At 56.9% G+C, this 56,071-nt stretch carries 56 protein-coding genes, 9 pseudogenes and 1 other annotated feature (1 of these 66 only partly in view); of the genes and pseudogenes, 51 read left to right on the top strand and 14 right to left on the bottom strand.

Going from position 1 to position 56,071, the window contains the following annotated elements; translation table 11 throughout:
• Nucleotides 1-449: 449 nt before the first annotated feature.
• Entirely contained in the window at nt 450-866 is a 417-nt protein-coding gene (locus BLT55_RS28225; protein ID WP_055001255.1) for a type II toxin-antitoxin system VapC family toxin, read from the bottom strand.
• Nucleotides 863-1,117 (bottom strand): FitA-like ribbon-helix-helix domain-containing protein, encoded by a 255-nt coding sequence (locus BLT55_RS28220; protein WP_002556039.1) that lies wholly within the window; start codon nt 1,115-1,117, stop codon nt 863-865. Before BLT55_RS28220 ends, BLT55_RS28225 begins: the two co-directional genes overlap by 4 nt.
• Nucleotides 1,118-1,463: 346 nt before the next feature.
• On the opposite strand from BLT55_RS28220, the gene BLT55_RS28215 reads away from it, so the two are divergent.
• The 4 genes from BLT55_RS28215 (at nt 1,464) to BLT55_RS28200 (ending at nt 5,917) form a co-directional block, all read left to right on the top strand.
• Nucleotides 1,464-2,324: a MurR/RpiR family transcriptional regulator gene (locus BLT55_RS28215; protein WP_004668209.1), complete on the top strand. Its 861-nt coding sequence runs from the start codon at nt 1,464-1,466 to the stop codon at nt 2,322-2,324.
• A 37-nt stretch (nt 2,325-2,361) separates the two neighbouring features.
• Nucleotides 2,362-2,901 (top strand): D-alanyl-D-alanine dipeptidase, encoded by a 540-nt coding sequence (gene ddpX, locus BLT55_RS28210; protein ID WP_055001256.1) that lies wholly within the window; start codon nt 2,362-2,364, stop codon nt 2,899-2,901.
• A gap of 162 nt (nt 2,902-3,063) precedes the next feature.
• Complete coding sequence (locus tag BLT55_RS28205; protein WP_007247761.1) at nt 3,064-4,041, top strand: IS5 family transposase; 978 nt, start codon at nt 3,064-3,066, stop codon at nt 4,039-4,041.
• Nucleotides 4,042-4,336: 295 nt separating this feature from the next.
• A complete protein-coding gene (locus BLT55_RS28200; protein WP_004642346.1) occupies nt 4,337-5,917 on the top strand; it encodes an ABC transporter substrate-binding protein in 1,581 nt (526 codons plus the stop codon).
• Nucleotides 5,918-6,225: 308 nt separating this feature from the next.
• On the opposite strand, the gene BLT55_RS28190 is transcribed toward BLT55_RS28200, so the two are convergent.
• Complete coding sequence (locus tag BLT55_RS28190) at nt 6,226-7,455, bottom strand: IS91 family transposase (RefSeq protein WP_074801690.1); 1,230 nt, start codon at nt 7,453-7,455, stop codon at nt 6,226-6,228.
• On the bottom strand, nt 7,436-7,717 hold the full coding sequence (locus BLT55_RS28185) for a hypothetical protein (protein WP_057424767.1): 282 nt from the start codon (nt 7,715-7,717) through the stop codon (nt 7,436-7,438). The genes BLT55_RS28190 and BLT55_RS28185 overlap by 20 nt, the downstream gene beginning before the upstream one ends.
• 69 nt (nt 7,718-7,786) lie before the next feature.
• Between BLT55_RS28185 and BLT55_RS28180 the strand changes: the two genes are divergently transcribed.
• From BLT55_RS28180 to BLT55_RS28160, 5 genes are read left to right on the top strand one after another with little or no spacing between them, the layout of a single operon-like run.
• Nucleotides 7,787-8,791 (top strand): ABC transporter permease, encoded by a 1,005-nt coding sequence (locus tag BLT55_RS28180; protein ID WP_074801687.1) that lies wholly within the window; start codon nt 7,787-7,789, stop codon nt 8,789-8,791.
• Between the two features lies 1 nt (nt 8,792).
• A complete protein-coding gene (gene ddpC / locus BLT55_RS28175) occupies nt 8,793-9,668 on the top strand; it encodes a D,D-dipeptide ABC transporter permease (RefSeq protein WP_004642343.1) in 876 nt (291 codons plus the stop codon).
• 2 nt (nt 9,669-9,670) lie between these two features.
• The gene (locus tag BLT55_RS28170; RefSeq protein ID WP_054999348.1) at nt 9,671-10,657 is read left to right on the top strand and encodes an ABC transporter ATP-binding protein; all 987 of its coding nucleotides are present in this window, start codon (nt 9,671-9,673) and stop codon (nt 10,655-10,657) included.
• Nucleotides 10,654-11,625 (top strand): oligopeptide/dipeptide ABC transporter ATP-binding protein, encoded by a 972-nt coding sequence (locus tag BLT55_RS28165; protein ID WP_004642339.1) that lies wholly within the window; start codon nt 10,654-10,656, stop codon nt 11,623-11,625. The genes BLT55_RS28170 and BLT55_RS28165 overlap by 4 nt, the downstream gene beginning before the upstream one ends.
• A gap of 50 nt (nt 11,626-11,675) precedes the next feature.
• Nucleotides 11,676-11,873 carry a hypothetical protein gene (locus BLT55_RS28160; RefSeq protein WP_004642338.1) on the top strand — a complete coding sequence of 66 codons (198 nt, stop codon included), beginning with the start codon at nt 11,676-11,678 and terminating at the stop codon, nt 11,871-11,873.
• A gap of 1 nt (nt 11,874) precedes the next feature.
• Here the strand turns inward: BLT55_RS28160 and BLT55_RS28155 are convergent, their stop codons facing one another.
• Nucleotides 11,875-12,246, bottom strand: a complete 372-nt coding sequence (locus BLT55_RS28155; protein WP_004642336.1) for a helix-turn-helix domain-containing protein — start codon at nt 12,244-12,246, stop codon at nt 11,875-11,877.
• A 215-nt stretch (nt 12,247-12,461) separates the two neighbouring features.
• Between BLT55_RS28155 and BLT55_RS28150 the strand changes: the two genes are divergently transcribed.
• The 18 genes and pseudogenes from BLT55_RS28150 (at nt 12,462) to BLT55_RS28060 (ending at nt 28,097) form a co-directional block, all read left to right on the top strand.
• On the top strand, nt 12,462-12,995 hold the full coding sequence (locus BLT55_RS28150) for a transcription termination/antitermination NusG family protein (RefSeq protein ID WP_005769797.1): 534 nt from the start codon (nt 12,462-12,464) through the stop codon (nt 12,993-12,995).
• A gap of 88 nt (nt 12,996-13,083) precedes the next feature.
• Nucleotides 13,084-13,290: a hypothetical protein gene (locus BLT55_RS28145; RefSeq protein ID WP_004668200.1), complete on the top strand. Its 207-nt coding sequence runs from the start codon at nt 13,084-13,086 to the stop codon at nt 13,288-13,290.
• A gap of 292 nt (nt 13,291-13,582) precedes the next feature.
• Complete coding sequence (locus BLT55_RS28135; protein ID WP_074801681.1) at nt 13,583-14,074, top strand: lytic transglycosylase domain-containing protein; 492 nt, start codon at nt 13,583-13,585, stop codon at nt 14,072-14,074.
• Between the two features lie 36 nt (nt 14,075-14,110).
• Nucleotides 14,111-14,584, top strand: a complete 474-nt coding sequence (locus BLT55_RS28130) for a DotD/TraH family lipoprotein (RefSeq protein WP_054068048.1) — start codon at nt 14,111-14,113, stop codon at nt 14,582-14,584.
• Nucleotides 14,581-15,381 (top strand): annotated as a pseudogene (locus tag BLT55_RS28125) (type IV secretion system DotC family protein). The gene BLT55_RS28130 and the pseudogene BLT55_RS28125 overlap by 4 nt, the downstream one beginning before the upstream one ends.
• Nucleotides 15,378-16,559: pseudogene (gene traJ, locus BLT55_RS28120) on the top strand (plasmid transfer ATPase TraJ). The pseudogenes BLT55_RS28125 and traJ overlap by 4 nt, the downstream one beginning before the upstream one ends.
• 197 nt (nt 16,560-16,756) lie before the next feature.
• Entirely contained in the window at nt 16,757-17,341 is a 585-nt protein-coding gene (locus BLT55_RS33630) for a hypothetical protein (protein ID WP_054999213.1), read from the top strand.
• Entirely contained in the window at nt 17,338-17,889 is a 552-nt protein-coding gene (locus BLT55_RS28110) for a phospholipase D family nuclease (protein WP_054999212.1), read from the top strand. The genes BLT55_RS33630 and BLT55_RS28110 overlap by 4 nt, the downstream gene beginning before the upstream one ends.
• 36 nt (nt 17,890-17,925) lie before the next feature.
• Entirely contained in the window at nt 17,926-18,171 is a 246-nt protein-coding gene (locus BLT55_RS28105; protein ID WP_054999211.1) for a hypothetical protein, read from the top strand.
• A 28-nt stretch (nt 18,172-18,199) separates the two neighbouring features.
• Nucleotides 18,200-18,487 (top strand): IcmT/TraK family protein, encoded by a 288-nt coding sequence (gene icmT, locus BLT55_RS28100; RefSeq protein ID WP_074801678.1) that lies wholly within the window; start codon nt 18,200-18,202, stop codon nt 18,485-18,487.
• Nucleotides 18,488-18,529: 42 nt separating this feature from the next.
• Nucleotides 18,530-22,822: an LPD7 domain-containing protein gene (locus BLT55_RS28095; protein ID WP_074801675.1), complete on the top strand. Its 4,293-nt coding sequence runs from the start codon at nt 18,530-18,532 to the stop codon at nt 22,820-22,822.
• Nucleotides 22,823-22,847: 25 nt separating this feature from the next.
• The gene (locus BLT55_RS28090; protein WP_005622158.1) at nt 22,848-23,201 is read left to right on the top strand and encodes a conjugal transfer protein; all 354 of its coding nucleotides are present in this window, start codon (nt 22,848-22,850) and stop codon (nt 23,199-23,201) included.
• Nucleotides 23,198-23,905 (top strand): DotI/IcmL family type IV secretion protein, encoded by a 708-nt coding sequence (locus tag BLT55_RS28085; protein ID WP_011107031.1) that lies wholly within the window; start codon nt 23,198-23,200, stop codon nt 23,903-23,905. The genes BLT55_RS28090 and BLT55_RS28085 overlap by 4 nt, the downstream gene beginning before the upstream one ends.
• A gap of 217 nt (nt 23,906-24,122) precedes the next feature.
• Entirely contained in the window at nt 24,123-25,013 is an 891-nt protein-coding gene (locus BLT55_RS28080; protein ID WP_223862791.1) for a DotH/IcmK family type IV secretion protein, read from the top strand.
• 5 nt (nt 25,014-25,018) lie between these two features.
• Entirely contained in the window at nt 25,019-26,377 is a 1,359-nt protein-coding gene (gene traO, locus BLT55_RS28075; RefSeq protein ID WP_074801672.1) for a conjugal transfer protein TraO, read from the top strand.
• Entirely contained in the window at nt 26,374-27,084 is a 711-nt protein-coding gene (traP, locus tag BLT55_RS28070) for a conjugal transfer protein TraP (RefSeq protein WP_007247245.1), read from the top strand. Before traO ends, traP begins: the two co-directional genes overlap by 4 nt.
• 8 nt (nt 27,085-27,092) lie before the next feature.
• A complete protein-coding gene (traQ, locus tag BLT55_RS28065) occupies nt 27,093-27,635 on the top strand; it encodes a conjugal transfer protein TraQ (RefSeq protein ID WP_074801668.1) in 543 nt (180 codons plus the stop codon).
• A 75-nt stretch (nt 27,636-27,710) separates the two neighbouring features.
• Complete coding sequence (locus tag BLT55_RS28060; RefSeq protein ID WP_055001140.1) at nt 27,711-28,097, top strand: DUF6750 family protein; 387 nt, start codon at nt 27,711-27,713, stop codon at nt 28,095-28,097.
• A gap of 43 nt (nt 28,098-28,140) precedes the next feature.
• On the opposite strand, the gene BLT55_RS28055 is transcribed toward BLT55_RS28060, so the two are convergent.
• Complete coding sequence (locus BLT55_RS28055) at nt 28,141-28,410, bottom strand: type II toxin-antitoxin system RelE/ParE family toxin (protein WP_004666886.1); 270 nt, start codon at nt 28,408-28,410, stop codon at nt 28,141-28,143.
• Nucleotides 28,400-28,591, bottom strand: coding sequence for a type II toxin-antitoxin system RelB family antitoxin (gene relB, locus BLT55_RS28050; RefSeq protein WP_004666885.1), 192 nt, complete (start codon nt 28,589-28,591; stop codon nt 28,400-28,402). The genes BLT55_RS28055 and relB overlap by 11 nt, the downstream gene beginning before the upstream one ends.
• 184 nt (nt 28,592-28,775) lie before the next feature.
• Here relB and BLT55_RS28045 point away from each other — a divergent pair, with 184 nt between their 5' ends.
• The 10 genes from BLT55_RS28045 (at nt 28,776) to excA (BLT55_RS28010) (ending at nt 37,432) form a co-directional block, all read left to right on the top strand.
• Nucleotides 28,776-29,435, top strand: a complete 660-nt coding sequence (locus tag BLT55_RS28045; RefSeq protein WP_074801666.1) for a conjugal transfer protein TraT — start codon at nt 28,776-28,778, stop codon at nt 29,433-29,435.
• Entirely contained in the window at nt 29,410-30,147 is a 738-nt protein-coding gene (locus tag BLT55_RS34195; RefSeq protein ID WP_223862793.1) for a hypothetical protein, read from the top strand. Before BLT55_RS28045 ends, BLT55_RS34195 begins: the two co-directional genes overlap by 26 nt.
• Nucleotides 30,148-30,669, top strand: coding sequence for a hypothetical protein (locus BLT55_RS34190; RefSeq protein WP_244159026.1), 522 nt, complete (start codon nt 30,148-30,150; stop codon nt 30,667-30,669).
• Nucleotides 30,666-32,465, top strand: coding sequence for a hypothetical protein (locus tag BLT55_RS34185; protein WP_244159025.1), 1,800 nt, complete (start codon nt 30,666-30,668; stop codon nt 32,463-32,465). Before BLT55_RS34190 ends, BLT55_RS34185 begins: the two co-directional genes overlap by 4 nt.
• A gap of 22 nt (nt 32,466-32,487) precedes the next feature.
• Nucleotides 32,488-32,724 carry a hypothetical protein gene (locus tag BLT55_RS28035; protein ID WP_054069478.1) on the top strand — a complete coding sequence of 79 codons (237 nt, stop codon included), beginning with the start codon at nt 32,488-32,490 and terminating at the stop codon, nt 32,722-32,724.
• A 42-nt stretch (nt 32,725-32,766) separates the two neighbouring features.
• Nucleotides 32,767-33,981: a conjugal transfer protein TraW gene (gene traW, locus BLT55_RS28030; RefSeq protein ID WP_054999492.1), complete on the top strand. Its 1,215-nt coding sequence runs from the start codon at nt 32,767-32,769 to the stop codon at nt 33,979-33,981.
• Entirely contained in the window at nt 33,971-34,573 is a 603-nt protein-coding gene (gene traX, locus BLT55_RS28025) for a conjugal transfer protein TraX (protein WP_054999491.1), read from the top strand. The genes traW and traX overlap by 11 nt, the downstream gene beginning before the upstream one ends.
• A 27-nt stretch (nt 34,574-34,600) precedes the next feature.
• Nucleotides 34,601-36,745, top strand: coding sequence for a DotA/TraY family protein (locus BLT55_RS28020; RefSeq protein ID WP_074801663.1), 2,145 nt, complete (start codon nt 34,601-34,603; stop codon nt 36,743-36,745).
• A 103-nt stretch (nt 36,746-36,848) separates the two neighbouring features.
• Nucleotides 36,849-37,094, top strand: a complete 246-nt coding sequence (locus BLT55_RS28015; RefSeq protein ID WP_004668176.1) for a hypothetical protein — start codon at nt 36,849-36,851, stop codon at nt 37,092-37,094.
• The gene (excA, locus tag BLT55_RS28010) at nt 37,091-37,432 is read left to right on the top strand and encodes a plasmid IncI1-type surface exclusion protein ExcA (protein ID WP_223862865.1); all 342 of its coding nucleotides are present in this window, start codon (nt 37,091-37,093) and stop codon (nt 37,430-37,432) included. Before BLT55_RS28015 ends, excA (BLT55_RS28010) begins: the two co-directional genes overlap by 4 nt.
• A 134-nt stretch (nt 37,433-37,566) precedes the next feature.
• On the opposite strand, the gene BLT55_RS28005 is transcribed toward excA (BLT55_RS28010), so the two are convergent.
• Nucleotides 37,567-38,544: an IS5 family transposase gene (locus tag BLT55_RS28005; RefSeq protein WP_007247761.1), complete on the bottom strand. Its 978-nt coding sequence runs from the start codon at nt 38,542-38,544 to the stop codon at nt 37,567-37,569.
• An 86-nt stretch (nt 38,545-38,630) separates the two neighbouring features.
• Between BLT55_RS28005 and excA (BLT55_RS28000) the strand changes: the two are divergent.
• From excA (BLT55_RS28000) to BLT55_RS27960, 9 genes and pseudogenes are all read left to right on the top strand, one after another.
• Nucleotides 38,631-38,948 (top strand): annotated as a pseudogene (gene excA / locus BLT55_RS28000) (plasmid IncI1-type surface exclusion protein ExcA); the annotation flags it as partial.
• Nucleotides 38,949-39,040: 92 nt separating this feature from the next.
• Nucleotides 39,041-40,240, top strand: coding sequence for a secretion/conjugation apparatus DotM-related subunit (locus tag BLT55_RS27995; RefSeq protein WP_074801658.1), 1,200 nt, complete (start codon nt 39,041-39,043; stop codon nt 40,238-40,240).
• An 85-nt stretch (nt 40,241-40,325) separates the two neighbouring features.
• Complete coding sequence (locus BLT55_RS27990) at nt 40,326-41,411, top strand: thioredoxin fold domain-containing protein (RefSeq protein ID WP_074801655.1); 1,086 nt, start codon at nt 40,326-40,328, stop codon at nt 41,409-41,411.
• A complete protein-coding gene (gene trbC, locus BLT55_RS27985; RefSeq protein WP_074801652.1) occupies nt 41,398-43,686 on the top strand; it encodes an F-type conjugative transfer protein TrbC in 2,289 nt (762 codons plus the stop codon). Before BLT55_RS27990 ends, trbC begins: the two co-directional genes overlap by 14 nt.
• A gap of 27 nt (nt 43,687-43,713) precedes the next feature.
• On the top strand, nt 43,714-44,136 hold the full coding sequence (locus BLT55_RS27980) for a hypothetical protein (protein ID WP_007247232.1): 423 nt from the start codon (nt 43,714-43,716) through the stop codon (nt 44,134-44,136).
• Between the two features lie 20 nt (nt 44,137-44,156).
• Nucleotides 44,157-44,720 carry a hypothetical protein gene (locus BLT55_RS27975; protein ID WP_055000874.1) on the top strand — a complete coding sequence of 188 codons (564 nt, stop codon included), beginning with the start codon at nt 44,157-44,159 and terminating at the stop codon, nt 44,718-44,720.
• Nucleotides 44,721-44,910: 190 nt separating this feature from the next.
• Entirely contained in the window at nt 44,911-45,339 is a 429-nt protein-coding gene (locus BLT55_RS27970; protein ID WP_005740363.1) for a GntR family transcriptional regulator, read from the top strand.
• Nucleotides 45,340-45,418: 79 nt separating this feature from the next.
• Nucleotides 45,419-45,646, top strand: a complete 228-nt coding sequence (locus tag BLT55_RS34180; protein WP_055000875.1) for a hypothetical protein — start codon at nt 45,419-45,421, stop codon at nt 45,644-45,646.
• A gap of 397 nt (nt 45,647-46,043) precedes the next feature.
• On the top strand, nt 46,044-47,357 hold the full coding sequence (locus BLT55_RS27960) for a replication initiation protein (RefSeq protein WP_055000474.1): 1,314 nt from the start codon (nt 46,044-46,046) through the stop codon (nt 47,355-47,357).
• A gap of 512 nt (nt 47,358-47,869) precedes the next feature.
• On the opposite strand, the gene BLT55_RS27950 is transcribed toward BLT55_RS27960, so the two are convergent.
• Nucleotides 47,870-49,099, bottom strand: a complete 1,230-nt coding sequence (locus BLT55_RS27950; RefSeq protein WP_074801624.1) for an IS91 family transposase — start codon at nt 49,097-49,099, stop codon at nt 47,870-47,872.
• Entirely contained in the window at nt 49,080-49,361 is a 282-nt protein-coding gene (locus tag BLT55_RS27945) for a hypothetical protein (protein WP_057424767.1), read from the bottom strand. The genes BLT55_RS27950 and BLT55_RS27945 overlap by 20 nt, the downstream gene beginning before the upstream one ends.
• A gap of 518 nt (nt 49,362-49,879) precedes the next feature.
• Between BLT55_RS27945 and BLT55_RS27940 the strand changes: the two are divergent.
• The 3 pseudogenes from BLT55_RS27940 to BLT55_RS31260 all read left to right on the top strand — a co-directional run.
• A pseudogene (locus BLT55_RS27940) lies at nt 49,880-50,110 on the top strand (Effector protein hopAB1); the annotation flags it as partial.
• Nucleotides 50,111-50,651: 541 nt separating this feature from the next.
• A pseudogene (locus BLT55_RS31265) lies at nt 50,652-51,208 on the top strand (transposase); the annotation flags it as partial.
• Nucleotides 50,930-51,046, top strand: a sequence feature (AL1L pseudoknot). It overlaps the preceding pseudogene by 117 nt.
• Nucleotides 51,204-51,371: pseudogene (locus BLT55_RS31260) on the top strand (2,3-dihydroxybenzoate-AMP ligase); the annotation flags it as partial. The pseudogenes BLT55_RS31265 and BLT55_RS31260, both read left to right, overlap by 5 nt.
• A 361-nt stretch (nt 51,372-51,732) precedes the next feature.
• Here the strand turns inward: BLT55_RS31260 and BLT55_RS27920 are convergent.
• Together BLT55_RS27920 and BLT55_RS32920 are read right to left on the bottom strand one after the other, a co-directional pair.
• Nucleotides 51,733-52,218 (bottom strand): annotated as a pseudogene (locus BLT55_RS27920) (transposase zinc-binding domain-containing protein); the annotation flags it as partial.
• Nucleotides 52,199-52,480 (bottom strand): hypothetical protein, encoded by a 282-nt coding sequence (locus BLT55_RS32920; protein WP_057424767.1) that lies wholly within the window; start codon nt 52,478-52,480, stop codon nt 52,199-52,201. The pseudogene BLT55_RS27920 and the gene BLT55_RS32920, both read right to left, overlap by 20 nt.
• Nucleotides 52,481-52,786: 306 nt before the next feature.
• Here BLT55_RS32920 and hopQ1-1 point away from each other — a divergent pair, with 306 nt between their 5' ends.
• Nucleotides 52,787-54,010 (top strand): type III secretion system effector HopQ1-1, encoded by a 1,224-nt coding sequence (hopQ1-1, locus tag BLT55_RS27910; protein WP_044324945.1) that lies wholly within the window; start codon nt 52,787-52,789, stop codon nt 54,008-54,010.
• A 116-nt stretch (nt 54,011-54,126) separates the two neighbouring features.
• Here the strand turns inward: hopQ1-1 and BLT55_RS27905 are convergent.
• Nucleotides 54,127-54,528, bottom strand: a pseudogene (locus BLT55_RS27905) (XopB/HopD1 family type III secretion system effector); the annotation flags it as partial.
• A 627-nt stretch (nt 54,529-55,155) separates the two neighbouring features.
• Between BLT55_RS27905 and BLT55_RS27900 the strand changes: the two are divergent.
• A pseudogene (locus BLT55_RS27900) lies at nt 55,156-55,400 on the top strand (addiction module antidote protein).
• A gap of 123 nt (nt 55,401-55,523) precedes the next feature.
• Here the strand turns inward: BLT55_RS27900 and BLT55_RS27895 are convergent.
• On the bottom strand, nt 55,524-56,071 hold the 3' end of the coding sequence (locus tag BLT55_RS27895) for a glycoside hydrolase family 28 protein (protein ID WP_223862862.1). The gene runs 1,069 nt beyond the window's last position; 548 of the gene's 1,617 nt are visible here — the last part of the coding sequence; its start codon lies beyond the right edge, outside the window — the gene reads right to left on this strand; its stop codon occupies nt 55,524-55,526.

The raw sequence follows: 56,071 nt of genomic DNA, 5'->3' as shown, positions 1-56,071 counted from the left end.
CGGACTGAATCGTGTGATCGCAGTACAGGGTGCGGAGCAATGAAACAGAAAGTGCACTAAGCCGAGTGCATCCGCGTAAACCCCGCTAAAATCATCGGTTTTCAGTCGCATTTAATCCTGGTCGGCCGCTCTCGATTGCAGGTCGAAGTGGGTGGATGCAGGTTCGTTTGCAGTCAATGCTGGTTCGCGGTGCCGGATAGACGCAATTAATCCCGGTCGAAAAACGCGATGATTGCAGGTCCGGGCCATTTCGATTGCAGGTCGTTACACCTAAGTAGTACCCTGATGCGGCGGCGAAGCTGGTGTGCAAGGCACCCATATGGAGAAGAAGTCAAAGCCCGTCATGCGGGCGACAACGACGTTGGCGAGCGCTACCAAGATTGACGTGGCCAAACCGCACAACGCGATGCCAAAGCTTTCGAGTAAGCCCTTCATTTTTTATTGATCCCTCACACTTCCCACGGATTGATGACGGATACACCGACCGCCTCATAGGGTGCAGTGTCGCGTGACGCCACGATGAAACCTCGCGATGCCGCAATCGCTGCGATGTAGGCGTCAGGTGTCGGGAATCCTCGACCGCAGGTTTTTGCCGTCACGGCCAGATCGGCATAGCGCCGTGCTGCATCGATATCGAATGGCAGCACCCGATCCCTGAACAGCCCCATTAGACCGTCAAGGGCCTGCGCCAGCATATCCTTGCGCTTGCCGGCCGGGAGCGCCCCGATGCCAAACAGCAGCTCGGCCAGCGTCACGCTGGACAGGTATAGCGTTTCGGCGGCTTGATCGTTCAGCCAGGCCCGCACGGCCAAGTGGGACTCGGGCTTCATCGCCTCGGAAACGACGTTGGTATCGAGGACGATCATTCAAACCTCAGCGGCTCGGCCGGCGTCTTGTCTCGCACTTGGTTGAAGACCTCGAAATCTTCGTTCGTCAGGCCGATCTTGCGACCCAATGCCGCCAAGGCTTCACCTAGGCGAACGCGCGTCTCCGGCTTGACTGCGATCGCCAGAATCTCGCGGACTTCGGCCTCGGTGCTGTGCCCGTGTTGGGCGGCCCGCACTCGTAGCGCGCGGTGTACATCGTCGGGCAAGTTCCGTACTGTCAGCATTGCCATAACATCACCTCATGAAATTGCATTCAATGAAGTCATTTTATGTGTTTGAATGCATTTTCGCAAGAAGCCACGCGATTTCGGAAAACAGCCTCTAAGGCTGTTCGTTGGTTGAGGCGAGCCATCCGAAATGGCCAGGACCTACATTTGAAAATGTACGAACGTGTCTTGAGAGGGGGACTTCACCTGAATCGCACGCCGCCGCATATGGCATGCATGTTGTCATGCTTTGTAAGCAGCTGAATCGGATTTGACAGCCAAGCTTGCATCTTCGCGAAAGCCAATGTTAGATTGATGACGTGGTGGTTTTTATGAAATGGATTTAACGGGTCGCATAAAGGATTAAGTCATGGCCACTGAAAAGAATAGCTTTCTACAACTGTTGGAGCAAAACACCTCTCGGATGAGCCCCACTGGTAAGCGTATTGCTAGCTACCTGTTGGGTAACCCGGAGCGACTTCCGTTTGAGTCCGCCGATAGCATTGCGAAGCAGACCTCCACCAGTGGTGTTTCTGTTGGTCGTTTTTTTCGATCCTTGGGTTACCGGAACATCGATGATGTTAAAAAGAGTCTGAGCGGTGAACCGTCGGCGTCGTGGCTCATAACTGACCGTGTCAGCGCCTTTCGTGCCGAAAGCATTAAGGCCGACGCACTTGACCGTTCTTTGAATCGCGAGATTGAAGCTCTCCGTCATGCTTACGGGCTAGCCCGCAGCACTACCTTTACCGATATCGTGAAGCGCATCCATGAAGCTGATGCGGTATTCATCGTCGGAATTCAGTCCACTCGCGGGACTCTCACAACGTTTCATAGCCACCTGGAATACATCCGGCCCAAGGTCTATTACGTCGATGGCCTGTCTGGGACATACGCGGAATCCCTAAACTCCGGGTTCGAAAATCCCTATGCGATTATTTCGGATTGCCGGGCCTATTCGAGAATGACCCGCACCTTCTGCAAAGTGGCGGTAGACAACAACCTGCCACTGGCGCTGATCACAGATCTGCAATGCCCCTGGGCCAGGGATTATCCGCTTGACCTGCTTCAACTGAAAACCGATGTGGGGCAGTTTTGGGACTCCACAGCACCACTGGCTTGCCTTTTGAATCTCATCGTATCCGCCGTCGCGGAGAAATACGGTGATCGCCTCGATGAGCGCTCGGCCAGGAACCGTCAACTGCAAAAAGCTTTCGGTCAGTTCGAAGACTAATGCTATGACACCATCGACTCCCATCTTGAGTGTATGCGTGAACAACAGTCCCCTTGTAGAGATTGATGCCCAACATTATCAGGTCCAAATCGACCTGATATACGCTGGTGCTGCCAACCTGACCGGCAGAGCGATCTATCGGAGAGCGCATTGCCGGTTACACCGTGATGCAGGCAAAAGTTTGATCAAGGCAAGTCGGCTCGCCCGTCAGGCCGGTTTCATCCTGCGCATCTGTGACGCTTATCGGCCGCCCTATGCCCAGCAAATATTGTGGAGCGCACTACCCAATAAAGACTATGTGCGCGACCCACAATCTGGCTCCCACCATAGCCGCGGAGTGGCGCTAGATTTGACCCTTATAGGCACTGAGGGGGAGCCGCTGGACATGGGTACTGCTTTTGACACGATGGAAGAGAAGTCACACCATTTTTACGCCGACTTGCCAGTAGATGTGCAACGCCATCGTCTGATGCTGTTGGGAATCATGCTCGCCGCTGGTTTCCAGGCAATTGCTACTGAGTGGTGGCATTACGAGCTACCAAATGCCGACGATTACCCCTTGCTTGATGACGAATAAGTCGCGTTTTTAGACGGAGATTACGTCAGTACTAGAGACGGGGGTGTGCTGTAAAAAGGATATAACCACTCGCTAGGGAGGCGCTGCAAAAATAGCCAACTGTCCCCACCCTTGGCACACTAAGTTCCTTCAACAGCCTCCCTCTCCGTGAGCGTTACGCGCGTGCAGAAGACCTTCTCCGAACTCGAATATACCGGCAAGAAAAAGCAGACTCGCCGAGATCGCTTCCTGGCTGACCTTGAACAGTTGGTGCCCTGGGCCCTGCTGGAGGCGCAAGTGGCGCCGTTTTATAGCAACACCGCAGGCAAGCGCGGACGCCCTGCGATAGGGGTGTCGCGCATGTTGCGCATGTACGTCGTGCAGCAGTGTTTCGGTTTCTCCGATGAAGGTTGCGAAGATGCCGTCTACGACAGCCAGGCCATCCGCGGTTTTATGGGTATCGACCTGGGTCGCGAGTCTGCACCGGATGCCACCACCTTGCTGCGTTTTCGCCGCTTGCTGGAAGTCCATCAGCTAACCCGGCTGCTGTTTGAAACGATTAACCAGCATCTGGCCAGCCGGGGGCTGCTGCTCAAGGAAGGCACTATCGTCGACGCTACTCTGATCGCCGCGCCGCCCTCGGTCAAGAACCGAGAAGGCAAGCGTGATCCTGAGATGCATCAGGCCAGGAAAGGCAATCAATGGCACTTTGGGATGAAGGCCCACATTGGTGTAGACGCCACGTCGGGGCTGGTGCACAGCGTAGTAGGGACGGCCGCTAACGTGGCGGATGTCACCCAGGTTGGCCAGTTGCTTCACGGTGACGAAACCTATGTTTCGGGTGACGCTGGATACACCGGTGCGGCCAAGCGACCGGAGCATGCTGAACGGGACGTTATCTGGTCGATTGCAGAACGGCCAAGCAGTTACAAGCAGCACGGCGAAGGCAGCGTGCTGTATCGGGTCAAGCGCAAAATTGAATATGCCAAGGCGCAACTGCGTGCCAAGGTCGAGCACCCCTTCCAGGTAATCAAGGTGCGCTTCAATCATCGCAAGGTTCGCTACCGTGGGCTGGAAAAGAATACAGCGCAGTTGTTCAGTTTGTTTGGGTTGGCCAATCTGATGCTGGCCAAGCGGTATTTACAACAGACGGCAGGATAAATCCGTCTGAAAGGCGGGACTGGCCCGCCTTTCAGCAAAATGAGGGCAGAAATCTGCTCGAGAAACGTAAAATAAGGCCGGCAGGTTGAAAAAAACCGGCTTGGAAATGGGGACGGTGCGAACGGGTTAATTGTTCAGCGTCTCCCTAGTGTACTGTTTTCGAAAAAACCATCTGCTGAATAACGGAAAATTCAAATTTTATCAATGACTTAGGTTGCAGGTCATGGGTAAATTATTTCGCAAACAGTACACTAGGTGATAGCGCTCTATACATTGAATGATCAAGGAAACATGGATGAACTCATTGAGCAGTGTTACCAGAAAATCCGCCTCTGGCACCAGCAAATTGCTGCTGACCGTTTTTTGCAGCGCCTTGAGTCTAGGCGCCTGGGACGCCTCAACGGCGTCTGTACCTAAAGACACTCTGGTCATTGGCAAACCAGCTGATCCGCAGACTCTCGACCCAGCCGTGACCTTTGATAACAATGACTGGACCATTACCTACCCATCATATCAACGGTTGGTCGGATACAAGGTTGAGGGCGGCAAAAGCAGTACTGACGTGGAGGGTGATCTGGCGGAGAGCTGGACTGTCTCGCCTGATAACCTCGTTTGGGAGTTTAAGATAAAACCTGGCAACAAATTCGATGACGGTGCCATAGTTGATGCCGCCGCCGTGAAGTTTTCCTTTGATCGTTTGATGACTCTCAAGCAAGGGCCTTCCGGTGCGCTTCCAGAGGACATGGTGGTTACGGTCATCGATCCGCAGACCATTCGCTTCACTCTGAAAAAGCCCTTCGCGCCGTTTCTGTTTACCCTGGCTCACAACGGTGCTTCGATCATCAACCCTGATGTGATCCATAAGAGTTCGGATGTAAACGCCTGGCTGTCAAACCACACCGCCGGCTCTGGCCCCTTCCGCTTGAGCACCTGGCAGAAAGGGCAGTCGCTGACCATGGAGCCGAACACCAATTACGCTGGCCCAAAGCCTAGTCTTAAAACCGTGGTCATCAAAATCATAGGCGAGCCTTCCGTCCGCCGCTTGCAGTTAGAACGCGGCGATCTGGACATCGTGGAAGACATGCCCGAGGACCAGCTCGCTGCACTCGGCCGCAAACCAGGAGTGGTCGTCAAGGAGTTCCCGTCACTGCGGGTGACTTACCTCTACCTGAACAATAAGAAGGGTCCGCTTACCAGCGTTGATGCACGGCGCGCGATCACGGAAGCTGTGGACTACCACGGTATTGTCAAAGGCATCCTGAAGGACAAGGCCAAGCTTATGAACGGGCCGATCCCGCAAGGTATGTGGGCTTATGACAGCTCGCTGCCGGCAATGAACCAGAACATCGCAGCAGCCAAGGACAGCCTCGCCAAAGCACCACAGAAAATCACTACCCTCAGCTACATGTATTCTGACAAGGACCCTAATTGGGAGCCGATCGGACTGACTCTGCAGGCGGCACTGGCACCACTAGGCATCAATCTCAAGTTGGAAAAACTTGCCAACGCTACTCTGCGTGAGCGCGTGGGCCAGGCGGCCTATGATATTGCGGCGGGAACTTGGAGTCCGGACTTTGCTGATCCGTACATGTTCATGAACTTCTGGTTTGACTCCAAGATGCAGGGCCTTCAGGGCAACCGCTCTTTTTACAGCAACCCGGAAGTTGACACGCTGATCCACGAAGCGGCGGCCACCAGCGACACAGAGAAGCGCGTCGAGCTTTACCAGGCTGCCCAAAAAATGGTGCTCAAGGATAGTGTGTATGCCTACCTCTATCAGAAGAACTACACCGTGCCGATGCGTGATTCAGTCAAGGGGTACGTGTTCAACCCTATGCTCGAACAGGTATTCAACTTGGGAAGCATTACCAAGTAGACCCGTTCCTCACGCTAGTCCTGAACCCCTCCGGGTTTCGCGGAGGCTAGAGCGGCTTGTGATTTTTGATGCCCGCATTATCGAGGTGCTCAATGGCGTTTTCGACTTTTTTGCGCAAGCACCTGTTCATGCATAGGAATTTCAAAATGCCTATGCATCAAGCTGACGCTTGGAAGGAGGCGTCATGCCTTCATAGCGATGTGTAGGAAGACGCTGATGCGTTACTTATGCAGTGAAAATCCCTATAAATCAGCGTTAATGCAGGTTATTTCACCGCGAAGCCTAGGTGCGGACGCACCTTCCCCCTGTCAGGGCTTCACGTACCTCATCTGCGCGATCGCCTGAGCGTTGAGGACCAGTCCCTGTACCGTCAGCCCGCTGATTGCCGCCGTGTATACCATCCGCGCGCCACACAGCACGCAACGGAACGGATCGACGTTTAGAAAGGCTTTGGCCATCTGCACAAAATACAGCTTCGGTGTCGGTCCTGGCGTCGCCATCTTCAATGCTTCATACACCTTCGGCAGGTATTTCCCACACACCCGATTGGCCAGAAAACCAAAATACCGGATCATCCGGAAATGCTTTTCCGGGATGTGCTGCACCACCCGGCGCAGCATGTCGGCCTGGCTCAGCGTTTCCTGCTGATAGGTCTGTGTGCGGTGATCCAGGTAGGTGAAGCTCAACGTGGCCCCGTTGGTGTAATGCGCCAGACGACTGCCCGAGATCGGCGGTTTTTTCAGGTAGCGGCCCAGGTAATTGACGGTCTTTCGGCCGTTTTCCGTCTTCTTCGACAAGTGGATGTGCCAGTGCTGGCCGCCAGCGGTCAGTATCAGACGGTGCCAGTCGTTTTCACAGTGGATGTGGGCCAGCGGCGGCGGCATCGTCAGTTGCGAAAGCGGCTGTCCCAGCAGGTAATCGCGCACCAGCCACATCCAGCGCCGCCGCAGGGCCTCTTTGTGGAACGACAGATTTTTCCAGACGCCCTGCTCATCCAGGCCGCCCGCGGTCACCGACAGGTGGACGTGGGGATGCCAGTTGAGCCGCCGTCCATAGGTGTGCAGCGCCCCGAAAATCCCGACGCGCAAACCGCGCCGCTTGGCGGTGTAGATCAGGTTATCGGCCGCCAGACGAAACAGCGCATCAAGCAGCCAGCGGTTGTAGAAGAACAGGGACCACAGCGTGTCGGGCAGCGTGAACACCAGATGCTGCCAGGGGCAGTCGGGCAGACGGTTGTTTTGCACGGCGATCCACTGGTCGGTGGCCTTTTTGCCGCAGGAAGGACAGGCCCGGCAATGGCAGGTGTTGCACAGGTATTTGACGTGCGGGCAGCTGTCGTTGCCGCAGGTGTAGTGTTTGACGCCCAGTATCGAGGTGCCGCAGGCGAGCATTTTGCTGATCGACTCCACTTCGATTTGGCGCAGACCGCCGGCCTCCAGCAAATCTGCCCAGCAGCCGTTGGCCGTGAAGAGGTTTTTGAGCGGTCGAGGTTTGTAAGCAGGCGGTGCAGAGGCCACGTCAGCAGGGCGGCTCCTCATCGTGGTGAATGACGGCGGTGATGGCGAATCCGCCTGGCCCTTCTCTCATCGAAACGCTTACGCAAGAAGCGTCGGGAAACATGTCGTTCAGATACGTTGTCTGGCAGCAACTACAAAGATCGACATCACCCAAAGGATCGATATCGAAGAAAAAGTCGGTATCGGGAACGAAGGTGGTATGCCCGGCGCGTTGGAGACGGGTCTGCTTTGCCTTGGCTTTTGCCCGGCTCGCCCGTTTACGTTTTTTGGTCTCTGACGCCATGTGTAAGCCTGTGCTGAGGAGGGATCGACTCGATTTCGGCTATGATAACCGATTTCAAAATCCCACAATTTGCAGCCGCAGGCTGCCCAGTTCGGCCTGCTTTTGGTGGTGTTCGGTGTTTCGCTAATTACATTTTCAATATCGCACCTGATCCCTGGTGATCCTGCCCGGCTGATAGCAGGCGACCGTGCCAGTGACGCCTTGGTTGCGGGCATACGTCATCAGTTGGGATTGGATCTACCGCTATATGAACAATATGGTCGTTATGTGATTGACCTGCTGCACGGTGACCTTGGGACGTCGATACGAACTGGCCGTCCGGTGCTTGAAGACTTGCAAGCGTTTTTCCCGGCTACATTGGAGTTGGCGCTGGTAGCACTAGTTCTGGCGATTTTGGTCGGTGTGCCGCTTGGCGTATTGTCAGCCGTGTATCACAACCGTGCCGTAGACCATATAGCCCGTACCTTGGCGGTGACTGGAATCTCCACCCCGGCTTTTTGGCTCGGCCTTGGTGCAATTGTTCTGTTTTACGGTCATCTTGGCTGGCTGCCTGGGGGCGCTCGGTTGTCCGATGGGCTCGCGCCACCACCTGCAAACAGTGGCTTTTATCTGATCGACTCTTTAATCGCGGGTGATGGCCGATTATTTCTCGATGCTGCGGAGCATCTGATTCTCCCAGCAGCAACTCTAGGGTTCGTGACCCTTGGTGTTATTGCACGACAGATTCGTTCGGCGATGCTCGATCAACTGGGTGAAGACTACATCCGTACCGCACGCGCTTATGGACTGTCCCGATGGACCGTTGTCCTGCGCCATGCGCTCCCCAACGCTCTGATCCCCTCCGTTACCGTCCTTGGACTGACTTTGGGGGATTTGCTGTACGGCGCAGTACTGACCGAAACAGTATTTGCCTGGCCAGGTATGGGGGCCTATGTCGTTAAATCGATCCAGGCGTTGGACTTCCCTGCGGTGATGGGCTTCGAAATCATGGTTTCATTCATTTATGTACTGTTGAACATGGCGATTGATCTTGTATATCGCGTGATTGATCCACGCATTGGCCAGGTGAATTGATATGTTCGTAAACCAGACTAATCGCGCCCGGTTTCATGCAAAAATCGCCTATTTGGCCCACCACGTTGGCCGCAGCACGCTGACCATGGCAGGTATTGCAATTATCTTTCTGGTTTTGCTGTGCATGGTCTGTGCGCCTTGGCTTACCAGCCACGACCCTAACGCATTGAATCTAGCTGAACGCCTGTCGCCACCGACCTCGGCTCACTGGTTCGGCACAGACGAGGTCGGTCGTGACCTGTTCAGTCGGGTTATCTTCGGCAGCCAACAATCGGTGGGTGTTGGCTTGTTCGTGGCATTTGCATCCTGTTTCATCGGCGGAATACTTGGATGCTTTTCAGGGGTTATTGGTGGACGTTGCGATGCGGTCATCATGCGCCTGATGGACATCATGCTATCGGTACCGTCGCTGGTATTGATCATGGCTCTCGCAGCTGCTTTGGGCGCGAGCCTGTTCAACGCGATGCTGGCTATCACCCTCGTACGAATACCCTCCTACGTGCGGCTAGCTCGTGGCCAAGCGTTGAGCATTCGACATCAGGGGTATGTCAAAGCAGCCCAGACTTTCGGTGCCAGTCGCTGGCACCTAATGCACTGGCACGTAGCACGTAACGCGATGCCGCCTTTACTGGTGCAACTGAGCATGGATATCGGGAGCGCGATTCTTATGGCTTCAGCCCTAGGATTTATCGGCCTGGGAGCGCAACAACCTACGGCAGAGTGGGGCGCGATGGTCGCCACCGGACGCAACTACATCCTGGATAACTGGTGGTACTCGGCCTTTCCGGGTTTGGCAATTCTGATTACGGCCACTGGCTTCAATTTGCTGGGTGATGGCGTGCGCGATCTGCTCGATCCACGGCAACAGGGGAAATGACCATGCAGATTTCGAATCCAGTGCTGGCCATCGACAATTTGTACCTAGAGTTTCCTAGCTATAAGCACAACGTCAAGGCCCTTAACGGATTGTCGTTGCACATCAATCCTGGTGAAATCGTAGGTGTCGTTGGTGAATCCGGATCGGGCAAGTCGGTGACTGCCATGTTGAGCATGCGCCTGCTGCCTGAGCGCAGCTACCGCGTGACTGCCGGCAGCTTATATATGCTCGGTCGAGACATGTTGATGGCTCCTGAAAAGGATCTACTAAAAATCCGGGGCCGCGATGCATCGATGATTTTCCAAGAGCCAATGACTGCCCTAAATCCGACACGGCGCATAGGCCAGCAAATGCTGGAGGTGATCACCCATCACCAGAAAATAAGCTCCCTAGAAGCCCGTATCAAGGCGATAGCACTGTTGCGCGATATGCACATCGCTACGCCAGAACAGGTATTGGAGAGCTATCCTTTCGAATTATCAGGAGGCATGCGTCAGCGCGTAATGATCGCGTTGGCTTTCTCCTGTGAACCAAAATTGCTGATTGCAGACGAGCCCACCACTGCACTGGACGTAACCGTGCAACGTCAGGTGTTGCTGCTGCTGCGAGAAAAAGCTCGGCAACGAGGCACCGCCATTCTGTTTATTACTCATGACATCGCATTGGTTTCGCAGTTCTGCGACCGGGTGTACGTAATGTACACGGGTGCTGTGGTTGAGGAAGGGCACACTGCCGACGTCATCGGGAATCCACAGCATCCCTACACGCAAGGGTTACTCAGATGCCTTCCAGAAGTGGTAGAGCCTGGTGATTCGCTGCTGACTATCCCTGGTCATGTGCCGAGCCTAGCCTTCTTGCCAATGGGCTGCACGTTTCAGGAGCGTTGCGCATACGTCCAGCCTTATTGTGCAAAACGCCCGAAGCTCAATGCAATCAGCGATCAACATAGCTGCGCGTGCTGGCTATCGCTGAAGGAGTGTTCGCTATGAACAATGCCACCATTCATACCATTGCTAAAGAGGCTGCCACCGTTCTTCAGCTGAACGAAGTTCGTGTTCGTTTTCCCGTCAGTAATGACTGGCTTGGACGGCCACGGGGATATGCACACGCTTTGAATGGCATTGACCTTCAGGTACGAGCTGGTGAAACGTTGGGTATTGTAGGAGAGTCTGGTTGCGGTAAAAGCACATTGGCCCAGGTATTGCTGGGCTTGGTGGCACCCAGCAGTGGTGAGCTGAAGTGGGCCGAGCGACGCGGCGAAGGTAGCAGTAATATTCAAATCGTTTTACAAGATCCTCAGTCGTCACTTGATCCACGCCTTCCCATCTGGAAAATCATCACTGAGCCCTTATACGTGCGAGGCAATGCTCCTCGTGAACAGATGAGGGACGTGGCGGCAAGAGTCGCGGCCCAGGTCGGCATTCGCCCAGAATATATTGACCGATTCCCCCACCAGTTTTCCGGAGGGCAGCGGCAGCGGATTGCGATAGCTCGAGCCATTTCTTCTGATCCAGATATTATTGTCCTGGACGAGCCTACATCGGCATTGGATATATCGGTTCAGGCACAGATACTCAATCTGCTAGCGGAGCTGCAAGAGACACGAAAGCTCACATACATCTTGATTTCGCACAATGTATCTGTAGTACGTCATATGTCTACGCGGATAGCAGTGATGTACTTGGGGCAAATCGTTGAGCTTGGTGGCGCAGCTCAAGTTCTGGATAAGCCATGCCACCCCTATACCCAATTGTTACTCGAAGCTGTCCCACGATTAGGTGCGGCACCGAAGACTGAATCAATCGCAGCTCCCATCGAATTACCAGGTAACCGCAAGCTACCAAGTGGCTGTTTCTTTCGGGACCGCTGTAGCCAGCACACAACCGGGTGCGATAAACCTCAATCATTGATCGAGAGTGAAAGACAATTTGTACGATGTCATTTGCAAAAACGATAATTAATCTTTGGAATTGTAAATTGCGGAAAGCTGGGAAGGAGGATTAAGGTATGATTGAAGAAGTAGCAAAGAAAGCTCAAGAGCTACATTCCTTGTCTGAAATGGCAAGGATATATTTTTATATAGCGAGTGATGATGTTATTTATAAAGATGAAGAGTCTTTGAAGTGTCAAGCTACCCGGTGCAGAAGGATTCGACAAATTATCGACGAGCTTTCAGTTGAAAGTGCTAATATTTTTGACTTTTAAGTCAGTCTAGATCAGGGTCTAAGCTTTTTGCATGATCAATTATTTTTTCCAAGATTACCGGGGAGTCGATTTTCATTCCTATTAGGGAAAGCTGCGATCTTAAGCTAATTAGCTGTTGTCGGATTTCATCATCTTGATTTGGGAGTAACTCAGCTGGAGATACCTTCAGGGCAGTGGAAAGCTTAATCAATTGTTCAATGCTGGGCATGTGTATGCCTCTTTCATATCGTCCGATGATAGGAGCATCACACCCTATCAGTGCGGCTAACTCAGCCTGACTCAGGTCGGCCATTTTCCGGAGGACCTTGATTTTTGCTCCGACTACGCTCCTTAGACTGTCCACAGTGTCTCCAAAAAAAATCAATAATTTCATAAGCTTGGCTTCATAAAAAGGCCACTTCTGTATCTTTAGGTCGTAATGTGTTTGCTTTTACTATCGACTGATTTATTTTGTTCCCTAGAAATCCATCTCCTGTCGGTCACCCATTACCCAGAGATGGATGGAGCTGGTTCTCATCAGCACATCACTCGCCCCTGCGCTCAGCGGTTTGGGAATTCGAAAGAGCGCCTGATCGAAAGGTTCTGAGTATGAAAAATTGGCGTGTTTTGATGCACAATTCTTCCGTGTATCAGTCACTTATCACGTCGATCGAGCGGTTGGATGTGGAAGTGTATTCCCCCGAAAGCATTACCTACCGCAAACGTCCTGATCGCCCTTCATCGACAGAGAAGGTGGTGCGTTTGTTTCCTGGCTACCTGCTGCTGCGCTTCGATCCCCAAGTGACGCACACCACCACCATCACCGCGTTGAACGGCGCCCGTGGGTTTGTTCAGTTCGGCGGTCAAACGTGTGAGTTCGGCGGTCAAGCGTGTGTCATGCAGGACAGCACAGTAGAGGGCTTGAAGGCAGCGGCTTTGGTTCGTTCCAACCGTGCGCTTGATTGCATCGAGTTTCGTAATTTGCCGACAGAGCTGGAAAAAACGCTGCGTCTGATCATCGACATGAAATCTGAAGCTGCGCGTAGAGCGGCTTTCCTTGCGCTCCTGGCCCAGGACGCAGCGCTGGAGCGCCTTGTCAGGCGCCACGGAACCCTTTGCTATTCGAGGGTACGTGCCGCCTAGGCATTACCACTTCCCACGATTTTCCATTTCACCGCCGGGCTTTGCCAGGCGGTGTTTTTTTGCGTTCACACAATATGTAGGAGTTCCCATGGCGCCATCTGAAGAAGCAACCACCAAGACCACCAGCGTCTACATTAAGCCGCTCAGGGTCGATGCGCTCAACAAAGCCGCCATACGGGTGAGTTATGAAACCAACAGTCCTCGGCAAATCTCTCCTTCCGTAGTGGCTCGCTACCTGATCGATAACTTCCTGGAAGCGGCTATCCAAAAAATGGTTGATGACTCCAAAAGGTAGTCATTGAGGAGGTCGCAATGCAAAAGAGACTCCTTTTTTCCGTGCTGCTCATCTCTCTGTCAGGGTGCAGCCATCCGACGGCCAAGTTCGCACAGGAACCGGCGGGGGAACGGGTGGATGAGCTGATCCGACAGAGCGCTTCTTCGGTGAGCCAGGCGCAGAGCCGGTTGCACCAGACCAGCGCTGTTCCTTCCTTTGCTCCCGTGTCAGCACAGGTCAAAACGACCGCTAAAGCACAGGCTCCCGCAGTCAAAGCTCCCGTCAGGCCTGTGCCTGTTGCCGGGGGTTAGCCATGCGCTGCCTATGGCTGGTTTTGGCATTGTCGGCGCCGTTGCAGGCCTCTGCTTTCTGCTTCCAGGAGGCTGGCCAGCGCTATGGAGTTGATCCGGTGCTACTGCAAGCGATCGGCATACAGGAAAGTAAGCTGCAGCCTGATGCAGTGAACCTTAACCGCGATTCGTCTGGAAAAGTGCTCAGCACCGACTACGGCGTCATGCAGATCAGCACGCGCAACGCTAACCGGCTGGTCAGGATGGGACTGATCACGCGAGCGGAGGACCTGCTCACCAACGCCTGCTTTAACGTTCAGGCGGGGGCTTGGGTACTGGCTCAACATCTTCGTGTGTGCGGCAATACCTGGCGTTGCCTAGGTTCGTATAACGCAGGCTTTGACCCTTCGCAACGCCAGGAGCAACGGCGCCTGCATTACGCGCAGCAAGTGCGCAACGTCTACGACCGCCTCAAAGCATTGGGCGCTGCACCGGCCCACCTCGCTATCCGTTAATGACTGCGCCCGGTTTGGGGTGTCAGGAGACTATCGATGAAATACTCCCTTTGGGCTGCGCCGGCGGCGGCATTGCTGCTGTCTGGCTGCCAGAGTTTTTGTGAGAAGCCGCCGGCGGCTCCTACGCCTTCTGCGACAGCTGCGCCGGTACTTGATCGGGTTGCGTTACAGCAAGAAACGCTGTGGATGGAAGGTGTGATCAATACACGGTCAAGCCTGCCGACCGATGCTATCCGTGCTCAGAGCGATATGGTCGCGGTTGACTGGAGCGGTGACGCGATTGAGCTGCTGTCCCATCTGGCCCGCCAGCGCGGTCAGACGTTTGCCTGGACCGGCGTGCGCCTGCCCTTGCCGGTGAACCTCAAGGTCAATGGAATCTCCTATGCGAATCTGTTGCGCCTGATCGAGATGCAAACAGCCTGGCGTGCGACCCTGACCCAGCTTCCAGGGCAACTGACCCTGGCCTTTGCGCAGGCGGAGCCTGCCAAGAAGGCGGGAGGGCGTCAGTGAAAAAATCAATTCTGACGCTTGTCCTGTTGCAGGGCCTGCAAGGGTGTGGACATACGCCACCTTCCACACCCTCCGACACGCCGGCGCCATTGGAAAGCTATCTTGCCCCCGTTGACCCGCCGTCAGCAGACGTGACCGAATCGCGGCGACAACTGCTGGAGGAATCGGGACGCAATACAGGGTTTCGCGGCGGTAAGGCTGAGCGCGCGTGGGAATTACGCCAGGCATTGGAGGGGCAGATCGGGCGACTCAATGGCCTGTATGACTTTCGGACCCTGATCAGCCGTGAAGGCTGGCTACCGCCGGTCATCGACGAGGCGGTGGACGTGGCCCATATCACGCCACGGCAGATACGCACTGCGAGCCATGTTTACGAAATCATCGTGCCCGAACGGTTCGTCAGTAATCCACCGTCGTGGCGTACCTGGTTGATGGCGGGCCTGTCATCGTCGAGCCCTGATGACGCCGTGTCAGTCACACCTGAAAACCGTTTGCAGAAGGCGCTTTGGCAAGCGGCGGTCCGCTAGGGCTGGGGTGAAGGGCGGCAAAGTGCCGATCAGATCCTTGAAGCCAATTTCAACCGCCTGACCCGAGATTACCGGGGCATGCTGATGTACTCGCAGTTACTGCGTCAGGGGTTCATCACGGCGCCGGTCGTCACGGATCAACAGCAGACCGTGACGGGGGATCGGCAGAAGCTGACCACGGGCGATCGCGTACGAAGCCTCAAGGAGAACGCCGGCTTTGTTCCTGACAAAACCCAGTGGCATCCGGTGATACGCAAGGTGCAGCCATGACCCAGACGACACAGACAATGGATTTTGCCCCCTACGCTTTTGAAGACGGGCTGAATGCAGACACCTTGCGCGATTTTTTCGTCTGGTGTGCACGGCAGTCAGCCAGCGACATTCACATCTAGGGCGGTAACCACCTGGTGGTCGGGCATCAAGGTCGCTTGCGCCAGGCCAGCCGGTTTGTGCTGGCTGACGATACGTGGTCCAAGCTCCTCGATGATCTGTTCAGCCCTGAAATCCGGCCGACGGTACGCGGTGGTCGCCCTGTAGACCGGGCCATACAACTGGATGGCGACATCAACCAGCGCTACGGCCTGGAGCGTGGCGAGCGATTACGCTTTCGCTGCAACTTTGTGCAGGCCACTGCTGGGCGGCTGGACGCCACCATCGCCCTGACGATGCGGATCATTCCATCTGATATCCCGGATCTAACAAAGATGGGGCTGGAAGAAGATCTGTTCGAAGCGTTGTTGCCGTCCAATGGTCTAGGGCTCATTGGTGGAATCACGGGGTCGGGTAAAAGTACCCAGGCGGCCGCTATCTATCGCTTTTGCCTGGACACCGATCCTGACCGCAAGGTGACCACGATCGAAGACCCGATCGAATTCATTCTCGCGCGTCCAGGGGATGTATTGGCCTCGACGCAGCTGCAGATAGGTCGAGACGTTGCCAACTATGCCGAAGGCATTCGGGCAGATCTTCGCCGGGCACCGTCGATCATCGGGGTGGGTGAAATGCGGGATTTGGAGACCTTCCAGGCCGCCGTTTTGGCCGGACAGGTGGGCCATTTCAATCTCAGCACCTTGCACATCCATTCACCTGGAGAGGCCATTCCACGGTGCCTGACCATGGTGCCCTCGGAAATGCGCGAGGCTACGGCCCACGATCTACTGAGCGTTCTGCAATACATCATCGTGCAAAAGCTGCTGCGCACCACCGATGGCAAACGTCAGGCCGTGCGCGAATACATCATCTTCGATGATGGGCTGCGCGCCAAGCTGGCCAGCATGCCTTACCCCGAATGGGGTCGGCATATCGACTCCATTATTCGCTTGGAGCAACGACGCTTCGCTGATCAGGCCTGGCGTCTTCATCTGGAAGGTCGCATTGACCGGCGTGAACTGGCGGTGGCCATGACCGCCTCGCAATTGCGGGAACTCGAACAGCGGGCCACGCCATGATTGAGCTTTTGGTGCAGTTTAGTCCCGCCAGTCTGGCAAACAAGGCGTGGCCCAGTTCGGGTGGAAGCACTGCTCGACCTGAAGCCGACCTTCGAAATGCAGGCAAGGATGCCCCCCATCCCTAGGTAATGCGGAAACCACAAGGCCTGCTCGACGCAGCGTCAGACCCTCTATGCGCAACGCGCGAAGGAATTGAAATGAGCAACAAATTCGAAGAGATAGAGACACTTCGCTGCCTCCTGGCAGGCAGTCGGGACCGGATCAAATTCCTGCAAGGCGAAATCGCCAGATTCGAATCCATCTTTGAGCCGACGCATCTCATGTGCCTGCGCGGCGGAGAGAAGTTACTGGAGCTGTGCGCTCCTGATGGAAAGTTCATAGGTGTTTCGTGGAACGACATGGCGCAGGTACTGGCAGCAATAGTGCAGGCTTCGCCAATTGGTTCTGGCAAGGCTCCGAAAATCGTCGACTCACTCCAGGCCGAGATCGAGCAGCTGAAGGCCGAACTGGCTGGGTCGGAGAAGGATAGTCGGGAGCAGATCGATCAGGTCAAGAAAGCCTATGAGTTTCTCATGTTGTGCCGCCAGGACAAGACCGACACAGCCATAGACGCCGGTGCCATGCGTGATGCAAACGAATGGCTCAAGGTTGCCGCTGAAAATCTCGGTGCAGTCCTTTGCAAGCCTGCCAAGAGGGGCCACGCCATGACTGAGCCTTTGGTGCAACAAGCACAAGCGCATCGAGAAGTACCCAGCGCTCTTGAACAGAGTGCCGAGTCATGACTGCCCTATCGGCGTTAACCAGACCGCTCAGTCGTGGGCTGCTGGCCTCGGTGCTGCTGTGCAATCTGTCCTTTACCGTTCAGGCGGCGGAAATCCAGGTGGGTTTTTCACCCGAGGGCAGCGCGGAGCAGTTGGTACTCAATGTGATCCAGCGAGCCCGGCAGCAGATACGGCTGATGGCCTACAGCTTCACCTCTCCAAGCGTTGTCAAGGCGTTGGTGCAAGCCAAACGGCGCGGCGTCGATGTACAGGTGGTGGTCGATGCCCATGGCAACGACAACAGGGCCAGTCGCGCTGCGATGAACCTGCTGGCCAACGCGCAAATCCCTGTGCGCACCAACGGTGCGTACAAGATTCAGCACGACAAGGTGTTCATCACCGACGGCCAGAACGTCGAGACCGGCTCGTTCAACTACTCGGCCTCGGCTGCCAAGGCCAACAGCGAAAATGCGGTGGTGATGTGGGACGTTCCTGCGGTGGCCAGCGTGTACCTGGAGCATTGGCAATCACGCTGGGTACAGGGCCAGCCTTATCAGCCGACTTATTGAGGAAGGTGTGATGAAACTACTAGGGAGGGGAACGTCATGTGCCAATACGCTCAGCAGTGCTGCTCAACCCGAGACGAATGCAAGGCCTTCCGAGACATTGAGGAACAGATCGGCCATTGCACGCCCGATCAGGCCTGGGGCATGTACTTCGTATCGACAGGGAGCGTGCGTGAAAACATCAGACTGGCAGTAATGAAACACATCGCCCAGGGCAACAAGGCATTGCTGGTTGAGTTCCCGGAACTCGCGCCGGCAAAAAAAGGAGATCACGAATCGGGCTAGCGGCCCAACCGCAGCATAGGAGTCATCCATGTCTGACCAGCAACTGCAACCGAGCTATTGGCGCGACGCCTCACGCCTTCTCAATCTCTACGGCATACCAGCCCCCTTGTTCTTGTTGTACCTGGCGTGGTTTCGCTTCCCCAGCATGATCACGCTCTGCGTCATCACCGCCATTATTGGCGGCTTTCGGCTGCTCTCGTTCTTTGGATGGACGTTCCAGGTCCTGGTGATGCGACTGGCTTACCTGATGCGCGGCAAGCGCATGTCCGGTCGGCCCTGGTGGTATCGACGCTTTACCGAAAGGGGGGAGCGATGAACTTGCTATTGCAAATGGCGCCCATAATGGAGGCGAGAGACAATGACGTTAACCATTGATCATGCGAAGAAGTTAGTGATTGAATTCTGTGCGACCTACCCGGTAGCGTCCACCATCAGCTACAAGATCAGAGAAACCCAGGAGGAGCTTTATGGACCGCAAGCCACCCGAGAAGCCGCTGGAACCATCCTCGGTTCATTTCGTCCAGGAAGAGGACGAGCCGAATTTGCCATTTCCAACTTTCGTGACGAGGACCACTTTAGAAGAACTCTTAGGCACGAAGTACTCGGACATTATGGGATCAACACCTTCAACCCCGCCGAAAAACGAGCGGTCCTAGAAGGCGTCATCCAGTCACGCAATGATCCGGGCATGGCTGCTCTCTGGGCTGAGGTTGCCAGGATTTATCCTCAGTTGACTGACTCAATGAAGGCAGAGGAAGTTTTTGCTTTTGCCTGTGAAAGGATTGTTTCACCAATCCGTGGCAACGTTGCCGAGGGTGCCCGTTCTTTTCGCGAAACCTGCATAGAGCGTACGCGTGCGATGCAGGTCAGTGACCTCATCAACCTCACGACGATGGTGGCCGAAGGGTTGCACGACCGCAGCCGGTCGCAACAGAACTTCCCGGCGTCGGACAATGCCCAGTTCAAGATTGAAACAGCCCCTCGCACATCCGAATACCCGGTTTGGCTGGCTGTGCCGCCTGATGATCGTGATAAGGCTCGTCTGTCTGCCGGACGACTCAGTGACGGTCGTGCGGCCATTGCCTGGAACAAAGAAGAAAAGCTTTGGTTTGCCAGACCTGGATGTGACCTTGATCGCATCACCGCCTGGTTGCCTGATCCAAGCCGCCGCGCTGGGGGTGGTGACGCCGAATCAGAGTTTCTAGATGTACTGACTCAAGCCGGCCTGGTCGTCAAAGGCATGCCGGTGATGGACGGTAGTCGGCAGCGTGTCGCGACGGTCGATGACAAGCACGGCAAGAAAAGCGGCGTCTATTGCGGTTTTCTGGATCGTCGCCCTGCTGGCTGGTTCATCAACTACCATCGTGCCGATTCGCCCAAGGATGTGACCAACTGGGCGGCGACTGGCGGTGAGTCTGATCCGATCACCCGCCTGCACATTCGGGCCGGGGCCAAGCAAGCCCAGGAAGACGCCGCTCGTGATCGCGCTGTTACCTACGCCAAGCAGACGTTGGCTGCCAAGAGACTTTACGACCGGCTGCCCGCCGCAGACCCTGCGCACCCCTACCTGGTGCGAAAGGGAATACCCCCGACGCCCGACATTCGTCAAACACGAAACGGTGCCCTGGTGGTGCCGTTTTTTAATGCCTCGGGAACGTTCAAGACGCTGCAGTACATCCCACCCGAGGGTGAGAAGTTCCTCTTCAAGGATGCTCCCAAACAAGAGCATTTCCTGGTGGTGGGCGGCCCGCTCGATCCGGTTAACCCCATTCTGTATGCCGAGGGTTATGCCACGGCGCGCAGCCTGAACCTGGCCACCGGCCTGCCGGTGGTGATGACCATTGACGCAGGCAACATGGTGGCGGTGGCCAAGGTGCTGCATCAGCAGTATCCCGACAGTCGGCACCTGTTCATGGCGGATTTCGATCATGCCAAGGACGTGAACAAGGGGTTGATCATGGCCAATGAGGCGGCCATAGCGGTGGGGGGCCAGGTTCTGTATCCAACGTTCAACGACGCTGAAATTGCCCTTGGTTTCACGGACTTCAACGACCTTCACCAATCACGAGGACTGGACGCGGTGCGCGAACAGACAGCTCCCCTGATTCGACAGTATGAAGAGATAACTACCATGCCGACAGATTCGCACACTCAGTCTCCGGACAATACTGAGCAAAAGGTAGCCACTCCCGCGCAAGAAACGCTGGAACTGGATGCAGCGCCTGCAGCTTCAATACAGGTCCCGGATCAATCCGCACCGCCGCAGACCCGTAGTTCTCAACCGGTTGCATCTGAAGCGTCATCTGTTGAAAGCCAGTCGCCCGAAACTGCCCAGGTCACTGAAGCACCGGTTGGCATTGATGACGCGCAGGTATCCACCCAGCCACCTTTGGCGTTGTCACCTGCTGAGCAACTGGCGTCGGTAGAGGCCGATCCTGACGCTTCCGCGATCGTTGACGAACAGCCCAAAGCGACAATGTCTGTGGCGACAGACCGCAACACGCCGTCTGACGCGCCTGAACTCACCCAGCCTACCTCGGCGGAGGTCGTGCCAGAGCAGTCTAACGAAACCGCTCAACCAGATGCGCGCTCTGCTCAACAACAGGCACCGGGAGAGGCCGACCCAGGCTCTTCTGCCAACGTGGATGATCAGAAGAGGGCGGCGGCACCTGCGGCGACAGACCAAGAAATGTCCTCCGACGCGCCTGTACTCAACCGGCCACCTTTGGCGGCGGCCGAGCCAGAGCAGTCAAACGAGACAGCTCAACCAGCTGCGCCTCCTGCTAAACAACAGGCGTCAGTAGAGGCTGATCCTGACACTTCCCCCGTCGCTGAGGATCAACCGATAACCGCACCGGCAGGGCCTGCTCAAAACGAAGATAATGAAAGCCTTTCAGACGTGGAGGTTCCGGTGTCAGGGGCCCTGCCGCGTCGTTTCACCACAGCACGTAAGACCGGCCCGGCGGTCGTACCGGATGCCATCTTCGTAGGGGCTCCGATTGGTGCCGACGAGCCACAACCGCAAGCCAGCAACATCGACAAAGACGCTCTGTTGGCCCGCATCAGCCGCGAGGTTCAAGGTGACAACTCGGTGCTCTACAAGCTCGATGCCGAGCCTGCTTTCGTTGATCGTGGGTCGCGCCTGGAGATGGCCCAAGGCGCAGGTCAGGACGATGAAAAGGTGATAGCTGCGTTGCTCACGGCAGCACGGTTCTACCGGGGGCGCATCGAACTGACCGGCAGTGACGAATTCAAGGCAAAAGCCATCGGTCTGATTGCTCAGCACCAGATCAATGTGGAGATGAAGAACCCTGCGCAGCAAATGTTGCTGGACGATGCCCGTAACGCTTTGAAACAGCCCCCTGTAACGCTTGATGCCATTCATGGTGATACCCCACCGCCGTATGGTGGTCCACAGCCTTCACAGGCGCAGCCCTCGGCACCGCAACCTCAACAAGCCGCGCCGGCATCGGGGCATTCGTCTGCGACCGCGTCGGCAAGTACTGCTTATCAGCCGCTGGACGTTGAGGGTCTGCAGCGGCCACTGGTTCAACCTGCACCACCGGCACAGCCCGACGCACCGGTCATCAATCCGCCCTCGGCAGCTCCAGCATCGGATCAGCCTGCAACGTCAGCGAATCAGCAGGTGTCGCCCGCCATCCATCAGCCTTTCCAGGCGGCCAAGGATGGCGTGACAGGCAAGATCCTCAAATGTGGCCAGCAGCCGTTTCGTTTTGAGCCAGACAAGCCCGTGAGCACCTTCATCACACTGCGTACCAAGAACGGTGTCGAGACTTTTTGGGGCAAGGAGCTGGCGGGGCTGCTGCGCCAAACCCGTGTGCAGCCAGGCAAAATGGTGACGTTGCAGTGGCTGGGCAATTTTCCGGTTACCGTCAAGGTGCCCCGCAAAAACGAGCAGGGCGTCACCGTGGGTTACGACGATAAAGACGTCCATCGCAACCAATGGGCCCTTAAGGTAGAGGGTAACCCCGCAGTGCGTTCTGGCCAGGATGAGGGCGTCAAACTCGGCGCCTATGACGCCGGGCGTTTCGCCGTGGTGCAACAAGCCTGGCTTGCGCAACTGGGCGTAGAGGCTCCCTTGCCCACGCCACCCACTGATGGCCTGTATTGGTTGACCCCAAACGGTGAAGGCAGCGCAAAAACGGGTGACGAGCTGTCAGCCCCTCGGCCGCCGATCGACCCCAACAACACAGCGGGACAACCCGTCATCAGCAGTTGGTCACAGGATGGCCATCTGGACATGTACCTGGTGCGCGGCGATGGTCCCTATCTGCAAGGTGTGGTGCGTCAGGGGGACCAGATTCAGCATGTATTGGTGAGTCTTCCAGGCCGTAACGATGGGCCGTCGATGGTGTTTAACGCCATTACCCCCGAAGGCCTGCTGCCGATCGGCACGGGCAATGGCATCAACCGCTCTGGTGGCGAGCCGGTTTCGAGAGAGCACATTGCTTTTAAGCTCGAAGGCGACAGCGCTGTGCGCATTGGCAAGCTTGACGCGCCTGGCGAGGTGCCCCCGACCTTGCACGCCCTATTGGGCTTCGATCAGCGCTGGAAAGAGGAAAACACCCTCCCAAAGTCAGCTCCCACAGCGGCACCGTCAGTACAGCCGAGCGATCCACGTCCGGTGTAAAACGCAAACAGCAAAGGAACTCATCATGAAGAAAAGCATGTGCGGTGCACTGCTGATGGTTGTGTGCTGCCTGCCCGTTGTGGGAAACGCAGCAGTGTGCCGCTCAGGACAAGCGGCCAGTGTGGGCAGTCAGACTGCGTATGAGCGGGCCAAGAAGGCGTCGGACGTGTGGGCAGAGCGCGAGCGCACCGTCTCAGACGAACTCCAGGATTGCTTGTCGCGCATTCGCACCACCAGCATCAGCCTTCCCTCGTTTCCAAGCCTGGAAGACCTGATGAACCAGGTGGCCGATCAGGTATGCCAAGCGGCGGTGGACAAGATCAACAGCCACATCCCCAGCGGCTCGGACCCGTGGCAGTCGGTAGGAGGTTCATTGTGACTGACTCATCAGAGAAGTTGCTGCCCGTGGAAGAGTCTCTGGAAATACCTCACCTCCCCACGGCGGAAGATCAGCACACGTTCGAGCATGCCATGCAGTTGCAGCGTGACCGTGCGTTAGGTGCGGCATTCGCCCATCGCTGTCTGACCGCAGTGCTCTGGATGGCACCTGCACTGGTGCTATCGGTCAGCGTGAATGGCTACTTGGGCTGGCAGGTCGCCCATCCTCCGGTGAAGTACTTCGCGGCCGAGGGTGGTCGCGTGACCAAGATCATCCCTACGGACAAACCAGGGCATAGCAGGCGTGACGTGTCGGCCTTTGGGGCCGACACCATTCGCCAGAGCTTCACTCTGGACTTCGTGCATTACCGCGATCAGATGACCCAACTGGGCGAGCGCTACTCGGAAGTGGGCTTCCAGGACTATTACAAAGCCTTGGTGGCCTCGAACCTGCTCAAAGCGGTCAAGGATCAGCGCATGAACCTCTGGGTAGACGTTGGCCCAGGTGTGATTCGCGGTAGCGGGACGATCGGGGACAAGTTTGCCTGGGAGTACCAGTACCCCGTGACTTTGAAGCTGGATGGTCAGCAATCGGGCAGTCCGCCTCAGCGCTTCATTTTTACTCTGCGCATTCAGCAGACGGACGTACGCGTGAAAAACGCAGGATTGGAAGTCACGCAAGTGATTACCACCAACGCTAACTGATACGCACTGGTGCATTTAGTGCGCGTTTAATCGGCTCCGCTAGACAGGAACCTCCTATGAAAACTTCAATTGCGCTGGCCCTATGGCAAGCGGCTACGCCTAGGCGGATGAAACTGTCAGCCCTGAGGCCGCTCCGGCTAAATCTGCGGTTCCCCCCTCTGCCCCTGTTACGCCTGCTGCGGGGGCTGCACCTTCGGGCTGGGCTATGGGAGTGGGTGTGAACCCGGCAGCACAGAAAGCCGGATCGCCGGCACAAGGTAATGGCCATGTGAATGCAGCACCCGCTCAGCAACCGTCTGGAAATGATCCGCTCCCGCCGCCGCCATCCGAGCTTTTTCAAAAGGCTCAGGACAGCGTTTCTCCGCTGACTCCCCAAGAGATTCGGCAACTGCGCGGGCAGGTTGGAGAGGTTGACAAGGCCATGGCCGCACCGCAGGTCGCCATTGTGCCGAGAATCAGCGCACAAACGGTGAATCTGTCGCCGGGAGCCAGTTTGCCGCTGGTGCGCACGGCGGTGAACTACCCCACTTCCTTGACCTTTATCGACAGTACCGGCGCGCCGTGGAAACTGGGCGCCGCGCCCATCAGTGGCAACCCCGATATCACGCCGTATTACGTGCCCAATAGCCCGGTCATGGTCTTGTACGCCGAAAAGCCGTTTGCCAGCGGGAACGTCACGGTTTACCTGGAAGGTTTGGCCGTGCCGATCATGCTCAACGTCAGCAGCGGGGAGTCGGATACCAAGGCCCAGACGTGGACAGTGGACAGTCGCCTGGACTTGCGTGTGCCCAGGCGTGGGCCAGGGGCTCAGCCAGGCGCCGCTCCCGAGGTCCGTATCGGCTTGCACGATCGGGTGCTGCAGGGGTTTCTCGATGGCGTTCCACCCAAGGAGGCCAAACAGCTCAAAACCACCGGCAACGTGCCAGACACCACGGTGTGGCAAATGGGTGACGACCTGTACATCCGCACGCGGGCTGATATCCGGGACGAGTTCGAATCCACGTTGTCGTCGGCAGACGGTACGCATCTCTGGAAATTACCCGTGACGCCCTATGTGTCGTTCTCAGTCATGGGCCACACAGCGGCCCTCAACGTCGCCTTGGAGTAAGCATCATGGCAAACGAAAACGATGCCAAACGCGACATGAAACTCACCGCAGCGCTGGTTGGAGGCGCATTGGTGGTCGTTCTTGGTGGTGCCTATTGGCTTTGGGACTGGCTGGCCAGGCCTGAGCCGGCGCAATCGAAGGTAGACCTGGGTCGAGTAGCACAAGCTTCGCGCAGCCACAGCACTGAAAGCCCTGCCTATCGCGATCTGCTCAAGCAATACAACGAGGAAGGGGCCAGCACGGCTAAAAACGAAAACAGCAGCTTCATTGCCAGTATGCCCATGGAGCAGACGAGCGTGATGCTGCCTGTGACGAAGGCCAAGCCTGCCCCTCAGGCAGAGCCTACCGCCCGGCGTAGCCGTACTCGTCAGGACGAGAACTCAAAAGACTCCGAAAAGAAGGAAGACCCGCGTCTGAAGGCATTGCTAGAACGGATCAATCCTGAAAAAAAAGCCGAAGAGCGGCAGTCCGGACTGGTCTTCGCCCATGTTTTAGGGGGAACTAACGCTTCGAATGGCTCAGGCGATACGACCACGGGTTCTGCTGGAGGCTATGACAGCTGGAGTGAAACCCTGCCGGGAGGTGCCAAGCTGAAAACCGCTTCCATGAAAAGCACCGCAGAACCCTATTCACCTGTCGAAGTGGTGCCGCCCTACTGGCGCGGGGCTGGCGTGATCGATATCGGTGTGGATTCGGACAACAGCACCACGCCGGTGCTGGGCAAGCTGTCCGGGCCGTATGCCGGGGCTGTGCTCAAGGCACCCGAGGGCGCCAGGTTGGCCGGTGATGGTGTGGTGATCCACTTCACTGAAATGGCCTTCAAGGGCGTCAATTACAAAGTCGATGCCTATGCGCTTCAGGACGACACCCTGTTGGCCAACGTGGCTTCTGAAGTAAACCACCGCTACATGTCACGCATTGTGTTGCCAGCGGTACTGGGCGGCATTGGCAATATCAGCGACATGTACTCACAAGCCAATACTCAGGTCCTCAGCAATGGCTTTTCCACCCAGACCGCTCGACCAGGCATGCCGGATGGAACGGCGGTCGCCGGTACCATTCTGGGCGGTGCCGCCGGTCAGGCGGCCAAAGTGCTGACTGAAGACGCCGCCCGCACCCCGGCTACCCAAGTCAATGTGTTCAAGGGGCAGGTGGTCGCGATTCAGTTCATGCGAGGCGTATACGCAGGTGATGCCGTTGCCCCAGGGCGAAGCGGTGAGACGGTGCAACCTGCGGCTCCCGCTCAGGCCGTCATGTCGGCACAACCGCAGTCCCCAGCTCAACCGCTGACGCCTGATCAATGGCGTGCGCAGACCCAGACGCGAATCCAGGCGCAGCGCAAGCTGCAGGAGAGTCAACAATGAGCGAGTTCAGTCCAGCAGAGCCCAAGGCATCGACGATTGAAATGCCGGCTCCCACCCAGGCTCCCAGTCGTAGCGTGTGGCAACGCCCGATCATCATGGGGCTTTCACTGCCCTGGCTGATCGGCATTGCCCTGTTATTGGCACTGGTTGGCTGGTACTTGTTTGCCCGCGAAGAAAACCCGTCAGTCAATCGCCTGGCCTTTGAAAATGACTTAGAACAGCAGCCTTTGCCCGCTGAACAGTCGAGTACCCACCCTGTTGCAGCCGCTGCCGAGTCTGATTTGGGCCAGTTCAAGAACGAGGTTGCGGCCATGATCGGCGGGGTGCGTACCTACGCAGAGGTGAATCGCACCGCGATCCAGCGCTTGTCCGAAACGATCAAGACTCAGGGGGTTGCACAACAGGCGCTGCAACAGCAACTGGCCGAGGCACAAGCGCAAAACAGCGTCTTGTCAGCACGTCTGTCCTTCCTTGAAGGACGACCCGGCGCGACGACCACGACACAGCAGGCCAGCAAGCCAGTCGCTAAAACACGTTCGCCGTTGAATGGCATGCGCGTGCAAGCCATTCAGAACGGCATGGCCTGGGTGTACTGGCAGGACAAGACCTGGGCCGTCAGTCCCGGCGAGAAACTGGGCCAGGTGACCGTCACCGGCATCAATCCCCAGGCCCGCGAAGTGCTGACCAGCGCGGGCACAATCAAATGAGGTAAATCATGGACGGCAGTACTGACGCGATTCAAATGTTGGTCAATCTGTCCCACAACCTGCTGAGTTCCATCGTCAACCTGGCTTTTACCCTGGGCGGGTTGCTGGGTGTGACTGGGGCGGTGACCTATCTTGCGACTCACGCTAGCGCGGCTCGCAAAGCACCTGGCCATGCGGAAGGTGGCGGCAAGGTCATCGCCGTGTTGTTGCTCTGTGGTGGCCTGGCCGGCCTCGATCAAATGATCAGTGCTGCCGCCCGCCAGTTTGGTTGGCAGGGCGCGACCTTCGATGCCATCAGCTACGTGGACGTGGGCACCTTTGGTGTCGCAGCCGATGCGGCCAATGCCGTGTTAAGTCTGGTGCGCATGCTGGGCGTCTGGTTCGCGCTGCAAGGCATGTTGTCCTGGAAACGCTCGTTCAAGGACGGGCATACGGGCCTATCGGCCAGTCAGGACGTTTCAAGCGGTACCCTCAAGTTTGTCCTGGGCGTTTTCTGCGTATGCAGTCCGTACCTGCTTAGCGCCCTGCAAAAATCTCTCGGCCTGCTGTAAGCAGATTGGGATGTCAAAGCGCCTCGGCGCACCTTCGATAGTTACACCCTACTGATTAATCCCTAGGAGTTGGTTATGTCCAAAGACGTAATGCTGTGCGCTGCTGTTCGCTTGTCTGTTTTCAAAGACGGTCTGCGTCAACGCGTGTTGAAGGGCCTGACGGCAGCGATGGCTGCCAACCCAGTGCTGGCTTTTGCCGGTGCCGACATTGCCGGGATGGGTAATTCGGCAGCTGTAGGCGCCACGTCGCTGAGGAAATCTGCACTGACCATCGCTCAGTTTGTCGGTGTGATCTTCGTGATCGGTGGGCTGGTCGCGGCCAAGAACAAGAAAGACAACCCGCAGATCAAAATCGGCGCGATCGTCGCGTCCATCCTGTTCGGGGTATGCCTGGTGGTTGTGCCTGAAATCATCAAGCGCTCACAAGCGCAGGTCGGCCTGGCACCCGTGGATGTGGGCTAAGCCAACCCTCCTGCGGTGACTTCGGTCATCGCAGGGCTACGGTTCAAGGGTATTGCTGACGGGCGTGGAGGACGTTGACGATTTCAATTCGATCAGTCACCCGGTAAACCACTACGTAATTGGGGTGTACGACCATTTCCCGAGTACCATAAACTTGCCCTAATCGGTACAGATAAGGGTGTTGTGGAAGGGCCGTTGTAGACGCCTCAATAGTCTGGTTCAGCCTCTCGGCTGCCATCGGATTTTGATCAGTGATGTAGTTCAAAATGCTCCAGAGTTCGGCACGTGCTTCGGGCCGCCACTCAACCAGCATTATGCTTATTCTTCTTGGACTCGATGAGTGCACGCATTTCAGACATCACCTGATCGTGGGGGATGTTGGGACGTGGGTCATCGAGTGATGCTTGGACCTTGGCCCGAAACCACCTGTCATAGCTGTCTGCTTGTTCCTGTGTTTCGAACTCGGAAACGATGGGGGAAAGTTGGGTGCTCATAGAGACCTCCTATTTAGATACCCAACAGCTTAAACCTTCCGGGTCTTTCTGTCGTTTGGCCCTGACCACGTGCACCATTGCGGGTCAACCGCTGTACTCCTGACGCAAACCTGCGGCGGCTAGCCGTTCATGCCAACTAACCACGACTTTTCCTAATTCTGAACATAATCCAGAAGGCGAACCTATGGATGTCGATCTATCAGCTCCCCCCTTGAATACAGCGTTTCAACCTAACCGTTATCAACCTTCACTGACCCCCCTGATGCTCGATGTCAGCGGTGATCCTGAAACGCCGGTACCGGCTGCTATGCCGGGCGAGCAGTGCGCTTGCTGCGGACTGTGGACCCAAAAGCTGTGGCAGGGGGCTCGATCAGGGTTTACCGCCTCCCATGCCGTTTGCACCCTGTGCTACCTGGCCGGGCACCTGGACAGCCCTACGGCGGCTCACGGCGTGCTGGCCTACCTGCCCGGTATGGCCATGACGGATGTGCATCACCTGCAGCGCCGTGCGCTGATTGCCATTCTCGGCGGTACCCGCACGCAGCGTGCCCAAGGCAAAAGGGTTCTGCTCTGGCTGGCTCGACATGGCCGTGAGGTGGAACAAGCCTGGGGCACAACACGTGCCGGCGAATTCGCCATGGCCTTTCAGCGTCTTCCTCCTCACAAGCGCTCGACCCTTCGAAACCGCCTGGAAGGCTGTGCCCTGATCCTGCCGGCGGACATGTTCGAGGATCTGTCGCTATTACTGCCCACCGGCAAAACGGTCGCGGGGGCACTTTCCTCCCGCAGCTGGGACACCTATAAACGGAGTGACTTTTATGCCGAGCTTGATCCGTTGGGTTGAAGACCTGATCACAGAAACCTCCCGGTTTGCCGTATCACGCGATCTGCCCGACTATTGCGACTTGAACACGGTACTGCGTCTGACGGACGACGATCGCACTCGCCACCCAGCCCTCAATGCCCCGTATGTACTGGTCAACGACGATGGCGATTACTGCTCGGTGTATGCCGTTGCCGGCAGTTTTTGTGACACCGACGAAGCGGCACCCCTGGAGGCCCCTTATTCCTGGGCAGGCCGCTTGGAGCGCATGATGCATGCGCTGACAGCCCACTATCGCCGACATGGACACAAAATCAGCCTGGTGTTCGATGATGACCCTGATCGAGGCCGCGAGGACGTCGAACGCCTGCTGGCCCCTCAGTACGCTTCTGTCAAACGGACCGGCATCGACTTGACGCCGATCCTGGACGAAAACGTTGAAAAGCTGGCCCCCTGGGTTTCGCGCGAACGCTGCTACCTGGTGTGTTACACCGGGCGCAAGACGCTCTCGGCGCATGAACTGATCGACGAAAATCGCCGTATCAAGCAATTGATCGGGCAAAGCCCGGATGCACGGTATGGACAAAATCCGGTCCTGGCTGAAATGGCCGGCCTGAAAATTCGCCACGACGCCTTCATGAGCGCTGTGGAAGCTGCCTTTAAAGATGACGGCCAGGGTGTGCTGCTGGAACTGCTCGATGCCCATGCAGTGGGCCAGGCGCTGCGCGCTTAAGTGGACCGGCTCGGTACCAGTGAGCATTGGTACCCGCTGCTCCCTGATGATCCGATCACCCCGCACGGTGTACGTAACGGCGACGATCACACACCGTTTCTGGCCCCGCAGCTGAAGTTTCAGCTGATGAACCAGGACATGGAAACCAACGGCAACAAGCTCTGCGTCAATGGGATGTGGCATGGGACCTTGTCTGTAGTCCTGGGGCCGCAGACGCCGCAGACCTTTGCCAAGCTCAAAGCGCTGGTCCCTCGCGGCGTGCCTTGGCGCGTACGCATGGACCTGATGCCTGGAGGCATGAAGTCGCTGGGCATGAAAAAAGGCACGTTGGACTTCATAGCGTTTGTGCCGCCGCTTCGGCCCATCTGGAACGCCATCGAAACGCTGACGAAAGTCGAGCAGCAGGAGCCGGTGTGTGTCATGACGATCATGGCATCGACCTGGGGAGACAGCCAGGCCGCAGTGACGCGCCATCTGACGCTGCTGACCCAGGCCTTTCAGGCCTGGGGGGGGGCGAGGTGACGCAAACCTTCGGCAACCCGGTACGCGCATGGGCCTCGACGCTGGTGGCTTCCAGCAAAGGCAGTGGCCCGAACCTGTTGTATCCGCCGCTTTCAGAGGCGCTGAACCTGTTGCCGCTGACCCGCCCGGCCTCGGCTTGGGAGGAGGACGGCAACGCCTTGTTCGCTACGCTCGATGGCAAGCTCTATCCGGTCGGTCTGGCCACCCCCAAGCAGAACAAGCTCACCAGTGTGGTCACCGGCTCTTCCGGCCAGGGCAAGTCGGTGCTGCTGAACAAGCTGGGCAATGTCACGGTGTCCAGCGCCCAGCAGCGTTTACCGTTCATGGCGGGGGTGGACAAAGGTTTCTCGATGCAAGGTCAAGTCGCCTTGCTGCGCGACAGTCTGCCGCCGGAGCGTAAGGACGAGGTGGTGGGCATTGTGCTGCAGAACAGCCCCAAGCATTGCCGGAACCTGTTCGATATCCAGCTGGGCGCGCGGTTTCCGATCGCCCCCGAGCGTAACTGGATCATCAGCATGCTCACGGCCATGTGCATTGATCCCTCTACCGGCAATCCGCCAAACGAACGCGATACCCGGCAGATACTGGACCGCGTCATTAGCATGGCCTATACCGCCAATGCCGAAAAAAGCCCCAGACGCTGGGGGCGCGGGGTCGTCCCCGAAGTGGACACGGCCTTGGATAAAAGCGGGTTGATCGAGCGCTATCCGGCCCATTGGTGGGATAGCAGTACCTGGTATGAGGTGCGCGATCTGTTGTTTGAAGCAGGCTTTGTTAAGGAAGCGCAGCTGGCCCAGTTCGAAGCGGTGCCGGAACTGGCTGACATGACCACCTTCCTGAACCATGAAGACGTACAGAGCGCCTATGGTCGGGTGCAACGCGATGGCAGTCAGGAGCTGTTGCTGGAGTACTTGCACCGATGCATGACTGACGCCTGCAGAGAATTCAAGATGCTGGCCGGGCGTACGCAGTTCTTGATCAGTCCACGCACGCGAGTGATCGCGATCGATCTGAACAATGTCATGGGTGATAACACCACCAATGCTGGCCACCTGAAAACCGGAATCATGTTCCTGTTTGCGGGCCAGGTGGCGGGGGGCGATTTTGTGTTGCCGCAATACCGGGATGAGCTGTTGGAGGCGGTGCCCACGCTTTACCACCCCATGCATCTCGACCGCCTGGAGCAGCTGGATCAGGAGGTCAAAACCAAGGTCTACGACGAGCTGCACAATGCCAAACAGGTGCCCTTCATCTTTCCCATGCTGGAAACCCAGGACCGTGAGCAACGCAAATTCGGCATACGCACGGTGTTGTCCTCGCAGTACGTGAGCGACTTTCCCGACGCCATTCTGAATTCGGCCAACTCGCTGTACATGATGGAGGTGGACCCCAAGGACGAGAAGCTTCTGACCGACACCATCAAAGTGCCCAAGGTCACTCTGCAGCGCTTTCAGCGTTTGGGTTCAGGTCCAGCAGCGGATGGCAGCGGCGTACCGTTTTTGGGCGTGTTCCGAATCAAGGGTGGCGGCACCCTGGCGCGCATTCTGAAAAACGCCATGGGGCCCCTGGAGCTATGGGCGTTGGGCTCTTCACCGACCGACAGCGCCCTGCGCAGGTTGTTGTATGAAGCGGTCGGCGGTTCCACGGCTCGCGCCATCCTGGCCGAAGCCTTTCCCCAGGGCACGGCAGAAAAACTCATCGCGCTGCGCCAGAAGCAAGCGGGTGAGGCGGATTCCAACAACGTGATTCGCACGCTGGCCAACGAGTTGATCAAACGGCGCGGTTACAACCTCTAGCCAATAAACGGAGAGCAATTCCATGAATAACGAAAGTGATTCCCTGCACGACGCTTTGCGTGAAGCGAGCCCGGATCAATTACAGGCTTTGGCGGAGCTGGCCACTTGGATGGCAAAGCACCATCGGTTGCTGGTCGTTGGCCGGTCGAACGGTGTTCGGATCGGCGCTACGGATAAGGTCATCCAGTTCATGCGCGAACACCTTGACACCGAGCTGGCGGATACGGTCTCGGAGAACCTGGTGCGCGTTGCGAACTGATAGGAAATGTCAGTCCCGTCTACGACATTTGAGGAAGTGATTGTGAAAAAGCGCTATGCATTAACGGCGATAGCCGTGGGGGTACTGCAAACCCAACAGGTCCTGGCGTACGTCCAGCCGGTGGCCGTCACGGGCAGTGTTCCTATTGAAACGCAGGTGATGCCGGCCATGGGCGGCCTTCAAGCTACCCTGGCGGAAATCCTGACCACTGAGACACAAATCGGCACGGCCATCGTGCAGGCCAGTGACAAGCAAGTCGCGGTTATTTCTGAGGCCGCACGTGCCCAGCGCGAGGCCGATATTTTTGGCCGTCAGACCGAGCGCCTGGAGCGTGCCCGAGAACAGTACTCGGTCGCTGACAGCATCTGCAGCGAGTCGGCCTCTGGGGTCGCGGCCACGGTGGGGAAGGTGAGCCGTGCGCAAACGGCGGTTCTGGCCAGCGGGGCAGGCGTCGGCAGTGCTGTGGTGCAGAAGACCATCGCTTCCGAGCCCGTGGCCTCGCGTCAGGGTGGCTATCGCAGTGCCGCCATGCACGCGCAGTACTGCACACAAAGCGAATCGGCCCAGTACGGCGGTACTGATCTGTGCCCGCAGGTCTCCAGCTTGCCTGGGGGCGACATCGAAATGCGCTCGTTGATCGACGGGGCGGGAGCCGTGGGCAAGGCCCCTGACCTGACGTTCAATCAGGATCAGGTCGATGCGGGCATGGCGTACATGAAGAACTCGGCACGCCATGACGGGGGACGGGCACCGGGCAAGGGCGATATCCAGTCGGCCACGGGACGTGAGTATCAGGGGCTGATGACCCAGTACAAGGCGATTCAGAGCGCCGCGACTCAACCGCAGCTGGACATTATCGCCGCCAGTCAGGCCAATCCGGCCACACAGGAGGCATTGCAAGAGGCGCTACAGAATCCGTCAGCGGCGGAGTACTTCGCTTCAACGGGCAGCCAGCAAGCACAACGCACCGGGGTGATGAGCGAGCGCGAGTTCGAAGCTTTCGAGGTGGGCAGGCGCTATGCCAATACCGCCTATGAAACCGACCTTCAGGCCCTGAGCGGAGACAACCTGATGCGTGAATTGGTGCGCGTGCAGAGCCTGGGCAACTGGCTGCAGTTGGGACTCAAGAACGACCAACGCCAGGCCAACATCATTGCCGGCCAGCAACTGGCCCTGGCGGCAGACGCCAAATACGTTCCGCAGCTTCAGGAGCTGGGGTCAAAAATGAGTTCGGGAGTCACCGCACATGAAAACTGAACCTGACACAACAGAGCACGTGGACGAACAATCGCCGCGGGACGATAAGCATTCGGGCACACCGTTACGGCGCGCCGGCCATGTGGGGCTGTCGATCCTCAACCCGTTCTCTGACCTGGCGGTGATCTATCGCCGGGGCATAAAGCCGACGGCGCAAAAGCTGAAGCTACTGAAGACGTTGCTGACCCCGGCGTCAGCAACGACTGAGGCAGATGCAGTCGGTGTCAGTTGGAGTGTGGCTGTCGCTCGTTCGGGAAGGACCATCGAACAGCTGCTGACCTCCTACAACCGCATCAGGGCGGCATGGTGGTGTTTGATGATGTTCAGCGCCAGCCTGAGTGTTCTTCTGCTGGCCATGCTGCTGCTGGCCAACTTCAGCCTGCCATTGAGCACCTTTCTTCGGGCGACGGTAACGCTCCTGGCTCTGGGGGCAATCGCCAGCTTGGGCTTCGTCAAAACGCTGATCGCGACTTACCGACTGTGGCAACTGCAGAACAGGCGCGTCAGCGTAGCGGAACGAGGCACCTTTAACGATTTTCTCATCGAAAACCGATGGTGCCGGCTGGTGCTTACTCGCGGCCACCTCAAGTAATACCGACCTCTAATATGGACAGATGCCATGAACCTCATTAAACGCTTCTGGTGGATGGGTCTTCTGCTGGTCTTCTCCGTGCCGGCACTGGCCGATAACGTGGATTATCAGACGATCGCGGCAGCCTCCCAAAAGCCCAATGACCTCTCGCGCCAGGCGATGGTAATGATCATGGGCCAAGTAGCAGTCGATCCATTTGCACCATCACAGCCAACCTTGATTGGCTCACTGTTCGCCATTATCAATGGCGTTCTGGCCGTGATGGCCCTGTTCTGGTTTCTGACCATCACCCTGAAAACCATTGTGAAGGCTGGGCATCAGGGACAGTTTTTCGCAGGCGGTCGATCTGCGCTGTACCCGATCATGACGTTTGCCGGTTTCATCATGATCTTGCCCACCCAATCAGGTTGGTCACTGGCCCAGCTCGTCATGGTATGGGCCTGCTCCACCATGGGGGTTGGCAGTGCCAATCTGCTGACTGATAAAGCCGTGGACATGATGGACAGCGGCTACTCGATGGTGACGCAGCCCACGGCTCCTTCAACCCGAAGCGCGGCGCGGGGCATCTTTGAGATGAACCTGTGCAAGTACGCGATCAACCGTGAGCTGGAGTCGCTGTATGCGGATGGCGAAGCCAATACCCCGTTGATCACCACCAAGGGGGGCAACGGCCAATACGACACCGGCAACGGCAGCGCGGTGTGTGGTTCTGCCAAAACACCCAATACGGGCCGCACCGGAACCTGGAACCTGCTGTTTGACAGTGACGTGGACACGAGTGGGGTGATCACGGCGCAGCACCAAGCGCTAGACACCCTGCAAAGCACCCTGGATCAAGCGGCACAGGCGTTCGTCGACACCTACCTGAGCAAGCGCGACCAGGATACGGGGAGCTTCCAGGACGCCGAGACGCAGATACAGAACGCAGCCGCTGCCTATGAAAACACGGTGAATCTGGCCCTCAACAAGATCGACTTCAAGGACACACTGCAAAGCCAGTTGTCGAGCCAGATCAAAAGCAGTGGTTGGGTGGCCCTGGGCAGTTGGTATCACACCTTCGCCACAGCTAATAACAAGACCAACGACGTGGCCAGCTCGACCCCGGTTGTCACGGGGATGAGTAATCTGGGCGAGCACGGCACCGGCGACTTGTATAACCAGGTGTTCGCAGCCTACAAATCGCAGGTGCAGAACAGTACCTTCACCGCGCCGCTGGGGACGCAGACGGCCAAGGATGACGGGGCGGCAGCGACGGCGAATGACCCGAATTCGGTGTTTGTGAGTTTTTTCAAAAATCCTATGCAGACGATCACCAACTTAATAGCAACTTCGACGACAGGGAACAGCTCCAGTTTTTCTAACCAAGTGAACCCACTCATCAAGATGCAGACCATTGGTGATTACACGCTGGGGACTGTTGAAACCTTGATGGCGGGGTATGCCGGAACTTGGGCAGCGGCCTCGTCGGCCAGCAACTCGCCATTGGGCTGGGGGGCCAAGATATTTGCGGTGGATGTAGGAGCGGTGGTGAAAGATGTGCTGGGTGCGCTGGCCCCGATGTTCTATTTCGTCATGTTCGCCCTGCTGGCCATCGGTTTTTCGCTGGCCGTATTTCTGCCTGCTGTACCCTTTCTGTTCTGGATGGTGGGTATATTCAACTGGGTCGTCAGTGTGCTGGTGGGCTGTGCGGCGGGCTCAATGTGGGCTGCCACGCACCTGGGAGCCGAAGAGGACAAGGGGAGTCGCAGTACCTACGGTTATATCTTCCTGATCGACATGATGCTGCGGCCCTCGTTGATGGTACTGGGGTTCTTTTTTGCGTCGGTGGCCGTAATCGGTGGGGGAACGATCCTGAATCTGTTATTCGCCTCGGCGCTGGCCAATGCCAACGCGGACTCGATCGTGGGATTGTTCAAGATGATCGGATGGCTGATGATCTATGCCCGCATTGCGACCTTTGGTGTGACTCGACTCTTTGGCCTGCAGGCGTCCCTGGCGGACTACGTGATCTCGTTCCTGGGCGGTCGAGAAGGCGCCAACCTGATGGGCGGCATGGTCGATAACATGAAAGGAATGTTTGGTGCTGCTGGCTCTGGGGCGCAACGTACCCCTGGCGTTAAACTGCAACCCAGGAAGCCTGGCGCAGGTGGCAATGGGGATGGAATTCAGTAGCAACGGCGACCATCGATCACGGCTATCGGACAAATGGTGTCGTGGGTCTCGTTGTCACCCGCTATTGTCTAGGTAGTGTCCAGCTAACGAGATGTGTCATTCAATGACGCCCAATGCGATTCACCACAAGCCTGACCCGCGCTATTTATGTGGGTTGATCGATCAAGCCGGGCTCAGCCGCCGAGGCGCGGCCCAACTGATCGGTATGTCGTGGTCGGGGTTTAGAAACTATCTGCGTGACGAGTCACATTATCTGTACCGGGTAGCGGATTACCGCGTTCAATTTGCCCTTGAGTGCCTGGCAGCCGCTAAAGTACTCAGGGAAAAGGAAACAGGAGAGAAATCATGAAAGTACAGCGCCTGAAAACAGCGAAAGAAGGGTGGATCGTGGTCTTCAAAGGGCTTTATTTGATAGCGTTTCCATTTTTGCTCATATTCGCAATTTTGTTTTTGATCGCGGCTATAGGCTCTATGCCAAGTAAGTTCGGCAGTGAGGCATTAGTTTTGTCGGGTATAATATGGACTCCTATTTTAATTTCGTTGTTTATATTTTTCCGTGGAGTGTTTAGTCGCCGCCGCCTACTGAAGAAAATCACGACGGCTATCAAGGCCAGCCAGTTCTTTGATCCAGACGCTGCCAATGAGATGTACCACGAAGGTGATGGCAAGTACCTAGGGAGACGCTGAACAATTAACCCGTTCGCACCGTCCCCATTTCCAAGCCGGTTTTTTTCAACCTGCCGGCCTTATTTTACGTTTCTCGAGCAGATTTCTGCCCTCATTTTGCTGAAAGGCGGGCCAGTCCCGCCTTTCAGACGGATTTATCCTGCCGTCTGTTGTAAATACCGCTTGGCCAGCATCAGATTGGCCAACCCAAACAAACTGAACAACTGCGCTGTATTCTTTTCCAGCCCACGGTAGCGAACCTTGCGATGATTGAAGCGCACCTTGATTACCTGGAAGGGGTGCTCGACCTTGGCACGCAGTTGCGCCTTGGCATATTCAATTTTGCGCTTGACCCGATACAGCACGCTGCCTTCGCCGTGCTGCTTGTAACTGCTTGGCCGTTCTGCAATCGACCAGATAACGTCCCGTTCAGCATGCTCCGGTCGCTTGGCCGCACCGGTGTATCCAGCGTCACCCGAAACATAGGTTTCGTCACCGTGAAGCAACTGGCCAACCTGGGTGACATCCGCCACGTTAGCGGCCGTCCCTACTACGCTGTGCACCAGCCCCGACGTGGCGTCTACACCAATGTGGGCCTTCATCCCAAAGTGCCATTGATTGCCTTTCCTGGCCTGATGCATCTCAGGATCACGCTTGCCTTCTCGGTTCTTGACCGAGGGCGGCGCGGCGATCAGAGTAGCGTCGACGATAGTGCCTTCCTTGAGCAGCAGCCCCCGGCTGGCCAGATGCTGGTTAATCGTTTCAAACAGCAGCCGGGTTAGCTGATGGACTTCCAGCAAGCGGCGAAAACGCAGCAAGGTGGTGGCATCCGGTGCAGACTCGCGACCCAGGTCGATACCCATAAAACCGCGGATGGCCTGGCTGTCGTAGACGGCATCTTCGCAACCTTCATCGGAGAAACCGAAACACTGCTGCACGACGTACATGCGCAACATGCGCGACACCCCTATCGCAGGGCGTCCGCGCTTGCCTGCGGTGTTGCTATAAAACGGCGCCACTTGCGCCTCCAGCAGGGCCCAGGGCACCAACTGTTCAAGGTCAGCCAGGAAGCGATCTCGGCGAGTCTGCTTTTTCTTGCCGGTATATTCGAGTTCGGAGAAGGTCTTCTGCACGCGCGTAACGCTCACGGAGAGGGAGGCTGTTGAAGGAACATAGTGTGCCAAGGGTGGGGACAGTTGGCTATTTTTGCAGCGCCTCCCTAGGCATCGATACCCAAAACGGCACCATCCTGTATGTTCACAGGATTCGCAAAGGTCAGGTCGATGTGGTGGCCCTGACCATGGACGACTGGACCAACCGCGAGGTCGAAGGCAACGGCATGTTGCGCCTCTATACCAAGTTTCCAGACCTGCCGCGTATCGAGATCGCCACCCCATGGGCGCAACGCTGGTACGACACGCTCGGGGCTATGGAGCACAAGCAGTACAGCACCCCGCAACCGTTCAATCGCTATGTGCATGATCGGCTCGAAGCGCTTGAACGTGATCTGAACGTGCAGATCCCACGCCTGGCGTGAAGCCATAACCCCTCCGCAGCTGTTCCCGACGCGCTTTACCTTTCTCTCACACCGCCCACTCCGGGCGGTGCGACTATTTGTGGGGCATCGCAATGCAAAATCGACAATCCCAAGGTGCATGGGAGGGCGAGCAAGCGCAGATGTTATTGGCGCTTTGTGCAGCCGTCCTGTTGTGCTGGATGTTCTTCGATATCTTCGTGTACTGGACCACCTGGACGCTTTATTGGTTATGGAAAATGGTGGATTTTCCCTTCATCCATGCCTGGGCCGGTGGCAAGATCAACCTGCTGGCCGACGTGGCCAACCACGCCAAGGCCGTGACGCTGGATGAATGGCTTGAGGTGATGAACGCCACCAGTGGAATTCTGCTGCTGTTCATGATACCGCTGGTGATTGTGAGCAGTTGGGGGCTGGCGCAGCATCCGGTACTGCCGTTTCGCAGCAAACGCCTGGTGAACATTCACACGCTTCCTGGCCTGGTGAGTCGTTTCGCACCCTCGGTCATCCCGGTGTTGGCTGCGTCTGGTCCCGATGGCCTGATGAACGATACCTCTCCCAGCAATGCCTGGGCGCTAAAGCCTGAGGAGTTTGCTGAACGTTACAACCTGGTGCAGCGCAAAGTGCTGGATCGGGAGGCCGCTCGTGCGGTGTTCGAGGAACAGGTCGGAGATGTTCATGATGGCCTTCTGGACTTGACACCCTATGAACGGGCCTTGCTGGCCGTATTCGGTCTGCAGGTATTCCTCAATGACCGCAAGGCAGCGACCCGGTTGCTCGATGACCTGAACCGTTCCTGCATGATCAAAGGCTTGTTGCGGCGCAAGACCTTCTCGTTGACGCCGCTGTACGGCCTGGCCGACGAGGGTTTTGATCGCGTTGCAAAAGCACCGGGCGTCAGTGAGTGGCTGCAAAGCCATAGATCGATGCGCACCGCGCTGGTGGCCTTGTATGGCCGCGATCTGCGCTTGGCGCCGGCGCGCTTTCGCTGGCTCAAGGGGGTTAACCGTACTTTGTGGTATGCGCTGCACAGTGCCGACACGGCCAAGGTGTTTGTGGAAGGCGCTGGTGTTCAGGCTCAGGCGCGGGCAGAAGTCCATGCCAGTAAGCTGGGGTTGCCACGTCCTGGGTTGATGGTGACCCAGGCCATCGATGGCTTGCAGGCCGAGTTGGAAAGCATCGGTCTGGTATTTGCGCGACATGTCATCACGCCTAAACGCCGGGAGGCCTCTGACCTTCCTGTCATGACGGCGGTGTATGCCGTGCAGCCTACTGAGTTAACTGAGCCAGCCTGAAGCGCTACGTCTCGCCGCGCCCTTCATATCCCCTTTCTGACACTGTTCCATTCAATTGAATTCATCTTCTATCAGAGGAAACCCCATGGCCTCGGCATCTTTGCGCGCCCCGTTTTCGGTGGACATTCAAGGCGATCAGCTGGTTGTCTATCAGGCAGATCAGGAAGAAGGCATCGTGACACGCACGATTTGCACCCTGGACCTTCGCCATCAGCACTCGTTTTATCTGAGCAATGACGGTGTGGTCTGCCGCGATGTTCAGGGTTTTGAATTCTCTCTTGAAACCCATGACAGTGACGAAACCCATGAGCTACTGACCGCACTGTCGCGGGCTTTGCTGCGCCATGGACGACGCAAGACCCTGCGGCGTCTGATGGGCGTGTTCGTGCTGTTGGTTGTGCTTTGCCTCGGTGCCTCATGGCTTGGCCGAGCGCTTGAATGGCCTGTTGCAATGCCGGCGGCGCAGGTCATCACGCCCTCAGTCCCGAGCGCCCCCAAGCCGGACCTGGCCAAGCGCAGCGCGCCGGCGACGATCGCTTCTGAGCCACGCCAGTCCGCTGCAGACGTGGCACCTGGCGATGGCTGGACATTGCCCAGGGAGGTTCGGGCCACACTCCCTCAAAAGCTGCACAACGCTGCGGAGCGCAAGCTGTTCACCGTTGACTATTCCAGCGGTCACGCGCGCACGCTGTATGTCTTTTCGGACCCTGGCTGTCCGAACTGCCAGCGTCTGGAGTCGTCCCTCAACACGCTCTCCGACGCCTTCAATGTGGTGGTGTTTCCTGTGCCGGTGATTGGTAAGGAAAAGTCGATCGCCGCCATTACGCCCGTGCTGTGCCTGCCGCCTGAGCAGCGCAAAAACGCGTGGGATCGCCTGTTTGATGCAGCCCCCGAGGGTGTAAACCTTGGGAAACCCCAGTTAAAGCCGGCGTCGGAAGGGGTGGAAGTGAAAGCGGCGCAACCAGCAGGCACGTGCGATGTGGCAGAAAAGGCCTTGGGGATCAACCAGACGGCCTATCAGGCGTATCGCATACCGGGCACGCCTTGGGTGATCAGCGACGATGGGCGCTATGTGCCGCAGACGCTGTTGCGTGACCCGATCAGGCTTAAAGCCTTCCTCGATGAGCAACCTGCCCGCCAGGTTCAGGAGGTGTCGAATGCGCCCCAATGACTACGCCGTCGAACGCACGCGTCTAAATCGGCGGGTTTACCACTCGGCACTGGCTGAGTGGTTGATGGGCCCCGGTAGTCTGACGCTGGGCCTTGCCGGGTCTGTGGTGGGAGGCGTCCTGTACCCGGTCAGCCTGTGGCTCAGTCTGCCGGCCTTGCTGGTTTGGTCACCTGTCATGCTGCTCGAACCCTGGCAGATGCCCATGCGCATGCCTTCAGACATGGACTGCCTCGACCCTTCGACGCAACGCCAGGTGACGGGCAAGCTGCTGGGTTTCTTGCCGGTCACGGCCATGCGCACGGTGATGCTCAAGGCAGCGGGCATCCTGTACATGGGGTACCTGCGCGGTCGGGACGCCGGGCGTGAACTGTGGCTGTCGCTGGATGACATGACCCGCCATATTCTGATGTTCGGTACAACCGGTGCCGGCAAAACCGAAGCACTGCTGGGGTACGTGTTGGGCCAGCTGGGCTATGGAAAGGGCCTGATCTATTCGGACGGCAAGGCCCAAAATGATGTGGCCGCCGCGATCGTGTCCCTGGCCCGGCGCTTTGGTCGTGAAGACGACGTTCGGATGATGAACTTCATCACCGGGGGCCGCTCCAGGGCGCAGGAACTGCTCGAGGACAACAAAAGCAGAGGGCAGACCAATACCGTCAACGCGTTTGGTATTGCTCAGGAAACCTACATCATCAACCTGATGGATTCGATGTTGCCCCCTGCGGGCAACGATGCGGGCTGGCAAGAGAAAGCCCGGGCCATGATTCAGGCTTTGGTGTTCTCCCTGGTGTACAAGTGCCGGCGTGAAGGCACGGTCATGTCCCAGCGCACGATCCAGGCGCATTTGCCGTTGCGGGCCATTGCCAAGCTCTACATCCAGTCGGTGGAACAGCAATGGCACGAAGACGCCCAGTTACCCCTGAAAAACTACCTGGGCACATTGTCCGGTTTTGACCTGGCCAAGGTGGATTCGCCGGAGGAATGGGCGACCACCGCGTTGGATCAGCATGGTTTTCTGATCCAGCAATTCACCCGCATGCTGGCCTTGTTCAATGACACCTACGGCCATGTGTTTGCCCGTGACGCCGGCGACATAGACCTCAAGGACGTGGTGCATAACGACCGCATCCTGGTGGTCCTGATTCCTGCGCTGGAAATCTCCTCGACCGAGGCCGCGACTCTTGGGCGTCTGTACGTGTCGCAGTTGGCCATGATCCTGAGCCAGGATCTGGGGGAGAAACTGGAGGGCAAACCCGAAGACATCCTGGTGATCCGCAAGTACAAGGACCGCTTTCCGTTCTTGTGGATCTGCGACGAGGTCGGGGCCTACTACACCGAAAAGCTCGGTGAGCTGGCCACGCAGGTACGCTCCCTGGGGTTTTGCCTGCTCCTGGCCAGCCAAGAGGCGCAGCGCCTCAAGTCGGCGGCCGGCGACAAGGTGTGGACGCTGATCGGGAACATGGGGGTCCGAATCACCGGCAAGATCATGGACCCCAAGGACACTCTCGAAATACTGCAGTTGATGGCCGGCACCGAATACCTGCCAGTGATGAGCGGTATGGTGCGTCAGGCCGGAATCATGGGGGCCAGCTGGGAGGAAGCAGACACACTGAGCCTGAAAGATGAGAAGAAAGTCAGCGTCGAGGAAGTGCAGCAGCTCAAGGAGGGGGAAAACATCACGCTGTTCAACGGACAAGTGATTCGCGGCAGCTCCTTGTACATTCACGATGCTGACAAGCTGTCCAAGGAAGCGATCCGGATCAACCGCTTCATCGAGGTGGCCCCGCCATCGCTGGACACCTTGTTGGCCGGTGCACCTGCTCACATTCGGCGCAGCTATCCGCGCGCGGACCGCGTGCAGCAGATTCTGTACCACCTGGCGATGAAGCCTGGCCGTTCAGACCTTGAAAACCTGGTGCTGACAGATCCGACGTTGGTCGTCTTGAACGAGCTGGGAGAAGAGTGGCGGCTGATCTGGCGTCGCCGTCCTGGAGCGGCAGTGCGCAGCACCTTGTTATGGCACACAGCGCTGGAGCATGTGCCCAAGCGCGGAAGCGGCTACGTGGCGCAATCGTCCACGGCGCTGGATCTGACCGTCGGCAGCAAGCGGTTGCAAGCCTACCAGGCGCAGCACATCGATCCGGCCAGAGCACCGAAAGTGAAGGGCAAGGCGCCTGCACCTAGAGCCACAACGGCTGTTCCACCACGCCACGACCAGGCACCGCCCTATTTCGACGACGGATCTTATTCGCCGGCGCCGTTCGACTGGGATTAATAGACCACACGGGCAGGAGCGCAGCCGATGAGTTACAGACCTCAAAGTGATCCCTGGTTTTCAAGGAAGGTTTTGAAGTTTCACATCGCGAAAAACACGTTTGCGGTATTTAGCCGATATGGAGGGCTTGGCTTGTACGGCCTTCCCCCCGCTGGGCATGTCACCCGAGATATTGGTGTCGATGATTGCCGGGCACTGCTGCAGAACATGAGGCACTGGCTGGCGTCTCCAACGGCCCACGCAGAAGCCATCCAATGCAGTACCGATATCGACTACGTGCGTTATCAGGTTGATTGGGTCCAGTCGTGTCTGGGCAAGGAATCCAACCAGAAATACCTGGGTGTGATGTTCATTCTTGACGGGTGGGACGACCGTCAAACGGATGAAGACAACAGACGAGCGGATGCCTATTGCCACCGTCTGTATTCGTCATCGCCTTATGACGATTAACTTTGCTGATTGGAGCCCCCATGAAAGAGACTCTTTGGCGAGCTTTTGCGGTGATCGTGTCGCGTCCATGCGTCGCCGCCTGGATCATTCGACGTGCCCAGCGTACGCCTTACCAACACATCACCTCGGCCGATGGTCAGGAACGCTACATGGGCCGCTGGTGGCTGTTCGAGGGCTATGATCGCGTCAGGCAGCAACCCAAACATCGCTGGTTTCCCTGGTCGGTTCGGGTCCACCACATCTTGCGCGAGGATCGTGATCGCGACCTGCACGACCACCCTTGGCACGCCCGCACGATCATCCTGCAGGGTGAGTACGTCGAGCAGCGTCTGATCATGATCAATACCCATGGACAGGTCACTGAGCGCATCGAGCGCAGAACAGGCACCTGCGCAGCGCTGCGTCCTGGTGAGTATCACCGTATCGACCAGGTGGCAGCAGGCGGTGCTTACACCCTGTTCATCACTCGCCCTAAATCCTGTGACTGGGGCTTTCTGGTCAACGGGGTGAAAGTCCCTTGGGATGTGTACACCGCAGATGACAGCGCTTCGTTTGAGTCCAGCAGGGTCGCCGGCGACAAGTAGACACCTTAAGGGGGGAAACCCCAGAAAATTCCGTCACCCCAACTCCAGTTCGGCCAGGAGCGCATCATCCAGGTCCTCCGGGCTCTCAAGCGGTTCCTGATACACATCACAACCCCGTCAATCATGTGCAGCGCTGAGCCCAGCTCTACAGCGCAGGGGGCAGTACGCATTCGTTAAATAGGTGAAGGACATGATTAACCACAGAACGCAAAAACTGCACGCTCAGCAGGTGCTTGAACACCTGGCCTACGGCTTGGCACAGCCAATAGCGCTGCCCCGCGAGACCATTGAAGAAGTGCTTCGCGAAGCCATCATGGATGGACGACTTGAACCGGGTGAACGGCTTACGCAGCAAGCCATTGCCAATGCCTTCCAGGTCAGCCGGATGCCGGTGCGCGAAGCCCTGCGGTCATTGGAGACGCAGGGTTACATCGCGACGGAGTATCACAAAAGCTATCGGGTCACGAACGGCCGTGAGCTGCCCCAGTGCGGCCACCTGCCTGGCTTGCTGAGGTGCGTTGCAGAACGCCATACGCAGCTGGGCGACCTCGAATCAAAAGTGGCCTTTGAAAATGAAATCCTGCACGTCCTGGGCCGACTGCGCCCTACCCCTTGCTGATGCTCCAGCCGGTCGCTATGGGCCTGGCTGTTCTGCATCCAGCCGTTGGCACCGAAACGCGAACAAGGAAATGGCAACAATGACAAACCACCTTTGTGAATTCATCCGCAACGACGATGGGCGCAACGACGAAGCGTATCTGCTGGTCAGCCAGGATCGGCTAGAAGGTGCGCCTCGGGACGCGTGGGAGGCCAGTGCCCCTTGGCTTGACGCTGCTGATTTTCAGAGGTTCCGGCGCGGGCTTTACACACGGTACTTGAGCAAATCGAGCCATGAAGGGCCGATGGTGCCCAGGAGAGCGTCCTAGCTCGTTGAAAACAGCGGATTTTGTAACGCGAAAAGTGAGGCTCCCATGCTACTATCCGGCACAGTTTTATTTGCAGGAAAGCGACGATGTAGATTCACAAAATGCAGAAACCAAAAAGCCCCGGTTGGCGCCGGGGCTTTTTGGAAAATCTTGAACAGGCCCTTAGAGATGGGAACACCTGTTCAACACACATAACGTGAGCTGATTATGGCGTTCACTGCGGTTTTGTGCAAGCCGTCAAAAGTGAAGCCTTCAGTTCACCGCTGAACGGTGGACTTATGGAAAAGATTTTTCAGCTGCTGTGCGACCTCGATGACAGCACCCTGCCCCCCCAGTTGACCCCTTGCGTCACACCCTTTCACCGCGTTGGCCAACCAGTTAGCCAAGGCGGTGAAGCATGAGCCACGACAACGCGAACAGTCTTGCCCTCGCGACCTCATCCACGGCCAAAACCGATCCGCTGGCCAGCAGCACCCACATGCCGCCTGCCCGTTTCTTCGAAGACGGCACTGCGCTCAACCGGTTATTGCTGGAAGCGCCGTACCTCGCGCGGTGCAGTGACGACAAAACCGCGACTCGCGTCCGTCCTCGTGAATACGCGCTGCGTTATCCCTATATGCAGGTCAATCGCCCCGGCATGGTGTCCTGGCTGGTGTTCGACCTGGACCATGCCAACGCCTTGGCCTGGGACGATGCCGGGTTGCCTGCGCCGAACCTGATGGTGCGCAACCGCAAAAGCGGCCATTCCCAGTTGTTCTATGCCGTGCCGTCCGTATGCACGACAGAGAATGCACGGGCCAAGCCGATTCAGTACATGAAAGCGATCTATGCCGCGTTTGCGGCTCGCCTCGACGCGGACGTGGACTATCACGGTGGCCCGGTTGCCAAAACACCTGGCCATCCCTGGTGGGAGACGACCGAATTTCACAGCCACGTGTACGAACTGGGCGAACTGGCGAGCGCGGTGGAGTTGACCGTCAAGCCGTGGGCCACAGGCCCCAAGCTTGACCAGGTCAGCCATTCGCGCCACTGCATCCTGTTCGAGCAGCTGCGTTATTTTGCGTACAGCATCGTCAATCGCGAGCGCGAGCTGGGTTCGTTCGAGTCGTTCATGCGCTCGCTCGATGCGTATGCGTACAACCACAACAGCTTTCTAAAACAGGGTTTTTCGGAAAACCTGCCGCTGTCGTCGATACGCGCCACGGTCAAATCCGTAGGTCGCTGGACGTGGGATCGCTACACCGGTGATCGCCGTTGCCACCGAGGGGCAATGCAGCTCGATGGCAGCTTGTCGCTCACCGAGCGGCAGAGCCTCGCTGCGAAGCGCACCAATGAGCTGCGGCACAAAGCCACAGAATCGAAAATCCGTGCTGCGTGCAGGCAGCTTCAAGACCAGGGCAAAGCATTGGTACGTTCTGCCATTGCGACACTCGCCGGCGTTTCGGTGAGAACGGTGGCCAGCTACACGCACATTCTCACTGAAGTCTCTCAACCATCCACTGTGAGTGTTCTCAGGGTCACCCGTCAGCCTGCCAAGGCTGCGACTGGGGCACATGGCCCAGTCGGTTCAACTACCCCACAACCCGCTCCGGGCCAGGCTGCAAATCATCGCGCTCCTGGTGTGCAATCCGGTGTACATCAGATATCTGCGGTCCCGCAGGGGCCGCAAGCTGGAGAGCCGTTAAAAGAGGAACATGACGATTGTTCATGATGGGGCGTGGTTGAATGAGTTAATTGCGACCAGGCAGTGGTTTATGTGCTGTTGGTCGGCTTGAGTTGACGGGTTATGGCGGCACGCCGTTAGCTGTACGTCCATGCATAGGAATTTCAAAATGCCTATGCATCAGGCTGACGCTATGACGGAGGCGTCATGCCTTCAAAGCGATGGGTAGGAAGACGCTGATGCGTTACTTATGCAGTGAAAATCCCTATCAACAAGCATTAATGCAGGTTATTTCACCGCGAAGCCTAGGTGCGGACGCACCTACCCCCTGTCAGGGCTTCACGTACCTCATCTGCGCAATCGCCTGAGCGTTGAGGTTCATGCATAGGAATTTCAAAATGCCTATGCATCAAGCTGACGCTTGGAAGGAGGCGTCATGCCTTCATAGCGATGTGTAGGAAGACGCTGATGCGTTACTTATGCAGTGAAAATCCCTATAAATCAGCGTTAATGCAGGTTATTTCACCGCGAAGCCTAGGTGCGGACGCACCTTCCCCCTGTCAGGGCTTCACGTACCTCATCTGCGCGATCGCCTGAGCGTTGAGGACCAGTCCCTGTACCGTCAGCCCGCTGATTGCCGCCGTGTATACCATCCGCGCGCCACACAGCACGCAACGGAACGGATCGACGTTTAGAAAGGCTTTGGCCATCTGCACAAAATACAGCTTCGGTGTCGGTCCTGGCGTCGCCATCTTCAATGCTTCATACACCTTCGGCAGGTATTTCCCACACACCCGATTGGCCAGAAAACCAAAATACCGGATCATCCGGAAATGCTTTTCCGGGATGTGCTGCACCACCCGGCGCAGCATGTCGGCCTGGCTCAGCGTTTCCTGCTGATAGGTCTGTGTGCGGTGATCCAGGTAGGTGAAGCTCAACGTGGCCCCGTTGGTGTAATGCGCCAGACGACTGCCCGAGATCGGCGGTTTTTTCAGGTAGCGGCCCAGGTAATTGACGGTCTTTCGGCCGTTTTCCGTCTTCTTCGACAAGTGGATGTGCCAGTGCTGGCCGCCAGCGGTCAGTATCAGACGGTGCCAGTCGCTTTCACAGTGGATGTGGGCCAGCGGCGGCGGCATCGTCAGTTGCGAAAGCGGCTGTCCCAGCAGGTAATCGCGCACCAGCCACATCCAGCGCCGCCGCAGGGCCTCTTTGTGGAACGACAGATTTTTCCAGACGCCCTGCTCATCCAGGCCGCCCGCGGTCACCGACAGGTGGACGTGGGGATGCCAGTTGAGCCGCCGTCCATAGGTGTGCAGCGCCCCGAAAATCCCGACGCGCAAACCGCGCCGCTTGGCGGTGTAGATCAGGTTATCGGCCGCCAGACGAAACAGCGCATCAAGCAGCCAGCGGTTGTAGAAGAACAGGGACCACAGCGTGTCGGGCAGCGTGAACACCAGATGCTGCCAGGGGCAGTCGGGCAGACGGTTGTTTTGCACGGCGATCCACTGGTCGGTGGCCTTTTTGCCGCAGGAAGGACAGGCCCGGCAATGGCAGGTGTTGCACAGGTATTTGACGTGCGGGCAGCTGTCGTTGCCGCAGGTGTAGTGTTTGACGCCCAGTATCGAGGTGCCGCAGGCGAGCATTTTGCTGATCGACTCCACTTCGATTTGGCGCAGACCGCCGGCCTCCAGCAAATCTGCCCAGCAGCCGTTGGCCGTGAAGAGGTTTTTGAGCGGTCGAGGTTTGTAAGCAGGCGGTGCAGAGGCCACGTCAGCAGGGCGGCTCCTCATCGTGGTGAATGACGGCGGTGATGGCGAATCCGCCTGGCCCTTCTCTCATCGAAACGCTTACGCAAGAAGCGTCGGGAAACATGTCGTTCAGATACGTTGTCTGGCAGCAACTACAAAGATCGACATCACCCAAAGGATCGATATCGAAGAAAAAGTCGGTATCGGGAACGAAGGTGGTATGCCCGGCGCGTTGGAGACGGGTCTGCTTTGCCTTGGCTTTTGCCCGGCTCGCCCGTTTACGTTTTTTGGTCTCTGACGCCATGTGTAAGCCTGTGCTGAGGAGGGATCGACTCGATTTCGGCTATGATAACCGATTTCAAAATCCCACAATTTGCAGCCGCAGGCTGCCCAGTTCTAAGGCGTTAGGGCGAGGATCATGAGCGGATAAAAGGATCAATGTGCACTGCCGTCGTTGATGTGAAGCGGGTTGGACCTGCGTGAGGGATACCTGAAAAATCGTATGGGAAATTCAGTCCCGATTAGCGAACGAGGCCCTCACGTGCGTCTTTCATCAGGGTCCGAGCGATCAGCTCAAGATGACCGTTTGTAGTACCGCAGTCCTTCACCTTCTTTCAGTCGATCCGGCACATGCAGCGGAGTCAAACAGAAACTATTGGGCTTGTGCTCAATGGGGAAGCCCTTGTAGTACGATTTTGTCCGTTTTCTCTATCGACCCCATATGCATCAGTCGTGGAACCACTTATGTCCGATCGCCAACTCATGTCCAATTGCCGAAGCCGGAACAGTTCGCAACCATGAGATCAGGAGTGGAGAGTCTATATGCCGGGTATCAACGGAGCAGGACCATCAAATTTTTTTTGGCAGTGGCGCACAGACGGCGAGCCAGTAACTGAGCGCGAACATGACTCCAGTCGCAGTGCCAGCTCGGCGAACAGTCCGGAGTTGCCGCCGCCCGCATCTCCTGCGGAATCCGGACGCCAGAGGTTGCTACGATCCAACGCGTTGTCGCGGCAAACCAGAGAATGGCTGGAGGCAACGCCTGCCCGTGTCCTCTGACAGGGTGCTGGTGAGCGGCCTGACGCCGAGTTGAGGGGTTGGTGTGCCTGGCCGGGATTCTCCTATGCACGGAACCGTTGTACTTAACTTACCACTAATGTATCCTCTGAAAAAGCCCATTTTTTTGGAGAGGAACCGGGCTGGAGCGCCTGTATTTACTGGCTTCGACTTTTGAAGAAAAGGCTTTTTCAGACCTTCCCTAATGGAAGATTTCCAATTTTTTTCAAACTTTCTGATCAGACAAGATGGATTCTATGAAACTTAATTGCACTTTCTCTAAAATCAAGTTTGCGGCCTTAGCCGGTCTTACTGTCATTTCTCTGCAAGCACCCCTTGTTCATGCCGACGATGGCGCTAATAATATGGCTGGCTCTCAAAACCAAGGAGGCACGATCGCAGCTGAACCGCAGCCATCCGTCTGCTGTACTCCCATGGCTTGTATTACTCCTTGCCCATAAGGGTGGAGAGTTGCTGGCCCAAGGTATTGAACCGCCCCGGGTTTCTCGGAGACTCCAACCTTTGAGAGGATGGAGCGATGAAAAAACTACCGAAGTACTCCCCAGAGGTCCGTGAGCGGGCCATCAGGATGGTTTTCGAACACCTTCCTGAGTACGAGTCGCAGTGGGCCACCCTCAGTGCCATTGCCCCCAAGATCGGCTGCACGCCCGAGACATTACGGCTGTGGGTTCGCCAATCTGAGCGCAACAGCGGCCAGCGTGATGGGCTGAGCACAGTCGAACGTGAGCGAGTCAAGCTGTTGGAGCGTGAGAACCGTCAGTTGCGTCAAGCTAACGAGATATTGCGTAAGGCCTCAGCCTATTTTGCCCAGGCGGAGCTCGACCGCCCATTCAAACGATGAAGACGTTTATTGATGAAAACCGCCAGTCTTACGGGGTCGTGCCGATTTGCAAGGTGTTGCCAATCGCCCCGTCGACGTACTACCGGTACGCTGCTCAGCAGGCTGACCCCAGCCAGCAGTCAGCGCGTGCGCAGCGTGACCAGGAACTGGGTGAGCACATCCAGCGAGTCTGGGATGAGCACTTCCATGTATATGGCATGCGCAAGGTCTGGCGACAGTTGCTGCGTGAAGGCCAGGGACTTCGATTTTCGCGAGATGGCCGCCGGGATTATCGAGCACCAGCCCTCACTGGCGCATGTCATTGTCGACGGCGAACCCGGACCTTTCAAAGCGCTGTCGGCGCTGGATGCACCCTGCCCGGCGGACCCGCTGGCAGACCCGCGCGGTATGGCCTTGACAAATTCTAGAGTCTAAAGAGACAAACTTGACGATGGCACCTTACGGAGGTAAGAGGTTGGAGCTTCCAACAGCAGCGCTACCGGGCTACCGGACTGAATCGTGTGATCGCAGTACAGGGTGCGGAGCAATGAAACAGAAAGTGCACTAAGCCGAGTGCATCCGCGTAAACCCCGCTAAAATCATCGGTTTTCAGTCGCATTTAATCCTGGTCGGCCGCTCTCGATTGCAGGTCGAAGTGGGTGGATGCAGGTTCGTTTGCAGTCAATGCTGGTTCGCGGTGCCGGATAGACGCAATTAATCCCGGTCGAAAAACGCGATGATTGCAGGTCCGGGCCATTTCGATTGCAGGTCGTTACACATAGGTGTGCAGCGCCCCGAAAATCCCGACGCGCAAACCGCGCCGCTTGGCGGTGTAGATCAGGTTATCGGCCGCCAGACGAAACAGCGCATCAAGCAGCCAGCGGTTGTAGAAGAACAGGGACCACAGCGTGTCGGGCAGCGTGAACACCAGATGCTGCCAGGGGCAGTCGGGCAGACGGTTGTTTTGCACGGCGATCCACTGGTCGGTGGCCTTTTTGCCGCAGGAAGGACAGGCCCGGCAATGGCAGGTGTTGCACAGGTATTTGACGTGCGGGCAGCTGTCGTTGCCGCAGGTGTAGTGTTTGACGCCCAGTATCGAGGTGCCGCAGGCGAGCATTTTGCTGATCGACTCCACTTCGATTTGGCGCAGACCGCCGGCCTCCAGCAAATCTGCCCAGCAGCCGTTGGCCGTGAAGAGGTTTTTGAGCGGTCGAGGTTTGTAAGCAGGCGGTGCAGAGGCCACGTCAGCAGGGCGGCTCCTCATCGTGGTGAATGACGGCGGTGATGGCGAATCCGCCTGGCCCTTCTCTCATCGAAACGCTTACGCAAGAAGCGTCGGGAAACATGTCGTTCAGATACGTTGTCTGGCAGCAACTACAAAGATCGACATCACCCAAAGGATCGATATCGAAGAAAAAGTCGGTATCGGGAACGAAGGTGGTATGCCCGGCGCGTTGGAGACGGGTCTGCTTTGCCTTGGCTTTTGCCCGGCTCGCCCGTTTACGTTTTTTGGTCTCTGACGCCATGTGTAAGCCTGTGCTGAGGAGGGATCGACTCGATTTCGGCTATGATAACCGATTTCAAAATCCCACAATTTGCAGCCGCAGGCTGCCCAGTTCTAACCCGGAGCGAGCTGCACTTGACCCTGGTGATGAAACCGAAACGGCGTTGCTTGCCACACAGCAGGTTCATCTATCCAGGAGGTCGACTCAATGCATCGTCCTATCACCGCAGGCCATACCACCTCACGTCTCATCCTAGATCAGTTAAAACAAATATCACGTACCCCATCGGAAAGTAGCGTGCAATCAGCACTTTCTCAGCAAGCAAGCATGAGCAGCCCAGTTTTGGAGCGGTCGAAAAGTGCGCCAGCTTTATTGACTGCGGCACAGCGCACGATGCTTGCACAAGTGGGAGCCTGTAACTCTCATCTGACCTCAGACGAAAACATGGCCATCAATGAACTGAGATTACACAAGCCCCGGTTACCTAAGGATACGTGGTTTTTCACTGATCCTAACAAGGACCCGGATGATGTCGTGACCTACACCTTGGGCAAGCAATTGCAGGCTGAGGGCTTTGTGCACATCACGGACGTAGTGGCAACACTGGGTGATGCTGAAGTTCGCTCTCAACGTGCCGAGATGGCCAAAGGCGTGTTCAACAAGCTTGGGTTGCATGACGTGCATGTGTCGCGTGGTCGGGATTACGCGATGAATTCGCTTCAGTCGAAGGAACATGCCAAATTTTTACTGGAAGGTCATGCTTTAAGGGCTGGACCTGGTGAAATACACCGTGACAGCTTGCAGGACATGAGCAGGCGCTTGGCCCGTGCGCCACATGGAGTCGGTATTGTCGTAATTGCAGGCATGAGTGATATCAATGCTCTCATCACTACCTGCCCGGATATGGTGCGCGAACGGGTTGATGACATCACCATCATGGGCGGCGTCGAGCCTTTAAAGGACGCAGATGGTTTTGTACAGCCTGATGCACGCGCTTACAACAATGCGACCGACATGGATGCTGCGCGCAGTCTTTATCGGAAAGCGCAGGAGCTTGGCATTCCACTTCGTATAGTGACAAAGGAGGCGGCCTATAAAACGGCGGTTTCGCCTTCATTTTACGAAGGGATAGCGGGGAGCGGACATCCAGTAGGCCACTACCTGAGAGACGTTCAGAAGAGTGCGTTGAAAGGCCTCTGGGAAGGTATTCAAGCTGGATTGCTTCCCGGGTTGGATGACTCATGGTTCTTTCGGACGTTCATGCCGAATGCACAGATTGAAGCAGCACAACTGGATAAAAATAAAGAGAGTTCGTTTGAAGATATCTGGCCTAAGGTGACGAAGCTAAACCTGTATGATCCTCTGACATTACTGGCCTCAGTGCCAGGGGCGGCAAAACTGCTATTTAAACCAAAAGCTATACACACAGAAGGATTTGGTGTTGTAGAGCAAGTAGGTCCAGATGATGTGACGCATCCAGAGAAAGCAAGGTTATTGATGTCCGCTTTAGCCAAATCTGCGCTTGCCCAGTCGACGGTAGCCCCAGATTGACCCGTAGTGCCGACAAATGTGGGACCATCCGCGATGGCGAGGGTAGCACGATGAAAAACCATGCTACCCGCCTGACGGCTGCTCGTGAAGTCCAGTAGATCGCGTCGACTATTGATTCAGGGTGCGGGCTGCCGCGACGTGTCGGGCACAGCCAGGTCTTGATACGGAATACGTTCGGCCAATGGAGCCTCACCGTATCCAAGCTTCCGAACCAGGGCGGGAATTGCCTCAAAGCTGGCATTCATGCCGTTGACAATCGCAGATCCCACATGGCGCAGGAACTCGCTCCGGGGAGCCAGCATTTGATGTAGCTCCTCTGCGGAAATGTCACGGTCTCCAGCTTCCATGTGCTGGCTGGCCCGCGCAAGGATGGTTTGTACCACGCGTGCATGCTTGGCATTGTCGGAATCAAATAGCCCGGGAACGTTGACACGCCCGCCAAGCGCCAACGCGTTCAGAGCGATGGCTTCGATTGGATTGAAGACGGCGCTACGGAAAATACGCAGTACCTGTAACGACCTGCAATCGAAATGGCCCGGACCTGCAATCATCGCGTTTTTCGACCGGGATTAATTGCGTCTATCCGGCACCGCGAACCAGCATTGACTGCAAACGAACCTGCATCCACCCACTTCGACCTGCAATCGAGAGCGGCCGACCAGGATTAAATGCGACTGAAAACCGATGATTTTAGCGGGGTTTACGCGGATGCACTCGGCTTAGTGCACTTTCTGTTTCATTGCTCCGCACCCTGTACTGCGATCACACGATTCAGTCCGGTAGCCCGGTAGCGCTGCTGTTGGAAGCTCCAACCTCTTACCTCCGTAAGGTGCCATCGTCAAGTTTGTCTCTTTAGACTCTAGAATTTGTGAACGTACTGTATCAAAAATTAAAAACCGCCCTATTGAGACGCAAAAAGCGTCTCGGCCATACGTCTCACAAGGGTGTGCTCAAATGAGACATAAGCGGCGAGCGATCACTCGCAAATAATTCCGGTTCATGACAATCGATTGCAGGTCGAACCAGATGAACGCAGGTTCATTCGCAAATAATCCCGGTTTGCTGGCTCGGATAGATGCAATCAATCCTGGTCGAAAAACGCGATGATTGCAGGTCCGGGCCATTTCGATTGCAGGCCGCTACACATAGGCATTTTGAAATTCCTATGCATTGAAGCAATCGCGATTTTTATCTCTGACGCCTTTGAGACGGGGGATGCGGAGTACATCGTGAAGGCTATGGGGGTTGTCGCAAGGGCCAAAGGGATGACCGAGCTTGCGCGTGAGACAGGTCTGTCTCGAGAGCAGCTTTACCGGTCAATCCAACCTTAAAAACCATGTTGACGGTAATGAGAGCCTTGGGCGTGGACATGACAGCTCGAATGCACTGATCCCCAAACCCCATTTTTGGGGTCAGGGGTGCAATGGAACAGAAAGTGCAATTAAATACCGTGAGCGCAGGAGAGTCCTGCGGCTCCTTAAGTCGGTTGGCTGTTCCATTGCTCTCCGGCCCCCTAGAACGGAGCCTCAGGCACCACGGATTTCATCGGTACGAACGCTGCCGTGCAATCGACCGGTGTTCCGTTACCAGGACTTCCGGTCACCGTGATGTCATCCTTTATCGAAGGCACCAGTTTGTTGGCGAAACTGACCGGTCCAGGCCCCAATATGAAGTGGGTCGAGGTGAGTCCGGTGAAGCTGGGTTGGGTTCCGTCAAAGACAACGTTATCCAGCGTGATGGAAATCGGGCGTTTCTGGCCGTTGTCGTTGTAGCCGCCAAACGTCGTTTTGCCGCCACCGAATCTCGGGCTGCCCAAGTAGTGGAAGCCTTTGACAGTGATACCGCTGAAGTCAGGGTACGAGGTTCCGCTGGCGCTGCCATAGTGAGTGTCGAACACCAGCGGGAATTTGACGTTGCGCATGCATATGTTCGCGTAGCTGACGCTGTCTACGGCTCCTCCGCTCTTGGCTCCTGACTTTATTCTCAGTCCAATGCCGTCTTGGCTGTCTGCGCCATCTGCTGCCAGATCCACAACGCTGACATTGTGTACGCCGCCGTTGG

Source organism: Pseudomonas cannabina (assembly GCF_900100365.1).
GTDB lineage: Bacteria > Pseudomonadota > Gammaproteobacteria > Pseudomonadales > Pseudomonadaceae > Aquipseudomonas > Aquipseudomonas cannabina.
The sequence above is the reverse complement of the archived record's forward strand: the minus strand, read 5'-3'. Positions and strand labels throughout refer to the sequence as shown.

Coding starts and splice junctions, on each gene's coding strand:
- BLT55_RS28225 (WP_055001255.1), bottom strand. CDS start 866: ATGATCGTCCTCGATACCAACGTCGTTTCCGAGGCGATGAAGCCCGAG.
- BLT55_RS28220 (WP_002556039.1), bottom strand. CDS start 1,117: ATGGCAATGCTGACAGTACGGAACTTGCCCGACGATGTACACCGCGCG.
- BLT55_RS28215 (WP_004668209.1), top strand. CDS start 1,464: ATGGCCACTGAAAAGAATAGCTTTCTACAACTGTTGGAGCAAAACACC.
- BLT55_RS28200 (WP_004642346.1), top strand. CDS start 4,337: ATGAACTCATTGAGCAGTGTTACCAGAAAATCCGCCTCTGGCACCAGC.
- BLT55_RS28190 (WP_074801690.1), bottom strand. CDS start 7,455: ATGAGGAGCCGCCCTGCTGACGTGGCCTCTGCACCGCCTGCTTACAAA.
- BLT55_RS28185 (WP_057424767.1), bottom strand. CDS start 7,717: ATGGCGTCAGAGACCAAAAAACGTAAACGGGCGAGCCGGGCAAAAGCC.
- ddpC (WP_004642343.1), top strand. CDS start 8,793: ATGTTCGTAAACCAGACTAATCGCGCCCGGTTTCATGCAAAAATCGCC.
- BLT55_RS28170 (WP_054999348.1), top strand. CDS start 9,671: ATGCAGATTTCGAATCCAGTGCTGGCCATCGACAATTTGTACCTAGAG.
- BLT55_RS28165 (WP_004642339.1), top strand. CDS start 10,654: ATGAACAATGCCACCATTCATACCATTGCTAAAGAGGCTGCCACCGTT.
- BLT55_RS28160 (WP_004642338.1), top strand. CDS start 11,676: ATGATTGAAGAAGTAGCAAAGAAAGCTCAAGAGCTACATTCCTTGTCT.
- BLT55_RS28155 (WP_004642336.1), bottom strand. CDS start 12,246: ATGAAATTATTGATTTTTTTTGGAGACACTGTGGACAGTCTAAGGAGC.
- BLT55_RS28150 (WP_005769797.1), top strand. CDS start 12,462: ATGAAAAATTGGCGTGTTTTGATGCACAATTCTTCCGTGTATCAGTCA.
- BLT55_RS28145 (WP_004668200.1), top strand. CDS start 13,084: ATGGCGCCATCTGAAGAAGCAACCACCAAGACCACCAGCGTCTACATT.
- BLT55_RS28135 (WP_074801681.1), top strand. CDS start 13,583: ATGCGCTGCCTATGGCTGGTTTTGGCATTGTCGGCGCCGTTGCAGGCC.
- BLT55_RS28130 (WP_054068048.1), top strand. CDS start 14,111: ATGAAATACTCCCTTTGGGCTGCGCCGGCGGCGGCATTGCTGCTGTCT.
- BLT55_RS33630 (WP_054999213.1), top strand. CDS start 16,757: ATGAGCAACAAATTCGAAGAGATAGAGACACTTCGCTGCCTCCTGGCA.
- BLT55_RS28110 (WP_054999212.1), top strand. CDS start 17,338: ATGACTGCCCTATCGGCGTTAACCAGACCGCTCAGTCGTGGGCTGCTG.
- BLT55_RS28105 (WP_054999211.1), top strand. CDS start 17,926: ATGTGCCAATACGCTCAGCAGTGCTGCTCAACCCGAGACGAATGCAAG.
- icmT (WP_074801678.1), top strand. CDS start 18,200: ATGTCTGACCAGCAACTGCAACCGAGCTATTGGCGCGACGCCTCACGC.
- BLT55_RS28095 (WP_074801675.1), top strand. CDS start 18,530: ATGACGTTAACCATTGATCATGCGAAGAAGTTAGTGATTGAATTCTGT.
- BLT55_RS28090 (WP_005622158.1), top strand. CDS start 22,848: ATGAAGAAAAGCATGTGCGGTGCACTGCTGATGGTTGTGTGCTGCCTG.
- traO (WP_074801672.1), top strand. CDS start 25,019: ATGGCAAACGAAAACGATGCCAAACGCGACATGAAACTCACCGCAGCG.
- traP (WP_007247245.1), top strand. CDS start 26,374: ATGAGCGAGTTCAGTCCAGCAGAGCCCAAGGCATCGACGATTGAAATG.
- traQ (WP_074801668.1), top strand. CDS start 27,093: ATGGACGGCAGTACTGACGCGATTCAAATGTTGGTCAATCTGTCCCAC.
- BLT55_RS28060 (WP_055001140.1), top strand. CDS start 27,711: ATGTCCAAAGACGTAATGCTGTGCGCTGCTGTTCGCTTGTCTGTTTTC.
- BLT55_RS28055 (WP_004666886.1), bottom strand. CDS start 28,410: ATGCTGGTTGAGTGGCGGCCCGAAGCACGTGCCGAACTCTGGAGCATT.
- relB (WP_004666885.1), bottom strand. CDS start 28,591: ATGAGCACCCAACTTTCCCCCATCGTTTCCGAGTTCGAAACACAGGAA.
- BLT55_RS28045 (WP_074801666.1), top strand. CDS start 28,776: ATGGATGTCGATCTATCAGCTCCCCCCTTGAATACAGCGTTTCAACCT.
- BLT55_RS34195 (WP_223862793.1), top strand. CDS start 29,410: ATGCCGAGCTTGATCCGTTGGGTTGAAGACCTGATCACAGAAACCTCC.
- BLT55_RS28035 (WP_054069478.1), top strand. CDS start 32,488: ATGAATAACGAAAGTGATTCCCTGCACGACGCTTTGCGTGAAGCGAGC.
- traX (WP_054999491.1), top strand. CDS start 33,971: ATGAAAACTGAACCTGACACAACAGAGCACGTGGACGAACAATCGCCG.
- BLT55_RS28020 (WP_074801663.1), top strand. CDS start 34,601: ATGAACCTCATTAAACGCTTCTGGTGGATGGGTCTTCTGCTGGTCTTC.
- BLT55_RS28015 (WP_004668176.1), top strand. CDS start 36,849: ATGACGCCCAATGCGATTCACCACAAGCCTGACCCGCGCTATTTATGT.
- excA (WP_223862865.1), top strand. CDS start 37,091: ATGAAAGTACAGCGCCTGAAAACAGCGAAAGAAGGGTGGATCGTGGTC.
- BLT55_RS27995 (WP_074801658.1), top strand. CDS start 39,041: ATGCAAAATCGACAATCCCAAGGTGCATGGGAGGGCGAGCAAGCGCAG.
- BLT55_RS27990 (WP_074801655.1), top strand. CDS start 40,326: ATGGCCTCGGCATCTTTGCGCGCCCCGTTTTCGGTGGACATTCAAGGC.
- trbC (WP_074801652.1), top strand. CDS start 41,398: ATGCGCCCCAATGACTACGCCGTCGAACGCACGCGTCTAAATCGGCGG.
- BLT55_RS27980 (WP_007247232.1), top strand. CDS start 43,714: ATGAGTTACAGACCTCAAAGTGATCCCTGGTTTTCAAGGAAGGTTTTG.
- BLT55_RS27975 (WP_055000874.1), top strand. CDS start 44,157: ATGAAAGAGACTCTTTGGCGAGCTTTTGCGGTGATCGTGTCGCGTCCA.
- BLT55_RS27970 (WP_005740363.1), top strand. CDS start 44,911: ATGATTAACCACAGAACGCAAAAACTGCACGCTCAGCAGGTGCTTGAA.
- BLT55_RS34180 (WP_055000875.1), top strand. CDS start 45,419: ATGACAAACCACCTTTGTGAATTCATCCGCAACGACGATGGGCGCAAC.
- BLT55_RS27960 (WP_055000474.1), top strand. CDS start 46,044: ATGAGCCACGACAACGCGAACAGTCTTGCCCTCGCGACCTCATCCACG.
- BLT55_RS27950 (WP_074801624.1), bottom strand. CDS start 49,099: ATGAGGAGCCGCCCTGCTGACGTGGCCTCTGCACCGCCTGCTTACAAA.
- BLT55_RS27945 (WP_057424767.1), bottom strand. CDS start 49,361: ATGGCGTCAGAGACCAAAAAACGTAAACGGGCGAGCCGGGCAAAAGCC.
- BLT55_RS32920 (WP_057424767.1), bottom strand. CDS start 52,480: ATGGCGTCAGAGACCAAAAAACGTAAACGGGCGAGCCGGGCAAAAGCC.
- hopQ1-1 (WP_044324945.1), top strand. CDS start 52,787: ATGAGCAGCCCAGTTTTGGAGCGGTCGAAAAGTGCGCCAGCTTTATTG.